The following is a 54,942-nucleotide window of genomic DNA, read 5'->3' as shown; positions in this document are numbered from 1 at the left end:
CCCTACCTACTCAACATCTCCCTGTTCCTGCTGCTGTTCTCGGTGACGTCGACGTTCCTGTATTTCGAGCAGGCCGGCATCGCGAAGCGCAGCTTTCCGGATCGTGGCGCGCAGACCGCGTTCTTCGCCAGCGTCGACCTCGCGGTGAACGTGCTGACGCTGGGCGTCCAATTGTTCCTCACCGGTCGGATCGTGAACCGGATCGGCATCGCCCTGACCCTCGCCATCCTCCCGGCCTTCAGCATCCTCGGCTTCGCGGCACTCGCCCTATGGCCGACGATCGGCGTGATCGTCGCGTTTCAGGTCCTGCGCCGAGCGGGCAACTTCGCGATCGCGCGCCCGGTCCGGGAAATCCTGTTCACGGTCGTCCCGCGGGAGGACCGCTACAAGGCCAAGAGCTTCATCGACACGGTGGTCTATCGGCTCGGCGACCAGGTCGGCGCATGGTCGTTCACTGGGATCCAGGGGCTCGGCTTCGGCAGCATCGGCATCGCCGGGGCCGCGATCCCGCTGTCCATGGTCTGGCTCGTGAACAGTCTCTGGCTCGGCCGCGCCCAGGAGCAGCGCCGGTCCACGCAGGATCTCGCGGGCGCCGACGAACCGGGCCCGGTGCCGGTTCCGCTCGACCGTGCCGTGGCTTCGACCGGGCGGTGACCCGCGCTGCGCAGCGGCTCGACGCGATATCAGAGCCGACGCCGAGATCCGCTTGGGAGCCACGCATTCGCGGCGCCAGTCCGTGCCGGAAAGTCGGTATGGTTAACGTGCGGTTTACCCTGCGGCGGGAGGTAGGGTGACGAGTTCCGCCGGGAGGGATGCATGCCGGACGCCGCGCGACGGCTTCACAGGTCCGCGCGCGGCCACGGCCGCCGCATCGTCGCGACACTGGGAATGCTGGTCCTGGCTTCGGGACCCTGCCTGGCCCAGGAGCCGCTCTTCATCCGCATCCGCCCCCTGTCCGATGCCGAAGCCGCACGCGCGGCCCGCGAAGCCGTGTGGGCACGCCGTCAGGCCCATGCCCGGGCGGTGATCGAATCGGTGTGCACCGGATGCCTGGGTGCGTGGCGACCCGCGGCCGAATCGCCCCCCGAACCAAGCTCCGACCGGGTCGCGGACCTCGCCGTGCCGACGGGGGTTGAACTCGACCCCGGCTCCGGGGCATCCGTCCACCCCGATCCTTCGAGTCCCGAGAGGCAACCATGACCCAGTCGCATCCGACCAGCGGCGCCGAGCCCGAAGTCGACTGCCCGGTGAGCCTCGAAGTCCTGGGGTCCGTGTACCGCGCCGACGAATTCGACCTGCCGTTGATCCTGGAGGAGATCCCGCCGCTGCAGCGCGCGCAGCTCGCCACCTACCTGTATGGCAAGAGCCACATGCACAAGCTCGGCCTGAAGGTCGCCCGGTCCTGCGAGCGCGACGACCTGATCCGGGTCGCCGGCGAGATCGGCTCCGTGATCCACGGCCAGGCACACCTGAAGCCGTCCCGGCCCGTGCCGGAGGCCGCGCCGCAGCTGCGCGCCAAGACCCCGCCCGGCCAGAAGAAGGTCAGCCTCGCCGGGGCGGCGGCGAAGCCCGCGATCAGCCTGGGCGGCTCGGCCAAGGTCCGCAACTTCGACTGACCGCCGACGATCCTGGCGCGCGCCTTGCGCGGCGATCCCCAGCCCCCGCGGGGATGCGCGTTGCGCGCGTGCCGGCCATCGGATAATCGCCCGCGATGAACACCGACCACGACAAGATCCTGATCGTCGATTTCGGCTCTCAGGTGACCCAGCTCATCGCCCGGAGGGTGCGGGAGGAGGGCGTCTACTGCGAGATCGTGCCCTTCACCAAGGCCGAGGCCGCGTTCCGTGAGCAGCGGCCGAAGGGGGTGATCCTCTCCGGCGGACCCGAATCGGTCACCGTCGAAGCCTCGCCCCGGGCGCCGCAGGTGGTGTTCGATTCGGGCGTGCCGGTCTTCGGCATCTGCTACGGCCAGCAGACCATGGCGGCGCAGCTCGGCGGCGCGGTCGAGGGCGGGCACCACGCGGAATTCGGCCGGGCCGAGGTCGAGATCCTGGCCGATTGCCCGCTGTTCAACGGCGTCTGGCACAAGGGCGAAACCTATCCGGTCTGGATGAGCCACGGCGACCGGGTCACGAAGCTCCCCGACGGGTTCACCACCGTGGCGATCTCGAAGAACGCCCCCTTCGCGGCGGTGGCCGACGCGGCGCGCAACTACTACGCGGTGCAGTTCCATCCGGAGGTGGCGCACACGCCCCACGGTGCCCTGCTGATCCGCAATTTCGTGCGCGACATCGCCGGATGCTCGGGCGACTGGACCATGGGTGCTTACCGCGAGGAAGCGATCGCCAAGATCCGCGCGCAGGTCGGCTCGGAGAAGGTGATCTGCGGCCTGTCGGGCGGAGTCGATTCGGCGGTGGCGGCGGTGCTGATCCACGAGGCGATCGGCGACCAGCTGACCTGCGTGTTCGTCGACCACGGGCTCCTGCGTCTCGGCGAGGCCGAGCAGGTCGTGGCGCTGTTCCGCGACCACTACAACATCCCGCTGGTCCACGTGGAGGCGAGCGGCATGTTCCTCTCGGCGCTGGAGGGCGTCAGCGACCCGGAGGTCAAACGGAAGACCATCGGCCGCCTGTTCATCGACGTGTTCGAAGCCGAGTCGAAAAAGATCGGCGGCGCCAAGTTCCTGGCGCAGGGGACGCTCTACCCGGACGTGATCGAGAGCGTGTCGTTCACCGGCGGCCCCTCGGTGACGATCAAGAGCCACCACAATGTCGGCGGCCTGCCCGAGCGCATGAACATGCAGCTCGTGGAGCCGCTGCGCGAGCTGTTCAAGGACGAGGTCCGGGTGCTCGGCAAGGAACTCGGCCTGCCCGAGGGTTTCGTCGGCCGTCACCCGTTCCCCGGGCCCGGTCTCGCGATCCGCTGCCCGGGGACGATCACCGCCGAGAAGCTGGAGGCCCTGCGCAAGGCCGATGCGATCTACCTCGACGAGATCCGCCAGGCCGGCCTCTACGACACGATCTGGCAGGCCTTCGCGGTGATCCTGCCGGTGAAGAGCGTGGGCGTGATGGGCGACGGCCGCACCTACGACCACGTCTGCGCGCTGCGCGCCGTCACCTCGGTGGACGGCATGACCGCCGATTTCTACCCGTTCGACATGGCCTTCCTCGGCCGGGTGGCGACCCGGATCATCAACGAGGTGAAGGGCATCAACCGGGTCACCTACGACATCACCTCGAAGCCGCCCGGCACGATCGAGTGGGAGTGAGCCCTCAGGGTCCGCACAGGGCCGGCCCCAGGGCCGCCAGCGCCGGGCGGTAGGCGGCCAGGTGCAGGCCGTCACGCATGGCGCCCGGCTTGGCGTAGCCGGTATCGCCGTCGCGCAACGCCGCGAACGGGTCCGCGAAGACGCAGCCCAGGCGCCCGCACAGGGCGCGTAGCCGCGCCGAATAATCCGCGACCGCCGCGGCATCGACGAGACTCGCCAATTCGCGCCCGACCGGGGGGAGGGCGGTGACCACCACCCGCGGCGCGAGGTTTTGCAGGCGCCGGACGATCGTTTCGGCGGCGGCCTCGAACCGCGCGGCCGGCTCGGCGGAGCGCGGCTTGTTCTTCATCAGGATGTCGTTGGTTCCGATGGTCAGGGCAGCGACCCGGGGGCGCGCCTTGAACTTCAGCTGCGCGAGGTGATCCGCGTAGGCCGCCGCGGTCGAGCCGCTGACGCCGCCGTTGACCAGCGGCAGGCCGCAGACCTGCTGTCCGCCGGGCTGCAGCTCGACCTGCGAATCCCCGCCGTAAAAGACATAGTCCGGCGGCGCCTCGTCCAGGCTCACCTGAATCGCGATGAGGCGCATGACCGCATAGGCGCGGGCATCGGCGGCCGGTCTGTGCAGGCGCCAGCCCACGAGGCCGCCGAGGGCGAGAAGTCCCACGCCGCCGACGATCAGCACCGCGAGATGCCTCACGGCGCGGCGCCGGCGCGGTCGACCTGCGCGTCCGGCCGGGAATCCGTCGAGGCGTAATAGGGCTTGATGTCGAGGAGCGGCGTGCCGTCGAGGCAGTCGAGGCCTCGCACCTGCAACGTGCCGCCGTCCCGGCCGAGCAGTTCCACCACCGAGAGGGCGATCGGATTGGGCCGGGCCGGCGAGCGCAGCGAGAAGGTGCCGCGCGGGCCATCCGCGTGGCGCGGCTGCTGGACCACGAGGCCGCGGGTCGCCCGGTCCATCCAGTAGAGCAGAATGAGGTGCGAGCAGCCCGTGATGGTGCGCAGGCCCGGGACATAGGGCGCATCCACCTCGACGGTGCAGAGCGCGTCGGTCTGCAGCCCGTTCTTCGGGCATTCGGAGCGCGCTCGCCAGGGCGTGCGCAGCCGGCCGATGAAGTGGAGCCCCGCATCGAAGGTCGCGGGCAGACTCGCCAGTTCCTCACCGGGACGGATCCCGAACTCGTCCGCGCTCATGCATCCTCACATTGCGTCCGTCGGCTTCTCGGCCAAGCCCCTGTGGCCCGCAAGCCCGGATCTCGCCCCCTCGCGTCGCGGGGTGTAGAGCCGGCACCGGAATCGGAGGCGACATGATCGAGCGGGAATTGCGGCCGATGCAGGCAGTGGCGGATGCCGGGACCGCGATCGACCGTCTGGTCGAGCTCTATGACGACGCGGCCGGGGCCCTGCGGACGGCCCTCGAACGCTATCTCGCGGGCGGCCCACCGCCCGACGCGACCGAGCGCCTGGCCTTCCGCTATCCGGAGTTGCGGATCACCTATCGGCCGAACGGACCGCTGCCGCGGGTCCGGCGGGCCACCGCCAAGCTGCAAGCGGCGGGCACCTATGCCACCACGATCACGCATCCGGCTTTCTTCCGCACCTATCTCACCCGGCAGCTTGAGCCGCTGATCGCCGATTACGGGATCTCGCTGGAAGTGGGCCTGAGCTCACAGGAGATTCCCTATCCCTACATCCTCGAAGCCGGCCTCGATGCGGGCGGACGGGCCGTCGACGGCGCGGAACTGGCCACCTACTTCCCCGTCCCGCTGCTGTCCCTGGTGGGCGACGAGATCGCCGACGGTACCTTCGCGCTCATCGACGGCGAACCGCTGCCGCTCGCCCTGTTCGACGCCGTGCGGGTCGATTACTCCCTGCGCCGCCTAGTCCACTATACGGGCTGCGACTGGCGCGAGGTCCAGCCCTGGATCCTGCTCACCAACTACCACCGCTACGTCGATCAGTTCGTCCGCCACGGGCTCGAACGGCTGGCCTCGGGGGCGGAGGGGTTCGAGCGGCTGGTCCTGCCGGGCGGGATCTCCGTGTCCCGCGCCGAGGCCGCGCAGGCCGATCCGGCCGCGGTGATCGCCGCCTCGCCCTGGCACCGGCACCAGATGCCGGCCTACCACCTCGTCGCCCGCGGCGACGACGGCACCCTCCAGGGCACGACCCTGGTCAATATCGGCGTCGGTCCCTCGAACGCGAAAACGATCACCGACCACCTCGCCGTGCTGCGACCGGATTGCTGGCTGATGGTCGGGCATTGCGGCGGCCTGCGCCAGTCACAGACCATCGGCGACTACGTCCTGGCCCATGCCTATCTGCGCCGCGACAGGATCCTCGACGAGTTGGTCCCACCGGACGTGCCCGTCCCCGCCCTCGCGGAGGTACAGGTGGCGCTCCAGAACGCGGCCGCCGCCGTGACCGGCGAGCAGGCCGAGGCGCTCAAGCGCCGCCTGCGCACCGGGACGGTGGTCACCTACGACGATCGCAACTGGGAATTGCGGTTCAGCCAGGAGCGGCGGCGGATCAACCAGTCCCGGGCCGTGGCGGTCGACATGGAGAGCGGCACCGTGGCGGCACAGGGGTTCCGCCTCCGGGTGCCCTACGGCGCGCTTCTCTGCGTGTCGGACAAGCCGCTCCACGGCGAGATCAAGCTGCCGGGGGCTGCCAACGCCTTCTACGACCGGGCGGTCTCGGAACACCTGAAGGTCGGCCTGGCGGCGCTCGACATGCTGCGTGCCGACCGGCACGGCCTGCACTCGCGCAAGCTGCGGAGCTTCGACGAGCCGCCATTCCGGTGACCGCCCGATCGCACAGCGATGGCCGGCTCAACTTGAGCGTAGCGACGCACTGACACGCCTTCGTCAATCGTCAAGCTTGGATACTTGGGTTCGATCGGACGTTGGAAAGTCATACTCCTCTCAAGGATCGGACTTTCTCATGAGACGATTGGCTCTCGCATCGACGGCTCTTCTGGCGGCGTTCGCCCTGGTGCCGGTCAGCGCCGATGCCCGCGGCTTCGGCGGCGGCGGATTTCATGGCGGCGGCTTCGGGGGCGGTGGCTTTCACGGCGGCGGTATGGGCGGTGGGGGATTTCGCGGCGCGGGCCTCGGCGGTGCCGGGCTCGGGGGCGGTGGTTTCCGCGGCGCCGGCGTCGGTAACGCCGGGGTCGGGATCGGTCGGGGTGCCGGCCTCGGCGGTGTCCAGCGGGGTGGTTTCGCCAATGCCGGGCGCGTTGGGATTGGCAATCGTGGTTTCGTCGGCCGCGGATACGCCCATCGCGGCTACGGCCGCGGCCTGGGTTACGGCCTGGCCGGCGTCGGTCTGGGCCTCGGCGTCGGATACGGCCTCGGCGGGATCGGCTATGGCTACAGCGATAACTGCACCGGCGATTACGGCTACGGCTACGATCCGGCCTATTGCGGCACCTACGGCTACGGCTACTGAACGCCCTTTTACGGGCACGGTCGCTCTGCCGCATCGCCCCGAAACTCGGACCCGGCACGATGCTGTAGGTCCCTGATTCCGCCGCGTCTTTTTCCGGACGCTGGCGGTTCTCTGTCGGAACGATGCTTGAACGAAAGCCCGGCCGGAAACGGTCGGGCTTTTCTACGCCTGAATGGGACCGCGCGACCCGCCGGCCTTCGCGATCTACGAAGTCTGCGTCGCCGAGTCCCGAATTGCGAACCGTTCCAAACCGGCCCATGCCCGCGTCGGCACGAAACGTGGGAGGGTCGGATGAGCGGGGAGGCGGTTGTTCCGGCCACGGCCGCCCTGCTGGTGCTGTGCATGGGCTCGTGGGCGACGGCGCTGCTGCCGGAGATCGTCACCGCGCTCGCCTTCTTCGGGCTTGCGATGTTGCTGCACCTGGGCGGTGCGGCGACGGTGTTCTCGGGCTTCTCGGCCTCGGCCTTCTGGCTGGTCCTGTCCGGCATGGTCGTGGGCCAGGGCATGACCCGCACGGGCCTCGGCGCCCGCATGGCGCGGGCGCTGGCCGCGCGCCTGTCGGGCTCCTACGCGCAGCTCATCGCCGGCCTCGTTGCCCTGAGCTTCCTCATCGCCTTCGTGATGCCGTCGAATCTCGGCCGGATCGCCCTGATGATCCCGGTGACGCTTGCGCTCTGCGACGGCTTCGGACTGGCGCCCGGCCGGCCGGGGCGGACCGGCGCCGTCCTGGCGGTCGGCGTCGCGACCCCGATCCTGTCGGCGGCGATCCTGCCGGCCAACGTCCCCAACCTCGTGATGGCCGGCTCGGCCGAACAGGTGCTCGGCCTGCACCTCTCCTACATGTCCTATTTCCTCCTTCACGCGCCTGTCCTGGCTCTGGTCAAGGGCGTGATGCTGGTGGGGCTGATCGTGCGCCTGTTTCCAGACCGGCTCAGCGCCGAGGCTCACGCCCTCCCGGTGCCGACGCCTGTCTCGGCGGCTGAGTTGCGCCTGGCGGTGATCCTGGCCTGCACCCTGGCCCTGTGGATGACCGACAGCCTGCACGGCTTCGCACCCGCCTGGGTCGGACTCGCCGCCGCGGTGATCTGCCTGTTGCCGCGGGTCGGGGTGCTGCCGCCTGAGGCATTCCAGCAGGTGAACCTGCGGACCTGCTTCTACATCGCGGCGCTGCTCGGCCTGGTTGCGCTGGTCAACGAGACCGGGCTCGGGGCGCGGCTCGGGCATTGGCTGCTCGCCGTCGCGCCGCTCGCCCCCGGGGCGCCGGGGCAGAACTTCGCGGTGCTCACCGGCATCAGCACCGTGCTGACGCTGCTGGTCACCGCCAACGGCGCGCCGGCCCTGTACACCGCGCTCGCCGGCGAGATGGTGAATGCCAGCGGCCTCTCGCCCCTGGCCGTCGTGTCGGTGCAGGTGATCGGCTATTCGACCCTGTTCTTCCCCTACCAGGCCCCGCCGATCGTCTTCGCCAGTGAGCTCGGCGGCGTGCGCCTGCGGGACGCGACCCGCCTCACCCTGGTCTTCGGCCTCGCCTCGCTCGTGGTCGCCGCACCCCTCGATTACGCGTGGTGGCGCCTGCTGGGCCAACTGCGGTGACAGATCCGCCGCGCTATCAACACGCCCCCCGCTGTGCGGCGCAGCATGACACATTGCGGCTTGGGCCCGCAGGCACTAGCGCTAGCACCAGATTAGAGACGGTCCAGTTCGCAGCTGCGAGGCTTCAATCCAATGGCACCCACCGCCCGCCCGACCGTGGCACAGCCGCTCTCGCCGCATCTCCAGATCTACCGCTGGACCTGGACGATGGCGATGTCGGTGTTTCACCGTATTACCGGCACCGCCCTCTACGGCGGGACTGCCCTGGTGGCGATCTGGCTGGTGGCGCTTGCCTCAGGGCCGGCGGCGTATTCCTATGTCGCCTGGGTCTTCGGCTCGCTGCTCGGCCGCCTGATCTTGTTCGCTTACACCTGGGTGCTGATGCACCACATGCTCGGCGGCCTGCGCCATCTGGTATGGGATACCGGCGTCGGCTTCGATCGGGAGAAGCGCCTGAGCATGGCGCGCCTGACGCTGGTCGGCTCCGTCGCGCTCACCCTCGTCATCTGGGCGGTCGCCCTTCTGGTCCGCTGAGGAGGCCGGCATGGCTCAAGAACAGATCCGCCAGGACACCCGCGTCTCCATCCGCACCCCGCGTGCCCGCGTCCGCGGCCTCGGCATCGCCCATCACGGCGCCGGCCATTGGTGGCAACAGCGGGTGACGGCGGCCGCGAACACAGTCCTGATGCTCGCCTTCGTGGTGATCGTCGCCAGCATGGCCGGCCGGGGCTACGTCGAAGCGACGCAGCTGATCGCCAGGCCCTTCGTCTCCATCATCCTGATCCTGGCGCTCCTGTCGGTGACGATCCACATGCGGATCGGCATGCAGGTGGTGATCGAGGATTACGTGCACGGCCAGGCGACGAAGATCGCCGCGGTGTTCGCCAACAACATCTACGCGGTCCTGGTGGCCGTGGCCTGCCTCTACGCGGTCCTGCGGATCGGCTTCGGACAGCCGGCCTGAACCCCGCCATCACGCATTTCGAGGAGCCGATCATGGCCGCCAACGGCACCAACGGCAGCGGGCCTGCCTACACGATCCACGATCACGCCTTCGACGTGGTGATCGTCGGGGCCGGCGGCGCCGGCCTGCGCGCCACCGTCGGCTGCTCCGAGGCCGGCCTGCGTACGGCCTGCATCACCAAGGTGTTCCCGACCCGCTCGCACACCGTGGCGGCGCAGGGCGGCATCTCGGCCTCGCTCGGCAATATGGGGCCCGACGACTGGCGCTGGCACATGTACGACACCGTGAAGGGGTCGGACTGGCTCGGCGACCAGGACGCGATCGAGTACCTCGTGCGCAACGCGCCGGCCGCGGTCTACGAGCTGGAGCACTGGGGCGTGCCCTTCTCGCGGACGGAGGAAGGCAAGATCTACCAGCGTCCGTTCGGCGGCATGACCACCGATTACGGCAAGGGCACCGCCCAGCGCACCTGCGCGGCGGCCGACCGGACCGGCCACGCGATGCTGCACACCCTCTACGGGCAGGCGGTGAAGAACCAGACCGACTTCTTCATCGAGTACTTCGCCCTCGACCTGATCATGGACGAGGAGGGCCGCTGCCGGGGGGTCATCGCCCTCGACCAGGCCAGCGGTGAGATCCACCGCTTCCGGGCCCAGACGACCATTCTGGCCACCGGCGGCTACGGCCGCGCCTATTTCTCGGCGACCTCAGCCCATACCTGCACGGGCGACGGCAACGCCATGGTGCTGCGGGCCGGGCTGCCTCTGCAGGACATGGAGTTCGTCCAGTTCCACCCGACCGGCATCTATGGCGCCGGCTGCCTGATCACGGAAGGGTCCCGCGGCGAGGGCGGCTACCTGACCAATTCCGAGGGCGAGCGCTTCATGGAGCGCTACGCCCCCTCGGCCAAGGACCTCGCCTCGCGCGATGTGGTCTCCCGCTCCATGACCATGGAGATCCGCGACGGCCGCGGCGTCGGCAAGAACAAGGACCACATCTACCTGCACCTCGACCACCTCGACCCGAAGATCCTCCACGAGCGCCTGCCCGGCATCTCGGAGAGCGCGAAGATCTTCGCGGGGGTTGACGTGACCAAGGAGCCGATCCCAGTCCTTCCGACCGTGCACTACAACATGGGCGGGATTCCGACGAACTATCACGGCGAGGTGCTGACCCTGCGGAACGGCAACCCCGACACGGTGGTGCCCGGCCTGATGGCGATCGGCGAAGCCGCCTGCGTCTCGGTGCACGGGGCCAACCGCCTCGGGTCCAATTCCCTGATCGACCTCGTCGTGTTCGGCCGCGCCGCCGGCAAACGCTGCGCCGAGATCGTCGAGCCGAACGGGCGGGCGCAGGAGCTGCCCAAGGGCGCGACCGACAAGGCGCTGGAGCGCCTCGACCGTTTCCGCCACGCCAACGGCTCGACGCCGACCGCGGAACTGCGGGCCGAGATGCAGAAGACGATGCAGAACAACTGCGCCGTCTTCCGCACCGGCGAGGTCCTCGAAGAGGGCAAGGGCCTGATCCACAAGGTCTGGAACGCCGCCGCCGACGTGAAGATCACCGACCGCTCGCTGATCTGGAACACCGACCTCCTGGAGACCCTGGAGTTCGACAACCTGATCGGCCAGGCGGTGGTGACGATGGAATCGGCCGCCAACCGCAAGGAATCCCGCGGCGCCCACGCCCGCGAAGACTTCCCGGACCGCGACGACAAGGACTGGATGAAGCACACTCTGTCCTGGCTCGACGAGGGGCGGCATCAGGTCAACATCGATTACCGCCCGGTGCACACCTATACGATGTCGAACGAGATTCAGTACATTGAGCCGAAGGCGCGGGTGTACTGACGACGGAGCGAGGAGCGATCGTCATGAGCGACACGGCGCGGCGCATCAATGGCTTCTCCCGCATCACCGTCGATCCACGGGTGATGGGTGGCAAAGCCTGCATCCGTGGGATGCGCGTCACCGCCTCCATGATCCTCGGCAACCTCGGTGCCGGGGTGACAATGGAACGACTGCTCGAGATGTACCCGTACATTGAGCGGGAGGACGTGCTCGAAGCGATCCGGTTCGCAGCGTGGCTCGCCTCGGAGCGCGCGATCACGACCTCTGCGGTGACCTCGGAGGCGGCGGCGTGAGATTCGTCGTCGATGTGAACCTGTCACCGGAATGGGCGAGGCTCCTGACCGAACAGGGTTACGTCGCCGTGCATTGGCGGGATGTCGGCGCCGTCGACGCCTTCGATGATGACATTCTCACCTGGGCGGCCGAGGATGATCGAATCGTCTTCACGGCCGATCTGGACTTCGGCGTCGCGGTGGCGACCCGCGGGCTGAAGGCGCCGAGCGTCGTACAGCTACGGCTCGACAACACCGACCCCCTGGTGGTCGGTCCTTCGGTTCTCCACTCCATCGCCGCGGCTGGTGAAGCCCTGGTTGGCGGTGCCATCCTCACGATCGAACCCGGTCAAACCCGCCTCCGGCCCGGTTTGGGCACGATCGCCATCGACGGATAAGATCCATGGCCCAATTCAATCTCCCGAAGAATTCCCAGATCACCCAGGGCAAGGCCTGGCCGGCCCCTCCGGGCGCCAAGAGCCTGCAGACCTTCAAGATCTACCGCTGGAACCCGGATGACGGGGCCAATCCGCGGATCGACACCTATCAGGTCGACCGCGACGATTGCGGGCCGATGGTCCTCGACGCGCTGCTATGGATCAAGAACAAGGTCGATTCGACGCTGGTGTTCCGCCGGTCCTGTCGCGAGGGCATCTGCGGCTCCTGCGCCATGAATATCGAGGGCCAGAACGCGCTCGCCTGCACGATCGGCATCGACGAGTGCAAGAGCCCGGACAACGCCCTGCCGGTGATGACCCGCAAGGACAAGGACGGCGCGATCCGGATCTATCCGCTGCCGCACATGCCGGTGCTGAAGGATTTGGTCCCGGACCTCACCAACTTCTACGCCCAGCACGCCGCCATCGAGCCCTGGCTCCAGACCGAGACGCCCGCCCCCGAGAAGGAATGGCGCCAGACCCCCGAGGACCGGTCGAAGCTCGATGGCCTGTACGAGTGCATCCTGTGCGCGTGCTGCAGCACGTCATGCCCGAGCTACTGGTGGAACGGCGACAAGTTCCTCGGCCCGGCGGCCCTGCTCCAGGCCTATCGCTGGCTGATCGATTCGCGCGACGAGAATACCGGCGACCGGCTCGATGCCCTGCACGACCCGTTCCGGCTCTATCGCTGCCACACGATCATGAACTGCGCCAACACCTGCCCGAAAAACTTGAACCCGGCCAAGGCGATCGCCGAGATCAAGAAGATGATGGTCGAGCGCACGCTCTGAGCGCAGGCCCTTGAGGCCCCGCGGCCACACTGCCGTGAAAAGGTGCCCCGTCCGCAAGGGACTCACCCGGTGCCCCGGGTGGCGCCTTGCGGTCAGCGCATTTGCCGCCGAGTCAGGAACGAAGCGCATCCGCGCACCTCTTCAAGCCTGACCCAAGTGGACCGATGCTGCGCCCGAGCCTGTCGACGTTCGCCATTCTCTGCCTGGGGGCCAGCCTCGGCGCCTGCGCGTCCAGCCGTCTGGACGCGCCGCGCACCCGGGCGCCGCAGGCTGCCCTCGACGCGGTGCCGGCGATCCCGTCCGGGACCGTGACGGCGGCGCCGCTCGCGCCCCCGCCCGGCGTGGCGGCGAGCCCCGATGCGCCGCCTCCGCCCGGCCCCCAGGCGTCCCTGTCACCTGCGACGCCGACGGTGATCGCCGAGCCGGTCACCCCCCCGGCCCCGCCGCCGCCGGTGGTCTCCACCGGACGCGCCTCCGTTGTCGGGAGCTGGGATGCCCGGGACGCCACCGGGGCGAATTGCAAGGTCACCCTGTCGAGCGCCCCGGCCCTCGATCTCTACAAGGCCTCCGCCGCCGCCTGCCCCAACAAGGATCTCGCCAAGGTCTCGGCCTGGGATTTCCGGGATGGCGAGGTCTACCTTTATCAGCCGGGCGGGTCAGTCGCGGCGCGCCTGCGCCAGGGCGGCGGCGGTCTCGAGGGTGCGCTCACCAAGTCCGGCGCAGCCCTCGCCCTGAACCGCTGAGGCGGCGCGACCTCCGCGCACGGTTGGCGCGGGGCGCCGCGCGCTTACATGGTGGCTTCCCGCAGCGTCACGCCCCAGGCAGCATGTTCCTCGATTGGCTCGAGCGCCGCGTCGATCCGTTCGCGCCCTTCGATGAATCACGGATGCCGCCGCACGCGGTCATCGGCTTCGCGTGGTTTTACCTGCGTCCGATCCGCGCCGTCCTCGCGGTTCTGTTCGTCATCGCCGTCATCGCCGGCACCGTCGAGGCTTCGCTCTACCTCGTCATGCGCTGGTTCATCGACCTGCTCGGCACCGCCGATCGGTCGACGGTCCTGTCGGAGCACGCCACCGGTCTCGGCCTCGCCGTCCTGCTGATCGCCGTGGTCCGGCCGGCCTCGATCTGGGCGCACGAGGTGCTGTCCAATCAGCTCGTCGTGCCGCAATCCACCAGCCAGATCCGGTGGCGGGCGCATCTCTACACGCTCGGGCACGCGCTCTCGTATTTCCAGGGCGACTTTTCGGGTCGCCTTGCGAACCGTGTCGTTCAGGTCGGCCCGGCAGTCCGGGAATTGGCCGTCGTCCTGATCGATACGCTGCTCTACGTTGCCATTTACGCGATCACCGCGGTCGGGCTGTTCGGCTCGATCTCCCCCTGGCTGGTGCTGCCGGTCCTCCTCTGGATCGCCGCCTATGCCGGGCTGACCACGTGGTTCGTCCCCCGGGCCCGCGCACGCTCGCACCGCACCGCCGATACGCGCTCGACCCTGATCGGCCGGATCGTCGACAGCTACACCAACATCCTGACGGTGAAGCTTTTCGCCCGTGACCGGGAGGAGCGGGCCGCGGTGCGCGATGCCGTGGACGTCCACACCGAGGCCTACCTGCACCAGTTCCGCCTCGTCACGTTGACCACGAGCGTCCTCGGCGCGCTGAACAGCGCCCTGCTGATCGCCACGGGCGCCGCCTGCCTGATCCTCTGGCGCGACGGCGGCATGACCACCGGTGAGGCCTCCGCGGGCATCGCCCTGGTCCTCCGGCTCATCGCCATGTCCGGCTGGGTGATGCAGACCGTGCGGGGCGTCTTCGAGAATGTCGGCGTGATCCAGGAGAGTATGCAGACCATGGCGCGGCCGCACGCGCTGGTCGATGTGCCGGACGCGAGGACCCTGGCCGTCACCGGAGGCGAGATTCGGTTCGACAGCGTCGGCTTCCATTACGGCCGCGGCGACGCCACCGTGATCGAAGATTTCTCGCTGACGATCCGCCCCGGCGAGAAGGTCGGGCTGGTCGGCGTCAGCGGCGCGGGCAAGTCCACGTTGGCGAGCCTCCTCCTGCGGCTCTACGACGTCGAGAGCGGGCGTATCCTGGTGGACGGGCAGGATATCGCCGCGGTCACGCAGCAATCCCTGCGCGAGGCGATCGCGATGGTGAGCCAGGATACTTCTCTCCTGCACCGCTCGATTCGCGACAACATCGCCTATGGGCGTCCCGATGCGAGTGAGGCGGAGATCGCGCGCGCGGCGCGGCTGGCGCATGCCGATGGCTTCATCGCCGATCTGGTCGACCACAAGGGCCGCCGCGGCTACGATGCCCAAGTCGGCGAGCGCGGCGTGAAGCTCTCCGGAGGCCAACGCCAGCGCATCGCCATCGCGCGGGTGATCCTGAAGGATGCGCCGATCCTGATCCTGGACGAGGCGACCTCGGCCCTCGACAGCCAAGTGGAAGCGGCGATCCAGGAGTCGCTCGATACGCTGATGGCCGGCAAGACCGTGCTGGCTATCGCGCACCGGTTGTCAACGATCGCGGCCCTTGACCGTCTGGTGGTGATCGACCGGGGGCGGATCGTCGAAGAGGGAACGCACGGCGAGCTGGTCGCCCGCGGCGGCGTCTATGCCGGCCTGTGGTCGCGCCAGTCGGGTGGCTTCCTGGCCGATGGAACCACACGCTTCGACAGCGCCGCGGCGTAGCGTGGCGGGGCCGAACCGGCGGCTGGCGGCACGCCGGAACAATGATGGCCCGACCGTATCGCTGCGCTGCACGGCCCGCTTGACTCGGGGGCGTCAGACGGTCTCATTGCTCGGATTAGAACGATAATGCTTTGATCCTGGCCGAGCCGGGAAATCAGGGTAGGGCGCCTGCGGCCCGCACGCCGACGCACGGAGTTCAGAATCTTGGCGAACACATCAGCCGCCACGCCCGCGGCCCATGGGCACGAGGGGAGCCGTCGAGACTTTTTGTTCCTGGCAACGGGAGCCGGATTGGCCGTCGGCGTGGGTGCGGTGGTCTGGCCCTTCGTCTCATCCATGGCGCCGGATGCCGACACGATCGCGGCCGGTGCGCCGATCGAAGTCGACCTGACCCCGATCCAGGACGGGCAGATCGTCAACGTGTTCTGGCGGGGCAAGCTGATCTTCGTGCGCAAGCTCACCGCCAAGGAGGTGACCGACATGCAGGCGGTCCCCCTGCCGGCGATGATCGATCCCGCCGCCTTCACGACCCGGGTGAAGAACGGGCACGATCAGTGGCTCGTGGTCTACGGCAACTGCACGCATCTCGGCTGCGTGCCGATCGGCCATCAGGGTAATTTCGAGGGCTGGGCCTGCCCGTGTCACGGCTCTCAGTTCGATGCCGTGGGCCGCGTCCGCCATGGGCCGGCGCCGATCAACCTGCCGATCCCGCCCTACGCCTTCGAGACGGACACCAAGATCCGGATCGGCGAGGGCGGCAAGGAAGTGGCCTGAGGAGGGCGCGGTCATGAGCGGAACTGCCAGCACCTACGTCCCGAAGAGCCGCGTCGCCAAGTGGTTCGAAGCCCGTCTGCCGATCGCCGGCCTCGTGCATTCGTCCTTCATCGCCTATCCCGTCCCTCGGAATCTGAATTACTTCTGGACCTTCGGGGCGATCCTGGCGGCTTTCCTGGGGATCCAGATCGTCACCGGCGTCTGGCTGGCAATGCACTACGAGCCGTCGGCGACGGGCGCCTTCAATTCCGTCGAAAAGATCATGCGCGACGTGAATTACGGTTGGCTGCTGCGCTATGCGCACGCCAACGGCGCGTCGATGTTCTTCGTGGCGGTCTATGTCCATATGTTCCGGGCCCTCTATTACGGGTCGTACAAGGCCCCGCGCGAGGTGCTCTACATCCTGGGCGTGATCATCTACCTGTTGATGATGGCCACCGCGTTCCTGGGCTACACCCTGCCCTGGGGCCAGATGAGCTTCTGGGGCGCCACCGTCATCACCAACATCCTGGCGGCGATCCCGGTGATCGGCGACACGATCCAGACCCTCCTGTGGGGCGGCTACTCGGTCGGCAACCCGACCGTGAACCGGTTCTTCTCGCTGCACTACCTGCTGCCCTGGATGATCGCCGGCGTCGTCGTGCTGCATGTCTGGGCGCTGCACGTCACCGGCCAGAACAATCCTGCAGGTATCCCGATCAAGTCGGGCAAGGATGCGGTGCCGTTCACGCCCTACGCCACCGTCAAGGACGTGTTCGCCACCTGCGTGTTCATGATCCTGTTCTCGTGGTTCCTGTTCTATCAGCCGAACTATCTGGGCCACGCCGACAACTACATTCCGGCCAACCCGGCCGTCACCCCCGCGCACATTGTGCCCGAATGGTACTTCCTGCCGTTCTACGCGATCCTGCGCGCGGTCCCGAGCAAGCTCGGCGGCGTGATCCTGATGTTCTCGGCGGTGATCATCCTCGCCTTCGCGCCGTGGCTCGATTGGTCCCGGGTGCGTTCCTGCAACTACCGGCCGATCTACCGGCAGTTCTTCTGGGTGTTCATCGGTGCGACCTTCCTGCTGGGCTGGCTCGGATCCCAGCCGCCCGAGGGGGGATACGTCATCGCTTCGCAGATCTGCACGGCCTATTACTTCGCCCACTTCCTGCTCGTCATGCCGCTCTGCGGCCTGTTCGAGACGCCCAAGGCGCTGCCGGGCTCGATCCTGGAGAGCGTCACCGGGCCGGGCAAGCAGGTGAGCGGATCCGGCATGCCGGCGGGCGCAGCCGCTGCTCCGACCACCAAGGGCTGACGACGGGACCATGACCATGACGCGCGTCCTCTCGACGAAAGCCGCGTTCGCCCTGGCGGCCCTGCTGCTCGGTGCGGCACCGGTCTCAGCACAGGAAGGGCATGGCGGACCGATCCCGGCTCGGATGAGCTGGAGCTTCGCCGGTACCTTCGGCCACTTCGACACGGCGCAGCTGCAGCGCGGCTTTCAGGTCTACAAGGAAGTCTGCTCCGCCTGCCACTCGATGAAGCTGGTCTCCTTCCGCAACCTCGCGCAGGAGGGCGGACCGGACTTCACCGCCGGCCAGGTCAAGGCGCTGGCCGCGACCTATCAGGTGAAGGATGGGCCGAACGATGCCGGCGACATGTTCGACCGCCCCGGCCGGCCGGCCGACACCTTCCCGCCGCCCTTCCCGAACGACCAGGCCGCAGCCGCGGCCAATGGCGGCAAGGCGCCGCCGGACTTCTCGGTGATCGCTAAGGCGCGGACCTTCTCGCGGGGCTCCCTGTACTTCCTGACCGATTGGCTGCCGCTGATCGGCTATTCCGAGCAGGGGCCGGACTACATCCACGCCCTGATCGGTGGCTACGAGGAGCCGCCGAAGGATTTCGCCGTTCCGGACGGCGGCCACTACAACAAGTATTATCCTGGCCACATCATCGCGATGCCGCCGCCGATCACCGATGGGCAGGTCACCTACCCGAAGGACGACAAGGGACAGCCGGTGGTCCCCGAGACCGTAGACCAGTACGGCAAGGACGTGGCGGCGTTCCTCATGTGGACCGCCGAGCCGCATATGATGGATCGGAAAGCCCTCGGGTTCCGGGTGATCCTGTTCCTGATCATCCTGTCGGGGCTGCTCTACTACGTGAAGAAGAAGGTTTGGGCCGATGTCGGCGGCGAGGTCCACGGCCTCCAGCCGGAACTGCACAAGGCCTACTGAGGCGCAGTCAATTCGCATCTGACCGATGGGCCTCCTCCGGGGGGCCCATCTTTTTTGGGCTGTGGCTGCGTGCTACCGCTCGGCGAACGCGGCGGTCCGTCTCGCGGCGACATCGATCCCAGTCGACCACCTCATCTTGAGGCGCCCGCGCCAGCGGGTCTCTAAGGACGGTTCCAGGGATCGCCCTGCCTGCGGGAGGCGCCTTTTAGGCCTCCGCTCCGCTCCGACATCTCGGGATGAGGTGGCGGACAGGATGACGCTCAAACAAGGGAAACCGGGATGACGGCAGCGGTGCTCGGGGTGATGGGCGGGTCGGGCGTTTACGAGCTGCCGGGGCTCGAGGACGTGCGCGAGGAGCGCGTCGCTTCGCCCTGGGGCGAGCCCTCCGATGCGCTTCGGATCGGTCGGATCGGGGAAACCAAGGTGGTGTTCCTGGCCCGGCACGGGCGCGGCCATCGGCTGTCGCCGTCCGGCATCAATTACCGCGCGAACATCGACGCGCTGAAGCGGGCCGGCGTGACCGATCTCGTGGCGCTCTCCGCCTGCGGTTCGTTCCGCGAGGATCTGCCCCCGGGCCTGTTCGTGCTGGTCGACCAATTTGTCGACCGTACCCATGGCCGCGCCTCGTCGTTCTTCGGCGACGGCTGTGTGGCGCATGTCTCCCTCGCCCACCCGGTGGGACCGGGCCTGCAGGCCCGGATCGCCACCGCTGCTCAGGCGGAGGGCGTCGCGGTCCATCGCGGCGGAACCTATGTCTGCATGGATGGGCCGCAATTCTCGTCACTCGCCGAATCCCGGGCCTACAAGGCGCAGGGCTTCGACGTCATCGGCATGACCAACATGCCCGAGGCCAAACTCGCCCGCGAGGCGGAGATCACCTACGCGACGATCGCGATGGTGACCGACTACGATTGCTGGCATCCCGGGCACGATGCCGTGGACGTGGCCGCAGTGATCGCGGTGGCCCGGAGCAATGCCGACACGGCGGCCCGGCTCGTGGCACGGCTCGCCCGCGACTTCCCGGCCGAGCGCGAGCCCTGCCCGGCGGGCTCGCACCGCGCCCTCGACGAAGCGATCATGACCGCGCCCACCGCCCGCGATCCGGCGTTGCTCGCCAAGCTCGACGCCGTGGCCGGGCGGGTCCTGAACGGATAGGGCGGCCTTGCCCTTTCCCTTCCGGCAAAACTCCCTCTAGAAGGCGCGCGCGGCCCCTTGGGCCGCCCCCGACGCAAAGTCCCACGAAAAATGCGCAGCGCCACCATCAGCCGGAAGACGGCCGAGACCGACATCGCGGTCACCGTCGGTCTCGACGGGACCGGACGATCGACGATCGCCACCGGCATCGGCTTCCTCGACCACATGCTGAACCTGTTCGCCCGGCACGGCCTGTTCGACCTTGACGTGAAGGTCGTCGGCGACCTGCATATCGATCAGCACCATTCCGCCGAGGATTGCGGCATCGCGCTGGGCCAGGCCTTCGCCAAGGCGCTGGGCGACAAGCGCGGTGTCACCCGCTACGCCGACATCCACCTGCCCATGGACGAGGCGCTGACCCGGGTCTGCGTCGACATCTCGGGCCGGCCGTTCCTGGTGTTCCGCACCACGTTCCGGGTCGAGAAGATCGGGCAGTTTGACACCGAGCTCGTGCGCGAGTGGTTCCAGGCCTTCGCCATGAATGCCGGGCTGACCCTGCATGTGGAGACGCTCTACGGCGACAACGCCCATCATATCGCCGAGAGTTGCTTCAAGGGTCTGGCCCGGGCCTTGCGGACGGCAGTGGCGGTCGATCCGCGGGAGGAGGGGCGCATTCCCTCCACGAAGGGCTCCCTGTAGAGCGTCTTGTCGTCGCGCTCCCCGGTCGCCCCCAAGGCCCCGGACGAGCGCCGTTGTCGGAGTCCCGCGATGCGCATGCGCAGCTACACGCTCCACCTGCCGGCCGAGGCGCGCCCGGGCGAGAGTCTCGGCCTTGATCGGGCGGTGCTGGTACCGGATGGGTTCTCCTGGCCGGCCTTCGCCTTCAGCGTGCTGTGGTTCCTCTACCATCGCCTCTGGATCGCGGCACTCATGGTGCTCATCGGGTTGCTCGCGCTGTTCGGCCTGGGCCTCATCCTCGGCCTGCCGACCGGCGCCGGTGTGATCGCGGCCCTGTTGGCCGCATGGCTGATCGGGCTCGAAGCGTCGAGCCTGCGCCGCTGGACCCTCACCCGTTGCGATATGCCGATGCGCGACACGGTCATCGCGGCCTCGCCCGAGGAGGCCGAGACGCGGGCCTTCGGACGCTGGCTCGACAGCACGGTGTCGGCCCCGCGGCCGCCGTTTCCCGGCGGCCCGACCCGTCGCGCCGAACCGGTGATCGGCCTGTTTCCCGCTCAGGAAGCGGCCCGGTGACGGCCCCGACGAGATCCGCATGAGTACCGAGACCGTCGCGATCATCGATTACGGATCGGGAAACCTCCACTCCGCCGCCAAGGCATTCGAGCGGGCGGCCCGCGAGAGCGGGCGCAACGCGCGGATCTGCCTGACCGCGGATCCGGATGTGGTGGCGGCGGCCGACCGCATCGTCCTGCCGGGCGTCGGCGCCTATGCGGATTGCCGGGCCGGGCTCGACGCCGTGCCCGGCATGGTCGAGGCGATGATCCAGGCCGCACAGGGCGCGGGCCGGCCGTTCCTCGGCATCTGCGTGGGCATGCAGCTCCTCGCGAGCCGGGGGCTGGAATACACCACCACGCCCGGCCTCGGCTGGATTCCCGGCGATGTCGGACCGATCCGGCCAGCCGATCCGTCCCTCAAGGTTCCCCATATGGGCTGGAACACCCTGCATCCGGCCCGCGACCACGCCCTCCTCGCCGGCATCCCCACCGGCGAGGACGGCCTGCACGCTTACTTCGTCCACAGCTACGCGCTGGCCCCGGAGAATCCCGACGACGTGGTCGCGCAGGCGGATTACGGCGGACCGATCACCGCCCTCGTCGCCCGGGACAACGTGGCGGGGACGCAATTCCACCCTGAGAAGAGTCAGCGCCTGGGACTCGCGCTCATCGCGAATTTCTTGGCCTGGCGGCCGTGAGCGCGATCCGGCCCCGCCCAGAAGGACAGAAAAACCCGTGATCCTCTACCCGGCGATCGACCTCAAGGAGGGACGCTGCGTCCGCCTCGTCCAGGGTGACATGGCCCAGGCCAAGGTCTTCGGCGACGATCCGGCCGCGCAGGCCGCGACCTTCGAGGGGCAGGGTTTCCCCTGGCTCCACGTTGTCGATCTGGATGGCGCCTTCGCGGGGGCGCCGCGCAACGCCGCCGCTGTGGACGCGATCCTGGCGCGGGTTGGGATCCCGGTGCAGCTCGGCGGTGGCATCCGGGAGATGAAGACCCTCGAAGGCTGGCTCGCCAAGGGTGTGGCCCGGGTGATCATCGGCACGGCCGCGGTACGCGACCCCGGCTTCGTCCGCGAGGCCGCCCGCCAGCATCCCGGAAAGATCGCCGTCGGCATTGACGCCAAGGACGGGCGGGTCGCCGTCGAGGGCTGGGCCCAGACCTCGAGCATGACCGCCGAGGAACTCGGCCGTCGTTTCGAAGACGCGGGCGTGGCCGCCATCATCTACACCGACATCGCCCGGGACGGGATCCTGAAGGGTCTTAACGTCGAGATGACCCTGGCGCTGGCGCAGGCCGTGCGCATCCCGGTGATCGCCTCCGGCGGCCTCGCCTCGATCGACGACGTACACCGCCTGCTCCAGCCCGATTGCGCGCTGATCGCCGGCGCCATCACCGGGCGGGCGCTCTACGATGGGCGCATCGACCCGCAGGCGGCACTGACGGCGATCGCTGCGGCGCGCGGATCGGCTTCGTGATACGTCATCCCCGGTGATGGCACCGAGCGGGGGGCTTCGATGACGGCGGTGAAGGTCCGACCGGTCCCGGGCGGAACGGCTTATGCGGACGATTTCTACACCTGGACCCAGGAGCAGGGCGCGCGTCTGCGCTCCGGCGACTTCTCGGCGCTTGATCGCGAGAATCTGGCCGAGGAGATCGAGAGCTTGGGCAGGAGCCAGTACGCCAGTCTGGTGAGCGCCTTGCGCGTCGTGCTGATGCACATGCTCAAGTTCGATCACCAGCCGGCAAAGCGAACGCGCAGTTGGGCGATCTCGATCGCGACGCACCGCGTCCACATCGCCGAAGAGTTGATCGAAAGCCCCGGCTTGAAAGGTCGTCTGGCCGAGGCTGTATCGAAGGCGTACCGCGTTGCACGCCTCGATGCCGCGAAGGAGACGGGCCTGTTGGTCAAGCGCTTTCCGGAAACCTGCCCCTACGCCTATCAAGACATCATGGATCGCCACTTCGCGATCGACTCCGAAGCCTGACTCCCCGTCGAGACGCCGTGCTCAAGACCCGCATCATCCCCTGTCTTGACGTGAAGGACGGGCGTGTCGTGAAGGGCGTGCGCTTCGAGGGCCTGCGCGATGCCGGCGATCCGGTGGAGGCGGCCAAGGTCTACGACGCGGCCGGCGCCGACGAACTGTGCTTTCTCGATATCACGGCGAGCCGCGAGGCCCGGGGCACGCTGCTCGACATCGTCAGCCGAACCGCCGAGGCCTGCTTCATGCCGCTCACCGTCGGCGGCGGCGTGCGCGCCGTCGAGGATGTCCGGGCGCTGCTGCTCGCCGGCGCCGACAAGGTCGCGATCAACACCGCGGCGGTGAAGGACCCGGACCTCGTCGCCCGGGCGGCGGAGAAGTTCGGCGCCCAATGCATCGTCGTGGCGATCGACGCGAAGCGCGTCTCCGGCCCCGGCGAACCCGATGCCTGGGCGATCTTCACCCATGGCGGACGCGATCCGACCGGCATCGACGCCGTCGCCTTCGCGAAGCTGGTCGCCGGGAGGGGCGCCGGCGAGTTGCTGGTCACCTCCATGGACAAGGACGGCACCCGCTCGGGCTACGACCTTGCCCTGACGCGGGCGATCAGCGACGCGGTCACCGTGCCGGTGATCGCCTCCGGCGGCGTCGGCGGGCTCGACGATCTCGTGGCCGGCGTGGCCGAGGGCGGCGCGAGCGCCGTGCTGGCGGCCTCGATCTTCCATTTCGGACAGGCGAGCATCGCTGAGGCCAAGGCCCATATGGCGGCGGCCGGTCTCGCCATGCGTCTCGACGGCACGGCTTCATCGGCGAGGACGCCCCTGTGAGCAGCACCCTTCTCGCCAACGCGACCCTCCTCGATCCGGAGACCGGGCGCGAGACCGCCGGCGCGATCCTCGTCCGGGACGGTCGGATCGCCGACATCGCCGCCGGCGCGGCCCCCGGTGCCCCGGCTGACGTCACGCGGATCGACTGCGCCGGCCGGGTCCTGACGCCCGGGCTGATCGACATGCGCGCCTTCGTGGGCGAGCCGGGGGCGGAGCACCGTGAGACCCTGGCCTCGGCGAGCGCCGCCGCCGCCGCGGGCGGCGTCACCACCCTGGTCTGCATGCCGGATACCAACCCGATCATCGACGGGCCGGCCATCGTGGATTTCGTGCTGCGCCGCGCCCGCGACACGGCGAGCGTCAATGTCCTGCCCGCCGCCGCGATCACCAAGGGCTTGGCCGGCAAGGAGATGACCGAGTTCGGCCTGCTCAAGGAGGCCGGCGCCGTCGCGTTCACGGACGGGCTGCACGCGGTGGGCAACGCCCAGGTGATGCGCCGCGCCCTGACCTACGCAAGGGATTTCGACGCCCTGCTGATGCAGCATGTCGAGGATGCCGACCTCGTGGCCGAGGGCGTGATGAACGAGGGTGAACTCGCCTCGCGCCTCGGGCTGATGGGCATCCCCCGCGAGGCGGAGACCGTGATGCTGGAGCGCGACATCCGCCTCGTCCGGCTGACCGGCGCCCGCTACCACGCCGCCATGATCTCCTGCGCCGATTCGGTGGAGATCGTCCGCCGGGCCAAGCAGGACGGATTGCCGGTGACTTGCGGGGTCTCGGTGAACAACCTCGTGCTCAACGAGAACGACATCGGCCATTACCGGACCTTCTGTCGCCTCTCGCCGCCATTGCGCGACGAGGCCGACCGGCACGCGGTGGTGCGCGGGCTCGGCGAGGGCGTGATCGACGTGGTCGTGTCCGACCACAACCCGCAGGATGTCGAGACCAAGCGCCTGCCCTTCGCGGAGGCCGCGGACGGAGCGCTCGGCATCGAGACCCTGCTCGGCGCCGCCCTGCGCCTCGTCCATACCGGCGATCTGGCGTTTCCCAAGCTCGTCGCCGCCCTGACGGTGAACCCGGCCCGGATCCTCAGGCGCGAGGCCGGGCGCCTCGCGGTCGGAGCACCGGCCGATCTGGTGCTGATCGATCCCGATCTGCCCTACGTCCTCGACAAAAGGCGGCTGAAGTCCCGCTCGAAGAACTCGCCCTTCGACGAGGCGCGCCTGCAGGGCGCCGCGGTCCTGACGCTGGTCGGCGGGCGGATCGTCCACGCGGTCGACGATCTGGCGGCTGCCGCCTGATGCTCGCGGATCTCGCGACCCCCGCCGCGCTCGGCGCCCTGGCCCTCGGCTATGCCCTGGGCGCGATCCCGTTCGGGCTGATCCTGACGCGATTCGCTGGGCTCGGGGACGTGCGGGCGATCGGCTCCGGCAATATCGGCGCCACCAACGTGCTGCGCACCGGCCGCAAGGGTCTCGCCGCCGCGACCCTGCTGGGCGATGCCCTCAAGGGCACGGTGGCGGTCCTGATCGCCAAGGGCCTCGGGGAGGGGCCCGCCCTCGCCGCCGGGCTGGGCGCGTTTCTGGGCCATCTCTTCCCGGTCTGGCTCGGCTTCAAGGGCGGCAAGGGTGTCGCGACCTTCATCGGCGTGCTCCTCGCCTTCAGCCCGCCGACGCTCGGAATCTTCGCGGCGATCTGGCTCGGTCTCGCCTTCGCGCTGAAATACTCGTCGCTGGCGGCCTTGGCCGCCTCGGCGGCGACGCCGCTGGTCCTGTGGGCCCTCGGCGCGCCGATGCAAGCTGTGCTGTTCCTGCTGCTGGGCGTGCTGCTATGGTGGAAGCACGCGCCCAACATCCGCCGGCTCGCGTCCGGCACCGAGGGGCGCATCGGCCAGAAGGGCTGAGCGCACGCGCGTGGCGCGGTCCTTGGGGGGTGCATGCAGCTCACCGATGCCCAGCGTCTCGACTGGCTGCGCCTGATCCGCACCGACGGAGTCGGGCCGCGCACCTTCCGCACGCTCGTCAACCGATTCGCCGGTGCCGGTGCCGCCCTCGATGCCCTTCCCGACCTCGCACGCCGGCAGGGCAAGCGGCTGGAGCCCCCGATCCGCGCCCAGGCCGAGGACGAGCTGGCGGCCCTGGCCCGCCTCGGCGGACGGCTGATCGCCACCGGCGAGGCGGATTACCCACGCCTCCTCCAGCAGACCGATGCGGCGCCGCCGCTCCTGGCCCTGCGCGGCGCCGCAATCCTGAACCGTCCGGCTGTGGCCCTCGTCGGTTCGCGCAACGCCTCGACGGCCGGGCTCGCCTTCACGGAGCGGCTGGCCCGCGGCCTCGGCGAGGCGGGGCTGGCGGTGGTCTCGGGCCTCGCCCGGGGCATCGACGCCCGGGCCCACAAGGCCAGCCTGCAGACCGGCACCGTCGCGGTGATGGCCGGCGGTCAGGACCGGATCTACCCGGCGAGCCACGCCGCCCTGGTCGACGCGATCCTGGGGGAGGGCGGCGCCATCGTGGCCGAGATGCCGATGGGCTGGGAGCCGCGCGGCCGCGATTTCCCCCGGCGCAACCGGATCATCTCCGGCCTGTCCTACGGCACCGTCGTGATCGAGGCGGCGCGCCGCTCCGGTTCGCTCATCACGGCGCGCTACGCCCTGGAGCAGAACCGCGAGGTCTTCGCGGTCCCGGGCTCGCCCCTCGATCCCCGCGCCGAGGGCACCAACGATTTGATCCGCCAGGGCGCAACCCTCGTGTCCGACGTCGCACACGTGCTCGATGTGATCGGTCCGATCATCGAGCACGGCCCGGAGGCGGACGCCGCCCCCGTACGGGGGCGGCCGGACCTCCGAGATCAGCCCGACTTCTGGGACGAGATCGACCTCGATGCGCTGAGCCCGGGGGAGCTGGGGGCTCGAGACATCTCACGGCCGCCCGTATCCGAATCGTTCGAGGACCCGGACGATCCGCCCGAGCCCGTGGATGATCGCGCACGCATCGTCGCGCTTCTGGGTCCGAGCCCGGTCGGGACCGACGCGCTGGCCCGCAGCGCCAATGTCGGGATCCGCATCGTGCAGACCGTGCTGCTGGAACTCGAACTCGACGGGCGGATCGAGCGCCACGGTAGCGGCACGGTCTCGCTGGTCAGTCGTTGAGCGGATCGGCGTTGAAATCGACGTCGGCGACATGGCGCATCACGTCGAGGCAACCCTGGAGGATGTAGGCGGCGGCGAGCTTGTCCACCAGTTCCCCGCGTCGGGCCCGGGACGCGTCGGCCTCGATCAGCGCCCGGGTCACGACCGCGGTCGACAGCCGCTCGTCGAAGAAGACGTGGGGCAGGGGCAGGATCGGCGCCAGGTTGCGCACGAAGGCCCGCGTCGACTGGACCCGTGGCCCCTCGCTCCCGTCCATGTTCAGCGGCAGACCGACCACGAGGCCGCCCACCGCATGCTGGCGACACAGGGCGGCGAGGCGCTGGGCATCCGGCGTAAACTTCACCCGACGGATCGTCTCCAGCGGCGTCGCGATCTGGCGCCCCAGATCCGATAGCGCAAGTCCGATCGTCTTGGTGCCGAGATCGATGCCGATCAGCCGCGCCCCACCCTGCGAGGCGGCGGCGAAGGCACGTAGCGCGTCGTGGTTCATAATTCCGCCTGCCCGCTCCGGCCCAGGATCGCCGCCGAGACACCCTCGAACCGGGCGGGCAGGGGCTCCATACCCGGTCCGAGAATCAGCGCGGCGGTGGGGCCGGTGACCTGCGAGAAGAAATCGAAAAGGGTCTCGCCGCCGAACCGGACCGTCTCGAGATCGGGCGCGAGCAGCCAGATATCGTATTCCGCGCCGCTGCCGGTCACGTCCCAGAACAGGAAGCTGCCGTCCTCGGCATGGCCGAAGAAGCAGGCGCGCTCGACGACCCCCGGGTCGCCATCCTCGACATCGAAACGGTGCGGCTCCGCCGCGTCGTCCAGCAGTCGCACGGCGGCGCCGACGCTGTGGGCGATGACGCCAGCCTGCGTGATCAGGTCGCTCGCCTCGAAGGGGGCCGGCACGGCGATCCTGATGTGACCGCCGGCCACGCCGACACCGCAGGTCCGACAGAAGTCGCGGTAGGAATCCGGAAGGGGAAAGCCCAGCTCCGCAGCCGCGCGATCGAGCGCTGCCGCGTCCGGCGCGAATCCCGGCACCAAGCTGGTGAACACCCGCTCCCACATCGGTTCCGCTCCTTCATCCACAGGCATGCCGCACTCCGTAGATCGCCCCGGATGCACGCGGAGCGGTTCGCGATTAGGTAGGTTAAAGCTTCGTTAAACCACCGCTCGGGGTCACGCCTTGTCGACGATCGGCCCGCTCTCCCGTTCAGCAACATCCCGGGCCGCCCCGGCCATGGCCCGCAAGCATCGCCTGATGCTGCTGCTGGCCTTCGAGATCCTGGTCCTGGGCTTTGCCCAGGCGCTGGTCCAGCCCCCCCGGCGACCCGGCGTCACCATCGAGATGTCGGTGACGCCGCACCACGTCGTGACCTGAGACCGGGACCGGATCGCGCGCGGCTGATCGCCCGAGGCTGCGCCGGCCCGGTGACCGCGTGCCGCCCGCGTTGCGGCCGATCGGAGCCCGGTGCTATAGGCCGGCCGATCCCGGGAGGCCGCTCCCGGACCAGGACGAACGGGACGGCATGTCGGTCGACGAGAAGACGGTTCGGCGCATCGCGCATCTGGCGCGCATCGCGGTCACCGACGACGAGGTCGGTCCGCTGCAGGGCGAACTCAACGCGATCCTGGCCTTCGTTGAGCAGCTCGGCGCGGTCGACGTCTCCGGCGTCGAGGCGATGACCTCCGTCACCCCGATGGCGATGAAGAAGCGTGCGGACGTCGTCATCGACGGTGGCCGCGCGGCCGACGTGGTCGCGAACGCTCCCGAGACCGAGGACAATTACTTCCTGGTTCCGAAGGTGGTCGAGTAGGCGCTCGGCTCGGAGCTTCGGCCCGGACCTTGCGGACCGGATTTTGTGCGGACGCGCCGCGGCGCGCGGGGACGTGAACAGCGTGAATCCGAACGAACTCACCCTGGCCGAGGCGCGCGACGCCCTCAAGGCGAAGCGGATCTCGGCCCGCGAGCTGACGCAGGCGCATCTCGACGCGATCGGGAAGGCTCGCATCCTCAATGCCTTCATCCGGGAGACGCCCGACCGGGCCCTCGCGATGGCGGATGCTGCGGACGAGAAAATCGCCACCGGCGAAGCCCGTCCGCTGGAGGGCATTCCGCTCGGGATCAAGGACCTGTTCTGCACGGACGGGGTGATCACCACGGCGGGGTCCAAGATCCTGGAGACCTTCGAACCGCATTACGAATCGGCCGTCTCGGCCAATCTGTGGCGCGACGGCGCCGTGATGCTCGGCAAGCTGAACCTCGACGAATTCGCCATGGGCTCGTCGAACGAGACCAGCGCCTACGGCAACGTCGTCTCGCCGTGGCGGCGGGCGGGCTCCGACGCGCCGCTCGTGCCCGGCGGCTCCTCGGGCGGTTCCGCCGCGGCAGTCGCCGCGCGGCTCTGCCTCGGCGCCACCGCCACCGACACCGGCGGCTCGATCCGCCAGCCAGCCGCCTTCACCGGCACCGTCGGAATCAAGCCGACCTACGGGCGCTGCTCGCGCTGGGGCACGGTGGCGTTCGCCTCCTCGCTCGATCAGGCCGGTCCGATCGCCCGGACGGTGCGCGACTGCGCGATCCTGCTCGGCTCGATGGCCGGCGCGGACGCCCGGGACACGACCTGCGCCGATCTGACCGTGCCCGATTTCGAGGCCGCGGTCTCCCGGGGCGTGAAGGGGCTGACCATCGGCATCCCGAAGGAGTACCGGGTCGACGGCATGCCGGCCGAGATCCAGAAGCTCTGGGACGAGGGCGCGGCGTGGCTGAAAGCGGCCGGCGCCACCATCCGCGACATCTCATTGCCGCACACGTCCTACGCGCTGCCCGCTTACTATATCGTCGCCCCGGCCGAGGCCTCCTCGAACCTCGCCCGCTACGATGGCGTCCGCTACGGCCTGCGCGTCCCCGGCAAGGACATCGCCGGGATGTACGAGAACACCCGCGCGGCCGGCTTCGGCCGCGAGGTGAAGCGCCGGATCATGATCGGCACCTACGTGCTCTCGGCGGGCTACTACGACGCCTATTACGTCCGGGCGCAGAAGATCCGCACGCTGATCAAGCGCGACTTCGAGGCGGCCTACGCCTCCGGGATCGACGCGATCCTCACCCCCGCCACCCCGTCGGCCGCCTTCGGCATCGGCGAGAAGGCCTCGGCCGACCCGGTGGAGATGTACCTCAACGACGTGTTCACCGTGACGGTGAACATGGCCGGGCTGCCGGGCATCGCGGTCCCGGCGGGGCTCGACGGTCAGGGCCTGCCGCTGGGTCTCCAGCTGATCGGCCGACCCTTCGACGAGGAGACGCTGTTCGCGGTCGCCCAGGTGATCGAGGATTCGGCCGGGCGGACCAAGCTGCCTGAGCCGTGGTGGGCATGACCGTCCCGTATTATCCCTGGACGGTCTGGATCTGGGCCGGGTTCGATCCGGCGCTGATCGTGGTGGCGGTCTATCTCGGCTGGACTGCGAGCCAGTTCGGCAAGGTGTTCATCGCGGCGATCGCGGCGCTCGGCTTCTCGGTGCTGTTCTCCTGGGCGGTGAGCGCCGCCGGCATCCCCTGGCCGGCGCCGGTCACCCATGACGGGCCGACCTTCTTCCCGGTCCGGGCCCTGGCGGCGCTGCTCTGGGCGATCCTCGGCTACGGGGCACGGCGCGCCGTCGGACGCCGCGCTTGATTCTTGTCGCGAGCGGCCCGTAATTGACCGAACGACACCCGCTCCCACCCGCGCCCTCATCCTGAGGCGCCCGCGCGAGCGGGCCGCGAAGGAGCCCTCCTTCGAGGCCGCTGCGCGACACCTCGGGATGAGGGTGGGAGTGGGAAGCCCCTGACAAGCCTTTCCGGCCCGGACGATCATGAACGCACCTGTCGACCCCAAGAAGCTGATCAAGGGCGGCCTCCACGATTGGGAGGTGGTCGTCGGCATGGAGGTCCATGCCCAGGTTTCCAGCCGGGCGAAGCTGTTCTCTGGCGCCTCCACCGAGTTCGGGGCCGAGCCGAACGATCATGTCTCGCTGGTCGATGCGGCGATGCCCGGCATGCTGCCGGTGATCAACGCCGAATGCGTTGCCCAGGCGGTGCGCACCGGGCTCGGTCTGAAGGCGCAGATCAACCTGCGCTCGGTCTTCGACCGGAAGAACTATTTTTATCCGGATCTGCCGCAGGGCTATCAGATCTCGCAGTACAAGGACCCGATCGTCGGTGAGGGCGAGGTGCTGGTCGACATGGCCGACGGCACGGCGATCACGGTCGGCATCGAGCGCCTGCACCTGGAGCAGGATGCCGGTAAGTCGCTGCACGATCAGGACCCCCTGCGCAGCTTCGTCGACCTCAACCGGTCGGGGGTGGCGCTGATGGAGATCGTCTCCCGGCCGGACCTGCGCTCGTCGGAGGAGGCCAAGGCCTACGTCACCAAGCTCCGCACGATCCTGCGCTATCTCGGCACCTGCGACGGCGACATGGAGAAGGGGTCGCTCCGCGCCGACGTGAACGTCTCCGTGCGCCGCCCCGGCGAGCCGCTCGGCACGCGCTGCGAGATCAAGAACGTCAACTCGATCCGCTTCATCGGCCAGGCGATCGAGACCGAGGCGCGCCGCCAGATCGCGATCCTGGAGGATGGCGGCACGATCGACCAGGAGACCCGCCTGTTCGATCCAGGCAAGGGCGAGACCCGCTCGATGCGCTCGAAGGAGGAGGCGCACGATTACCGCTACTTCCCCGACCCGGACCTGTTGCCGCTCGAATTCGACCAGGCTTACGTCGACGCGCTGGCTGTCGGCCTGCCGGAACTGCCGGACGCCAAGAAGGCGCGGTTCGTCACGGATTACGGCCTCTCGCCCTACGATGCCGGCGTGCTCGTGGCCGAGCGGGCTTCGGCTGACTATTACGAGGCCGTCGCCAAGGGCCGGGATGGCAAGGCTGCAGCCAATTGGGTGATCAACGAGCTGTTCGGCCGCCTCAACAAGGAAGGCCTGTCCATCGAGGCGAGCCCGGTCTCCGCGAGCCAGCTCGGGGCGATCGTCGACCTGATCTGCGAGGGTGTGATCTCGGGCAAGATCGCCAAGGACTTGTTCGAGATCGTCTGGACCGAGGGTGGCGACCCGCGTGCCCTGGTCGAGAGCCGTGGCCTGAAGCAGGTGACCGATACCGGAGCCATCGAGGCGGCGATCGACAAAATCATCGCGGCCAACCCCGACAAGGTCGCCCAGGCCAAGGAGAAGCCGACCCTGCTCGGCTGGTTCGTCGGCCAGACCATGAAGGCCACGGGCGGCAAGGCGAACCCGGCGGCGGTGAACGCGCTGCTCAAGGACAAGCTCGGGATCGCCTGAGCCGCCGGCGCGTCGTCATCGCTTCGGGTCCCGGGCATGGGCGGCTGATCCGCTCGAGCCCGGACTCCGGCTGAAGCCTGATGCTTGGGCCACGACGATACCCCGCCGCGGCGCCGCCGGGCAGGTGGGTGGTCGGATGATGCAATCTTGGGTGACGAGACCGCGGCGGAACGGCTCGAATCGGGGCCTTTCGCGCATTCGAAGGCGTGCCGTGTCGGCCGCTTCTGCGCCCCTGGAGCCGCTTCCGTCCGGCTGCTCGTATCGTGCCGCTAGGCCCCGGGCCGAACCGATCCCGGATCCGTCTAGGCGGCGTTCCGCTGCGGTGGAGTCATGCCTGTCTCCTCCAGCTTCAGCCGACCGTCACCGTTACGAAACCTAATAAGATCAAAGTTTCCGGCCGGTCCGTGCCTGCATTCGCGAAGCACATATAAAGACTGCGCCCGTCTCGGCGACAGGTCAACATGGAATTCTCCGAGAGAATGCTTTTTGCCCCGGCGCGAGTGGCGTTCCGCAACGCTTTAGCCGGCGGCTCTAGGGCTTGGATCGCTTCCGCGGCGTTGCAGAAACTTCAGTGGCGCCCCATTGATTTGCCGTCGCTCTTATCGTTCTCGAGCTGAAACCGGATGTCCCTTCGAGAGGTTCATCCGTGTCGCCGCGCCGGTCGAGCGTCGGCCGACCTTCGCCGTTCACGCGTCTGCGGTGCCAAGCCGTCCGAATCGGGCCGGGATTGGCAACAGATTCAGGATCGGAACGTTCGACACCGCTGCCATTGAAGGCGCTATCAACGCCGCTGCGCCTCGACCGTGGGCGTGGCCGCCGAATCGGTCAGGGCGGAGACGCGCGCGCGCAGGTCCATGAACCAGGTCGGCGCGGGCGCCCGGCCGCCATTGACCACCACGGTGGCGGTCATACCGGCGATCAGCGGGACCTCCGGCGGGAAATGGTCGATGCGGATGCGGACCGGGACACGCTGCGCCAGCCGCACCCAGGTATAGACCGGATTGACGTCGGGCAGGCCCTGCGTGCTGGAGGCGGCGTTCGCCGTCGAGATGCCCAGCGTGATGCTCTCCACCGTCCCGGCCAGGTGCGGGTCGAAGCCCATCAGCTTGACCTCGGCCCGGTCGCCCACATGGATGTTGGGCATCTTGGTTTCCTCGAAATAGCCGTCGATCCAGAACGAATCGGTGTCGACCACGCTGATGTTCGAGGTTCCGGTCCGAGCGTAGTCGCCGACCCGCATCAGCAGGTTGGTGACGCGTCCGTTGACGGTGGATTTCACCTGGGTGCGTTCGAGGTTGATCTTGGCCTGCCTCAGCTGCGCCTGCGCGCTTTCCAGGGCCGCCGCGGCGATCTTCGCGGTGCCGGCATATTGCTGCTTCTCTTCGATCGAGGTCGAGACCGTGGTCAGCGCCTGCCGTCTGGCCGATTGCGCATTCTTGACCTGGAGATCGGCCTCGCGATTCTGGACCTCGGCCTCGGCCGAGGTCACCGAGACCTCGAAATCGACCGGATCGATCACGTAGAGCACGTCGCCCTTATGGACGGTCTGGTTGTCCCGGACCCGGACGTCGACGATCTGGCCGGCGACCTGCGGGGCGATGTTGGCGACTTGCACCCGCACGGTCCCGTCCCGCGTCCAGGGCGCCGCGACGTAGAACTCCCAGACGTAAGCCGCCGCCGCCACGGCGACGAGCAGGATGAAGGCGGTCGCGGCCAAGCGGAAGACCTTGGCGGCCCGGCCCCGGCGCGGGACGACCGGCATGAGATCGGCGTGATCCGTCCTCCCCTCGCGGTGCGCGGGCTTGGGATCATCCTCGTCGGCGGTGGTTTCGGACATTCAGATCAACGCGATGAGGACAGCGAGAACACAGACGTAGATGCCGGCCTCGGCCAGCGGCGCATTGGCAACGTAGCGGCTGAAGCGGATGCGGGCGAAGAACCAGCGCAACAGGAGGAGGATGACGAACGCCGCCAGGGCATATCCCACGAAGGAGGAGATCAGGACCCCGCCGATGTGAATGTCCTCGTACATGACCGTGCCGAAAATCCCATCTGCTGAAGACGTTAGAACGGGGCGATGTCGAGACGGTGGAGGAACGTCCGGTGTCGGGCGACGGTTCGCGCCGCGCTTACGAGGTCGCTGGCGGCCCGTGCCGTCGTGAGGCGGACGATCCGATCCTGCCGGGATGCAGCGCGGATCAGTGCGCCGGCCGCCGATTCGAGGGCGCGATCGTCCCCCGCCGCCAAGCCCGAGCGGGCCCGCAGGATCGCGTCGCGTAACGCCGCCGCCGGCCACAGCCGGCGCAGCTCGGCATGGGCGCGGGCGGCGGCCGATTCCAGCCGGGCGAGCGCGAAGGCGTGCGAGAGACTGGCCCGCCGCACCGCGCCGCTCCCGGAGCTGTAGCCGGCGAATTGGAACAGCCGGTCCGCGTTCAGGCTGGTGCGCGTGGTCGCGTCCCCACCCTCGCCGACGAGGGCGTCCGCCAGGGCCCGGCGCGCAGAATCCAGGGCAAAAATCCGCTGCTGCGCCGGCGTGACCGGGATCAGGATGCGCACGAGGATCGACAGGACGACGGCCGCGACCACGACCAGGAACCCGTTCAGCAGGAAGGTCTGGGCGTCGTAGGTCTGCGGGTTCGACGGGCCGAGCAGCACCGGGAAGAACACGATCAGGATGAAGCCGATGCCGAAGGTCTTGGGGTTCAGCGAGAGAAAGCAGCCGAGGAAGATCACCGGCGCCATCGCCATGGCGAGCATCGGGAAGCCCTGGACGCCGTTGAGGAACACGAACCGGGCAATCCCGGCGAAGGTCGCGGCGAGGCACATCCCGACGACCACGCCGTTGGCAAATTTCTTGGGATCGGGTGTCGTCGACGACAGGGCCGCGGTGGCAGCGACCTGGACCAGGGCGAACGAGGCCTGGGGCAGGCCGAGGGCGACGAAGGCCGCGGCCGTCGCCGCGAAACCAAGGGCCACCCGAAGGGCGCCGCGCAGGGCCACGGGGAAATCCCGGTGCGTGGGCAGCGTGGCGTCGCGCAACGGTCGGTGGCCGTCGGCCACGGCGCCGATCCCGTCCTGGGCGAAGGTCGCCGCGCAGACGAAATCGAGGGCGCGCTGAAGTACCACGACCTCGTCGAGGGGCCGGCGCCCGTCGCGAATCGCGTCATCGACCAGGTCGCGCAGGCGCTCGTCATCGCGGTCGAGGGACTCCGGATCGGGCGCGTCGGCCACCCGGCGGCAGATCGCCATGGCCTCCGCGACCGCGGGGCCCGGGTTCCGCAGGCAGACGGCCGCCGCCGCCACGGTGCGGATCGATGCGGCCATCACGTAGAGCGCCGCGATGCAGCTGCGCGCGCCGGCTGCCCGGAAGGGACCGTCGTCGAGTTCCCCCGCGATGGCACTGGCATCGGCCCGCATGGGCGCGATCGTCCGGATCAGCGCGGCGGTGCGCGGCGCGCCGAGATCGCCCTCGTCCAGGGTCTCCCGGGCATAGGCCCGCGTCCCGTCCCAGGCCTCGCGCAGGCGCGGCAGCAACGCCCGCCACGTGCTCGGCGAGGCCAGCGCGTCGTTGATGAAGGTGATCGCCACGATCCCGAGGACGATCACGGCCACGCGGGAAACGGCGGCGTCGAAGGCCCCCTGCGGATCGTCGATTTGTCCGAGGGCGATGATCGCCACGGTGTAGCCCGACAGCATCGCCCCGTAAGCGCGGGTGTCCTGGAGGTACTGCGCCACGAACACGCACAGTCCGAGCCAGACCGTGAAGCTCAGGAGCAGCAGGACTCGATCCTGCCCGAACAGTGCCACGAGCACGATCGACACGAATGCACCGATCAGCGTGCCGAGGAGCCGGTACACAGCCTTGGAGATCGCCTGTCCGCGCTTCGGCTGAGCGAGGATCGCCACGCAGGTCGCCGCCGACGAGGCGCTGTCCAACTGGAGCCAGAAGGCGGCACCGAGCGCCACCATCATGGCGATCCAAATGCGCAGGGCGAAGGCCCAGGCCGCCGGCTTGGGCACCCAGGCGTCGAGGAACGCGATCAGGCGGTCGGCGACGGAGCCGGAAGACCGGTCCGCGCCGGCTGCAGCCTCAGCCATGCCGGCCCCGGCCGTGCCCGATGCTGGCTATCCGCCGGCGCGGCGAGCGGTCCGTCATGGTGCGTCTCCCCGGTAATCCCTGTTCCGGCGATAGGAACACACGAGCAGCGCGACGGTTCGCGACCGTCTCAAGCCTTGTCGCCGCCCTTCAGGCGCTTGTTGCACTTGCTCCAGTATTGCGGCCATTTCGGCCCCTGAGCGGTCTTCTGCACGTCGGTCAATGCGCGCCACTCGGCGCCGCAGGTCTTCTGACGCGTGCGCGCGGCGGCCTGACCGGGGCTCGGTTCCTTCGCGCCCGGGGCGCTCGGCGCCGCGGCAGGCGCCTCGGCGGCGGCCGGTGCCTTCGCGGGCGCCTCCTTGGCCATCACGGGCTGCATAACGAGCAGCGGCACGGCCAGGGCCGCAAACCTCACAAGTCGGTCGATCATCCTCGAATCCCCCCACGCGCCGCTTCGGCGCCCGGGCGCGGAGTTTCGCCGCTGACCGGCCGGCCCGGCAAGGGTGTACCGCACACTGCCAACAGGCGCGGCGATCGATCTCGCAATCGTGAGCGTGGCGGCGGCGTTGCCCTTGAGCGCGGCCGGGAAATCGTCTTCACTGCCGGCATTGTCCGAACCCGGCCCAGGAGCGCCGCGCCGCCGACGGTTCGGTCGAGGAGCAGATTGAGCATGGCAGCGGTGTCGGGGCGTCCGATCGACGTCCATACCTGGAGCACGCCGAACGGCTGGAAAATTCCGATCATGCTGGAGGAGTGCGGGCTCCCCTACCGGATCGTCCCGGTGGATATCGCCAAGAACGAGCAGTTCGCCCCCGACTTCCTGGCGATCTCGCCCAACAACAAGATCCCCGCCATCGTCGATCCGGACGGGCCGGGCGGCCAGCCGATCTCGGTGTTCGAGTCGGGCGCGATCCTGCAATATCTCGGTCGGAAGACCGGTTGCTTCTACCCTTCGGACGAGCGCGCCCGCGTCGCCGTGGACGAATGGCTGTTCTGGCAGGTGGCGGGCTTTGGGCCGATGCTGGGGCAGACCCACCATTTCAAGATCTACGCGCCCGAGAAGGTCCCGTACGCGATCGAGCGGTTCACCGCCGAGGCCAAGCGTCTTTACGGGGTCTTGGAGCGCCGCCTCGCCGGCCGGGCCTATCTCGCCGACGACTATTCCATCGCCGACATCGCGACGATCACCTGGGCGAAGCTCAACTTCAAGCAGGGCGTCGATATCAGCGCGCTGCCGAACGTGACCCGCTGGCTGGAGGCCGTGCTGGCGAGGCCGGCGGTCCAGCGCGGCCTCGCGGCGATCTGACGAGCGGTCAGTTCTTGTTGGCGGCCTGCTGGTTCACATCCGGCACCCGCGTCCAGGTCTGGGAGCCGCACAGGATCCGCAGCATGCAGCCGGAGACGCTGAGTTCAGCCGCGCTCTCGCGCTCGAGGCTGACCGTGTAGATCTTGCCCTCCTCGACGTTGTAAAGTTCGCCGGTGAACTTCTCGTCGTCGGGCTTCAGGCCGTCGATGAGCTGCAGGCCGATCACCGGGCGGCTGCGCTTCTTCGGATCCGGGTTCTTCAGATCGGTGCGGGGGGCGCCGGCCTCGGTGGTCGGCGTCTTCAGCCAGACGACCTTCCCGCAGACGAGCGTCTGGCCCGGCCCGCACCGGTCGATCCGGATCTTGGCGCGGCCGTCTCCGGTCAGCCAGGTGCCGGAGGGGTCCTTGGCGGTGTCGGCGGCGGCGGCGGAAAGGCCGGCGAGGAGCAGGGCGGCACTGAAGGCGAGGCGCATGGTTCGTCTCCGGGGAAGGGGCGTCGCGGACGCCCGGGGGATGGACGAAGTCGATGGACACGACAGAGCCGTCGCATTCAGGCGATTTTTCGGCGGTGTTGCGGCGGAGCCACGGCCACGCTTGCCCCGGGGTCTGCCCAGCGCCGCTTGAGACCGTAGGGGCCGACCGCTATAAGCCCGGCGCCGAAGCGAAATTTTCGCTCCCCAGGCGCGTCGGGGATCCCGGCACGCCATCCGCCTTTTCCACAGACAGACCGGACGCACCATGGCCACCGAGCGCACCTTCTCGATCCTGAAGCCCGACGCCACGCGGCGGAACCTGACCGGCGCGGTCAACGCGGTGATCGAGGAGGCGGGCCTGCGCATCGTCGGCCAGCGCCGCATCCACCTGAGTCAGGCGCAGGCCGAGACGTTCTACGAGGTCCACAAGGAGCGCCCGTTCTTCGGCGAGCTGGTCAGCTTCATGACCTCCGGTCCGGTGGTGGTCCAGGTCCTGGAGGGCGAGAACGCGGTAGCGAAGTACCGTGAGGTCATGGGCGCCACGAACCCGGCCCAGGCCGCGGACGGCACGATCCGCAAGAAGTTCGCGGAGTCGGTCGGCGAGAACACCGTCCACGGCTCGGACAGCGCCGAGAACGCCAAGATCGAGATCGCGCAGTTCTTCCAGGATTCCGACATCGTCGGGTGATCCCGGGGACGGTGGCGGGGCGGGCACACCGCCCGGCCATCGTCCGGCGTCGCGTCCGGCCACGGGGCAAATGCCGCCTTGTGTGTCCGGCCGGCCATTGACGGGGCGGAGCCCGGAAGCGTCCAACGGCTGACTTCGGATACCTCAGCCCGTTGGACCCTGACGACCATGACGCTACGCCGCCTGCCCCTCCTGATCGCGACCGGCCTCGTCGCGCTCGGCGCGACCGCCGCCCTCGCGGGCGGATCCTCGGCCCCATTCCAGCAATACGAGCCGGATCCGGCGCTCAGGAGCGCCACCAAGGCCAATCTCGAAGGCCGCGTCCGCCATGCCTGCACCATCGTCCAGGCCCGCCTGACCAGCGCCACCGAGGCGTCCCTGGAGCGCCCCTGCGGCTGCTACGCCCGGCAGACCCTGCGCAGCCTCGACGAATCCGAGATCGAAGCCTACCGGGCCACCGGCTATTTCAACGATTCTGCGCGCGCCAAGGCGCTGTCGGCGCTGGACAGCTGCAAGCTGCAGCGGCCGATCTGAGACGGCCCCGGGGCGCCGCCCCCGGACCCCGCCGAAGGGGCCGTCCCCTCGCGGTCCCGCTACAGGCTGAGGAGCGCTCCGTCAGGAGCCTGGGCAGCGAGGATGACGCGGCCGCCTTCGAGCCGTGCCTGGCCGCCCGCGACCAGAGCCAGCACCGCCGGGTAGAGCCGGCGCTCCTGCACGATCACCCGGTCTGCGAGGCTGTCCGGATCGTCGTTCTGGCGGACTGGGATCGCCGCCTGCGCCAGGATCGGACCGGCATCGAGGTCCGGCACGACGAAATGAACCGTGCAGCCGTGCAGGCGCACCCCGGCGTCGAGGGCCTGCCTGTGCGTGTGCGTGCCCTTAAACAGGGGCAGCAGGGACGGATGGATGTTGATCATCCGCCCCGCCCAACCGGCCACGAATCCCGGCGTCAGGATCCGCATGAAGCCCGCCAAACAGACCAGATCGACCGCGGCGGCCCGGAGCTCCGCGTCGAGGGCGGCATCGAAGGTGGCGCGGTCCGGATAGGCCCTGTGATCGATCGCCCGTGCGGGGATGCCGGCCTCCGCCGCCCGGACGAGGCCTGCCGCGTCCAGCCGGTTCGACAGGACCAGAACGATCTCGGCCGGGAACGCCGGATCCCGGGCCGCCTCGATCAGCGCCACCATGTTCGAGCCGCGGCCCGATATCAGGATCGCGACCCGTCTCTTCCCGCCGCCCGCCATCAGAGGGCGAGACGTCCGCGGAAGGTTACGGGTTCGGACCCGCGCGGGGTGATCCGTCCGAGGCGCACCGGCGTCTCGCCGGCCCGCGTCAGGGCCTCGTCGACATCATCGACCGCGTCGGCGGCGGCAATCACCACCATGCCGATTCCGCAATTGAAGGTGCGCAGCATCTCCGGCTCGGCGACAGCGCCCTCCCGGGCAAGCCAGCCGAACACCGGCGGCGGGGTCACCGCGTCGAGGTCGATGGCGATCCCGACATCGTCCGGCAGGACCCGGGGCAGATTGTCTGGGAATCCGCCGCCGGTGATGTGGGCGAGGGCCCGGATGCCGTCCGTGGCGCCCAAAGCTGCGAGCAGGGGCTTCACGTAGATCCGTGTCGGCGCCAGCAGCGCCTCGCCGAGGCTCTGCTCCGGCGCGAACGGCGCGGGCGCATCCCAGCTGAGCCCGGTCTTGGCGACGATCCGGCGGACCAGGGAGAAGCCGTTGGAATGCACCCCCGAGGACGGCAGGCCGAGCACGACGTCACCGGGGGTGATGCCCGGCCGCGGCAGAAGGGTGCCGCGCTCGGCGGCCCCCACGGCGAATCCGGCGAGGTCGTAGTCGGAGCCGTCGTAGAGGCCCGGCATCTCCGCGGTCTCGCCGCCGATCAGCGCACAGCCGGCCTGGCGGCAGCCCTCCGCGATGCCGCGCACGATGTCGGCGCCGACCCCTGGCACCAGCTTGCCGGTGGCGTAGTAGTCGAGGAAGAACAGCGGCTCGGCACCCTGAACGATGATGTCGTTCACGCACATCGCCACGAGGTCGATGCCGATCGTGGCGTGGCGCCCGGTCTCGATGGCGATCTTGACCTTGGTGCCGACGCCGTCATTGGCCGCCACCAGGATCGGGTCGTGAAAGCCCGCAGCCTTCAGGTCGAACAGGCCGCCGAACCCGCCGATCTCGGCATCGGCGCCGGGGCGCCGCGTCGAGCGCACCAGCGGCTTGATCGTCTCGACCATGGCGTTGCCGGCGTCGATGTCGACACCCGCCGCCGCGTAGGTCATCCCCGTCGTCGGCTCTCCGCCGTCCTTGGCCGTCATGCCCGCGCCACCTCGGTGATTGCTGGGCCCGCTCTAGCGGCTAACCGCGCGTTGCGCGAGTCGGCGCCGGTTGGACCTGCCGGGGCGGACCGGCCCTTGACCTGCGCGGGTCCGGGGTGATCCTGCGCCTTCATGCCTGAGAATGCTCCACCGCGGCAGCTCGCCTTCGACCTGCCGCTCGATCCCCGTTACGGACGCGAGGACTTCCTCGTGGGGCCGGCGAACGAGGCCGCCTATGCGCTGATCGAGGCCTGGCCGGACTGGCCGGACCGCGTGCTGGTGCTCACCGGCCCCTCGGGCAGCGGGAAGAGCCATCTCGCGGCGATCTGGGCCGAGCGCGCCCATGCCTGGACCCTCCCGGTCGCCGAGGTGAACGCGGACGCGGTCCAGCACCTCGTGTCGAACGGGGCGCTGGTGATCGAGGATATCGACCGGGCGCAGAGCCGGGACGAGGCGGCCCTGTTCCACCTCCTGAACCGGGCGCGCGAGCGGGGATGCCCCGTGCTGCTGACCAGTGCCACCGGCATCGACGCCCTCGGCCTGGCGACGCCGGACCTGCGCTCGCGCCTACGCCTGGCGCCCCGGATCGCCATCGCGGAGCCCGACGACGCCCTGCTGCGCGCCGTGCTGGTGAAGTTGTTCGTCGACCGTCAGCTCGTGGTCGATCTGGGCGTGATCGATTCGCTGGCCCTGCGGATCGACCGCTCCCTCGGCCGGGCCCGGGACGTCGTCGCCGAGCTCGACCGCGATGCCCTCGGACGCCATCGCCGGATCAGCCGGCCGCTCGCCCTCGCCGTGCTGCGGCGTATGGGGCTGGAGGAGGAGGCCGAACCGGGCGGTTGAGGCGGAAACCTGTGCCCGTCATGAAATCGTCGTGATGGTCGCCGGTGTACGATGTAGAACGCCGCCGCAGCGCGATGGCACGAAGAGGGACGGGATCGGGGATGGATTCGACGCAGAAGCCCGTGGACCGCGAAGCCGCCGACGAGGCCGCGGAGCCCCGTCGGCGTCCGGCGGCCAATCCGACGCCGCGGCGCGCTCCGGTCGCCCGGCGCGCGCCGGCAGCCGCCGCGCAGACCGCGACCGCTCCGGCGGCGACGGGCGCCGCCCAGGACACGAACGATGAATGGCCGGCCGTCGCGCAGCCCGAGGCGCCCGAGGAACCCACCGCCGACGTGGCGCGGGAGACGGTGCTGGAAGCCGGGCGCGCCCTGCGGCACACGCCGGAGCGATTCGTGAACCGCGAATTGTCCTGGCTGCAATTCAACCGTCGCGTGCTTGAGGAGGCGTCGAATCCCAATCACCCGCTGCTGGAGCGGCTGCGCTTCCTGTCGATATCGGCCAACAACCTCGATGAGTTCTTCATGGTCCGGGTGGCCGGGCTGATCGATCAGGTGCGCGCCGGCCTCACGGTCCCGTCCCAGGACGGGCTGTCGCCCACCGAGCAGCTGGTGCGCATCGGCACGGAGGTCTCCCGTCTCGCCGCAGACCAGCAGGCGCGCTGGCGCGAGCTGCGCGAGGAGCTGCACACCGCCGATATCGACATCGTCGAGCCGGCCTCCCTGTCGGCGGAGCAGTCGAGCTGGCTCGAGGAGTATTTCCTCAACCACGTCTTTCCGGTCCTGACGCCGCTGGCGATCGATCCGGCCCATCCGTTCCCGTTCATCCCGAACCTCGGCACCACCATCGCGCTGATGCTGGTGCGTCCGAAGGATGGCCGGGTGCTGCGCGCCCTGATCCGCCTGCCCGGCGTCATCGACCGGTTCGTGCGCCTGCCGGTGAGCGACAGCGAGACCGCCGCGCGGCTGATCCCGATCGAGCAGGTGATCGGGATGTTCACCGGCCGGCTGTTTCCCGGCTATCTGGTCCGGTCGAGCGGCGCCTTCCGGGTCGTGCGCGATTCCGATCTGGAGATCGAGGAGGAGGCGGAGGATCTCGTCCTCCATTTCGAGACGGCGCTCAAGCAGCGCCGCCGCGGCGTCGTGATCCGCCTCGAGGTCGAGGCGGGGATGTCGGAGGACCTGCGCAGCTTCGTGACGGACGAACTGGAGATCGCCCAGGACGCGATCTTCCTGGTCGAGGGCATGCTCGCGCTGAACGAGCTGTCCCAGGTGGTGGGGATCGACCGGCCGGACCTGAAGTTCAAGCCCTACAACCCGCGTTTCCCGGAGCGCATCCGCGAGAGCGGCGGCGACGTGTTCGCGGCGATCCGGCAGAAGGACTTCATCGTCCACCACCCCTACGAGTCCTTCGACTCGGTGGTGCAGTTCCTGGCCCAGGCGGCCCGGGACCCGAACGTGGTGGCGATTAAGCAGACCCTGTACCGGACCTCATCGAACTCCCCGATTGTCGCGGCGCTGGCGGAGGCGGCCGAGCTCGGCAAGTCCGTGACCGCGCTGGTGGAACTGAAGGCGCGTTTCGACGAAGAGGCGAATATCCGCTGGGCGCGCAACCTGGAAAAGGCCGGTGCCCAGGTCGTGTTCGGGTTCGTCGAATTGAAGACCCACGCCAAGCTGTCGCTGGTGGTCCGGCGCGAGGGCGACAAGCTCGTCACCTACTGCCATGTCGGCACCGGCAATTACCATCCGATCACCGCGCGGGTCTACACGGACCTGTCGTTCTTCACGGCGGACCCGGCGATCGCCCGGGACGTGTCGCGGATCTTCAACTTTATCACCGGCTACGCCGAGCCGGCCGAGCTGGAGCGGATGGCGGTCTCGCCGCTGACGGCGAAAAACCGGCTCCTGGAGCATATCGAGGCGGAGGTGGCGCACGCGAAGGCGGGCCGCCCGGCCGCAATCTGGATCAAGTGCAACTCCCTGGTCGACGCGCAGATCATCGACGCGCTCTACGACGCCTCGGAGGCGGGCGTGCAGATCGACTGTGTAGTCCGCGGCATCTGCTGCCTGCGGCCGGGCATCCCGGGCCTGTCCGAGACGATCCGGGTGAAGTCGATCGTCGGGCGCTTCCTCGAGCACGGGCGCATCTACGCCTTCGGCAACGGCGTCGGCCTGCCCCACCCGAAGGCGACGGTCTATATCTCGTCCGCCGACCTGATGAGCCGGAACCTCGACCGGCGGGTCGAGGCTTTGCTGCCGATCACGAACCCGACGGTGCACCAGCAGGTTCTCGACCAGATCATGCTGGCCAACCTCCTCGACAACCGCCAGAGCTGGCGCCTGCTGGCCTCTGGGGGCTGCGAGCGTGTTCAGCCGGCGGAGGGCGAGGAACCGTTCAACGCGCATAAATACTTCATGACGAACCCGAGCCTCTCGGGCCGCGGCAAGGCGTCGAAGAAATCCAGCCCCCGGGCATTGAGCCGGCGGGCGCAACGCGCCTGAGCGCCCCCCGTGCGCAACAGGCTCGACAGGTTTCGGAGAAACGCCCTCCGGTTCTGTGTGAAGAACTTGCGCACGATCCAAGATCTGCGCAAACGAAGGGCCCGTCTGCGGACGCAACGGCGCGTCGTTTCCGTATCGCAGCCCCGGATTCCCGTTCGTCAGGCGGCACGGGACATGACGGATCTCGGGTCGACCTCGATTGCAACGCGATCGGCCACGGCTCTAGATTGCACGGGCGGTCCGCCGGACGGGCCTGCCGCTCTCGATCAAGGACACGGACGTTTGGGCAGCCCTGGCGCCAATCTCATCCTCGCGCATTCGGCGGACCGGGCTGTGCGCGCCGCGCACGCCCCGGTGGCGATCGTCGATATCGGCTCGAACTCGGTCCGGCTCGTCGCCTATGACGGCCTGAGCCGGGCGCCGACGCCGTTGTACAATGAGAAGGTGCTTTGCGGCCTGGGACGCAACGTCCTGACCACGGGCCGGCTGAACGAGGACGCGGTCGCCCGGGCACTCACCGCCCTGGCTCGATTCCGGGTGCTCTGCGAGACGATGCGGGTGTCGCGGGTGTTCGTTCTCGCCACGGCGGCCGCCCGGGATGCCGAGAACGGCCCCGATTTCCTGCGCGCCGCGGAAGCGGCCTGCGGACAGGAGATCCAGCTTCTGTCCGGCCGGCGCGAGGCCGAACTCTCGGCCTTGGGCGTGATCTCCGGCTTCCACGCGCCGGACGGGGTCGTGGGCGATCTCGGCGGCGGATCCCTGGAACTGGTGGATGTCCGCGGTACCGTGGTCGGCCAGGGCGTGACCATGCCCCTCGGTGGCCTCGCCCTTCAGGATCTCTCCGGCGGCTCGGTCAAGAAAGCCGCCAAGATCGTGCGGGAGCACATGCGCAAGGCCGCGCCGCAGCTCGAAACTCTGCGCGGGCGGACCTTCTACGCGGTCGGCGGCACGTGGCGCGCCCTCGCGCGGCTGCACCAGGCCGCCCGCGGCTATCCGGTCCACGTGATGCACGGCTACACCGTCGAGCCCTCCGACGAGCTCAGCTTCCTGCAGGTCGTCGAGCAGACCGACATTGCCCTGCTCCAGGACGTCGAGACCATCTCCGAAGCCCGGCGCCCGCTCCTCGCCTATGGGGCGGCGGTGCTGGAGGAGATCATCCGGGTCGGCCGCCCGCGGGAGGTGGCGATCTCGGCTTCGGGCGTCCGGGAGGGCCTGCTGTTCGAGCAGCTCGACCGCGACGCCCGGCTGATCGACCCGCTGCTCGCCTCCGCGGCGGAGTTCAACACCCTGCGCTCCCGCGCGCCCCGGCACGGCGAGGAGCTGATCGCCTGGACCGACCGGTTCGTGACGACCCTGGACGGCCACGAGACCGCGGACGAGCGGCGCCTGCGGCACGCGGGCTGCCTGCTCTCGGATGTCGGCTGGCGGGCCCATCCCGATTACCGCGACCAGCAGAGCATCGCGGCGATCCAGAACGCCGCCTTCGTGGGGGTCGATCATCCGGGACGGGCCTATCTGGCCCTCGCGGTCTCGCTCCGGCACAGCGGGCTCGCCCCCGAGAAGGCCAATCCGATCCTGCGCGGCGTCGCCGGGCCGCGCCTGTTCGAGCGGGCGCGCCTCCTCGGCGGCCTGTTGCGCGTCGCCTTCCCGATCTCGGCCGGGATGGACGGGGCGCTCGGCCGGGCCCCGCTGACGGTCGAGGATGGGCGCGTCACCCTGCGGCTGCCGCGGGACTGGGCGGCCCTGAGCGGCGACCGCCTGCTCAACCGCGTCCGCGGCCTGGGCCGCACCGTCGGCCTCGAAGGCCGGATCGCCATCGCGGACGATCCGGCCTGACGCGCCGCAGGGGCCGGATCGCGATCAGGCGGCCCGGTCGGCGAAGATCGCCTTCTTGACCACCGCGTGGACGCCCCAGTTGCCGTCCACGACCTGCGTGATCCCGAAATCCACCGCCACAGACATCAGCGAGATCGCCTCGTCCTCGGTGAGACCCTTCGCGTGCATCAGGAACTGGCGCATTTTGCGGAAGGCGTCGCGCATGGCGAGGTCGATGGAGGATTTCTGGAAGATCTCCGCCTGGGCGTCCGGGCCGAGGTCGCGCAGATAGTTCGGGTAGCTGAAGCCGGACAGGACCCAATCCTCGTGGGTCTCGATCATCGGGAAGTCGAGGGCTTCCAGCGGCGAGCAGGGCAGGTCGGCCTTCTTGTGCAGGACGAATTGGAAGGTGCCGGTGAGCGAGCACTCGATCGCCGTCCCGCACAGCTCGGAATCGCCCTGGCTGGCATGGGGATCCCCCACCGAGAACAGCGCCCCCGGCACCGCGACGGGAAAGTAGAGCGTCGCCCCCTTGCCGATCCGCCAATTGTCGATGTTGCCGCCGGTATAGCTCGGCGGAATGGTGTTGACCCGGTCCGCCTCCGCGGGCGCCACCCCCATCGTGCCGAAATGCGGGCGGATCGGCACCCGGATGCCCTTCAGGACCTCGAAGGTCTTCTGCGTCTTCGTGTGGTCCACCGGCAGGCCGGGATAATCGATGGTTGGGTGCGTGACGCCGAACGGGTCGGTAACGCCCGGCCAGCGGAAGCTGTAGACCGCCCGCGCCCAGTCGCGCTCGCCGGTGGCATCGACCTCGTAGATGGTCACCACCTCCCGGAGTTTGTCGCCGGTGATCAGGTCCTTGTAGTGGAAGCCCCACCACGCCGCCGCGTTGCTGCCGAAGGCGAGCCCCTTGTATTGCGGGTTGGCGCAGGGCCGGGGCGCCACGTCGAGGATGCGGACCTCCAGCACGTCGCCGGGCTCGGCGCCGCGGATCGCCACCGGACCGGTGCAGATATGCACGCCGAGGCCGCCGCCCGGGCCGATCTTGGCGTCCATCGGGCCGGCACCGCGGGGGGAGACGGCCATCCTGTCCTTGGTCCAGAGATAGACGCTCTCGGCCCCCGGATCGCCGGCGATCATCCGCTCGGCATCGTCGCTCGCCTGGTGGGTGAGCGTCTCGATGGTGACGAAGTCGCCCGAGCCGATCTCGACCTGCGGCTTGAGGCTCCCGCTGAAGAAGCCCCAATGCACCGTCTCGGCGTTGGCCGGCAGGTGATAATGCGCGGTCGCCGCGAACTTGGCGCCGGCGGCCTGCGCCAGGGCCGGGCTCACCAGAGACGCGCCGCCGGCTGCGAAGGCGGCGGCCGCGCCGGTCGCCGCGAAGCCGCTCTTCAGGAAGGCGCGGCGCTCCGGTTCCAGGTCGTACCGGAACCGTCGCCGGTGCTCTTCGAACGCCTGGCAGGTTGGATCATCGCCCGCGCACATGGAGCCTCGCTTCCGCCGACCGTATGTCCCGGACGCGGACAAGCAATTCGACGGCCATCGGGGCGGCCGTCGACAGGGCGGCTCACTCTGAAATCATGCCGGCCCCGGCCTCGCCCGTCGGCGCCGGAAATGCTGAGTCCGCCTGCGCCTCGACCACCGCCGCGGCCGTGACGTTGACGATGCCACGGGCGGTCACCGACGGCGTCAGGATATGGGCGGGCTTGGCCGGACCGATCAGCAAAGGGCCAACCGGCAGGGCATCGGCGAGGACCTTGGCGAACTGGAACGCGATGTTGGCGGCGTCGAGGTTCGGGAAGATCAGCACGTTGGCCGCGCCCTTGAGGCGCGAGCCGGGCAGCACCCGGTCGCGGACCATCTCGGACAGCGCCGAATCGGCCTGCATCTCGCCATCGACCATCAGGTTCGGATCGCGCCTCTGCAGGAGCCCCAGGGCCTCGCGCATCTTCATCGCGGAGGCCGAATCCGACTGGCCGAAATCCGAGTGGCTGAGGAGCGCGATCTTGGGCGTCATCCCGAACCGGCTCACGTGGTTGGCACAGGCCTGCGCCACGTCGGCGATCTCCTCGGCGGTCGGGTTCGGCCGGACATGGGTGTCGGCCAGGAAGTAGGCGCCCGTATGGGTCACCACGAGGCTCATCGCGGCGCATTGCTCCACGCCGGGCGCCAGCCCGATCACGTCGCGGATGATCCGCAGGCGGGTCTCGAACCGGCCTTCGAGGCCGCAGATCAGGGCATCGGCCTCGCCGCGGCGGACCGCGATCGCGCCGATCACGGTGCTGTTGGTCCGCACCAGGGTCCGGGCCGCATCCGGGGTGATGCCGCGCCGGCCGGCGACCTCCATGTAGGTCTGGACATAGTCGCGGTAGCGGGGATCGTCCTCGGGATCGATCAGCTCGAAGTCGCGGCCCTCCTGGATCGAGAGGCCGAAGCGCTTCAAACGCGATTCCACCACCCGCGGCCGGCCGACCAGGATCGGCAGCGCGACCTTGTCCTCGACGATCGCCTGGACGGCGCGCAGCACGCGCTCGTCCTCACCCTCGGCGTAGATCACGCGCTTGGGCTCGGCCTTCGCCTTGGAGAAGAGCGGCTTCATGATCAGGCCGGACCGGTGCACGAACCGGTCGAGGCTATCGATATAGGCGGAGAAGTCGGTGAGCGGCCGGCCAGCCACGCCCGAATCCATCGCAGCCTTGGCCACCGCCGGGGCGATGCGCAGGATCAGCCGCGGATCGAAGGGGCTCGGAATCAGGGATTTCGGTCCGAACGGCCGGGCCTCCCCGCCATAGGCCCGGGCGACCACGTCCGAGGTGGTCTCGTGGGCCAGACCCGCGATCGCCTTGACGGCGGCCTTCTTCATCTCCTCGTTGATCTTGTGGGCGCCGACATCCAGCGCCCCGCGGAAGATGTAGGGGAAGCACAGGACGTTGTTGACCTGGTTCGGGAAGTCCGACCGGCCGGTGCAGATCATCGCGTCCGGCCGCTCCTTCTCGGCGAGATCCGGCATGATCTCCGGGTAGGGGTTGGCCAGCGCCATGATCAGCGGCTTCTCGGCCATCTCCTTCAGGTATTCCGGCTTGAGGACGCCGCCGGCCGACAGGCCGATGAACACGTCCGCCCCCGGGATCACCTCGGCGAGCGTCCGCTTGTCGGTTTCCTGGGCGTAGATGTCCTTCCAGCGGTCCATCAGCTCCGGGCGGCCCTTGTAGACCACGCCCTTGATGTCGGTGACCGTGATGTTCTCCCGGGTCGCCCCCAGCGACACCAGCAGGTTCAGGCAGGCCAGGGCCGCCGCGCCCGCCCCGGAGGTGACGATCCGGACGTCGGAGAGGTTCTTGCCGGCGAGTTCGAGGCCGTTGAGGACGGCCGCGGCGACGATGATCGCGGTGCCGTGCTGGTCGTCGTGGAAGACCGGGATGTTCATCCGCGCCCGGCACTGCTCCTCGACCTCGAAGCACTCGGGCGCCTTGATGTCCTCGAGATTGATGCCGCCGAAGGTCGGCTCCAGGGCGCAGACCACGTCCACGAGCTTGGAGACGTCCTTCTGGTCGACCTCGATGTCGAACACGTCGATGCCGGCGAATTTCTTGAACAGGACCGCCTTGCCCTCCATCACGGGCTTGGAGGCGAGGGGGCCGATATCGCCGAGGCCCAGCACCGCCGTGCCGTTGGAGAGCACCGCCACGAGGTTCTGGCGGATGGTGAGGGTCGCGGCTTCCTGGGGATCGTCGTAGATCGCCATGCAGGCCGCGGCCACGCCGGGGGAATAGGCGAGCGCGAGGTCGCGCTGATTGCCGAGCGGCTTGGTCGCCTGGATCTCGAGCTTCCCGGGCTGCGGCAGGCGGTGGTAGACGAGCGCCCCGGCCTTGAGGTCCTCGGACATGTTATCGGCCATCGCCTACGCTCCCACTCACCCGCTTTCCCGAGGACGACGCGGTCGCGCATCGCACGGGCACGCGTCTTGATCGGTCTGTTGCACCGGCTGCGCAGGGGGCGCAACCCGCACAACGAGACCCGGATCCATCTCGCCAGGCTAGCGAGGACCTACGGCTTCTCCATAGGCGCTTATTCGTATGGGCGTCCAAAAGTCCGCTTCCCCGAGAGCGGGCGCCGGCTGACGATCGGCCGCTATTGTTCCATCGCCGACAAGGTCGAAATCCTGCTCGGCGGCGACCATCGGCTCGACTGGGTGTCGACCTACCCGTTCGCGGCGATGCGCGGGCTGTTTCCAGACGCACGGGCGCCGGAGGATTTTCACGCCTCCCGGGGCGACGTGGTGATCGGCCACGATGTCTGGCTCGGGTCCGGGTGCATGATCCTGTCGGGCATCACGATTGGCCCCGGGGCCGTGGTGGCGGCCCGGGCCGTGGTCACCCGCGACGTGCCGCCCTACGCGGTGGTGGCGGGCAACCCGGCGCGGGTGGTGCGGCACCGCTTCGACCCGGAAAGTGTGGAGGCCCTGGTGGCGACGGCGTGGTGGGACCTGCCGCAGGCGGACGTGACCCGGCTCGTGCCGCTGCTGCAGAGCGGCGACGTGGCCGGCCTGATCGCGGCTGCGCGCGGCGTTGCGGGCCGGCAGGGGATTGCGTAATCCGCTGCCCACCTTCGCCGCTCACGCCGAACCCGGAGCCAGACCATGTCCGACCTCGCGCTGCCCGACCGCCTCTCGGTCAACCCGGACAGCCCGTATTACGACGCGGCCCTGCTGGAGCGCGGCGTGGGCATCCGCTTCAAAGGCGTCGAGAAGACCAACGTCGAGGAGTATTGCGTGAGCGAGGGTTGGGTGCGGCTCTCCGCAGGCAAGACCCTGGACCGGGCCGGCAACCCGATGACGGTGAAGCTGAAGGGCCCGGTGGAGCCCTATCTCCGCGACGCGGCGGACGCGGAATGAGATTCTGGCGGGCTCATCGCTCCAGCGGGAACGGGGTGGGCTCCCAATAGGGCTCCAGCTCCGTCCCGCGAACGTTGGCGGCCTCCCATGCGTGCAGGATCTTGGCCAATGCGGGGCGATCGCCCGCCATGAGGGGTTCCGCCACCGCGGCAAGTTGCAATCGCCAGCGATCTGCTCGCGTCCCTGGCGGGAACGACTTGCCGGTGTGCCACCGCTGTCGTTCGTGCCAAATCGCTTGCGCGGCGTCGAGGTTGCCGGCCGCGATGTGAACGATCATGCGGTCTTCGTAGGGCTCGTCGTGGACCGTATGGGGCCTCGGCGGCAGCGTGGCGTAGCCTTCCGGAGTTCCATAGCGAGCGAGTCTCGGAAGCGCGACAGCCTCCATCACCGCGACCGCCTCCGGTACCATCGTCGGGTCAGACCAAAGCCAAAACCGTTCCGCGGCTGTCGGAGGCCGATCCAAAGCTTCGAAGTATGTCCCTATGGCGATATCTCCGCTCAATCCCGCGAGATAGAGGACGGACAGAAACAATCTCGGCCAGCAGTAGTCTGGATCGGAGCTCCGCTCTATAAAAATGCCGCGCGCTATATGACGAACAGGCGTTTCAATCACGAAGCGACTGCTCGTCTGCACGAGTTGCGGATGTCTCTTTCTCAGCTCGCGAAAGATCGGCCGGATCTGACGCGAGTTTGTCATACGGAAGGCTTTATCTCGATTGGGATGTATCGCGGCACACCTGGGTAACGCCTCTGCACAACAGTGACAACATCGACGGCACGTCCTCCCCTGAGATAAGCATCTCCTGTTTTGCGATCGTAGACGCATACGGTCGATGGTCGCGAGTATTCCAGCACGTCCAACCTTATGGATCCTCTTGCGCCGTACTTCGCCTCTGCACCGGAGGACGCGTCATAGGATGTCTCGGCGACGCAATCAGGCTTTTGGTCCCGCGAGCCGCGTAGTCCCGTTGGGCTGCCGCGATCATCGCTTCAAGCTGACGGATCCGCTTCGGCGTGGCCACGACCAGGCTGGTCACGACCTCGGGATGGGTCCGTCGCTGACGGGGCCGGCGGGCATGGTTGGACAGGCGAAGGGTGGCGTCCTGGCCCGGGAGCGCGAGGTAGAGGCTGTCGCCGCGCTCGTTCCGTGCGACCACCCTGAAGCCCTGCGCTTCCAGCAGTTCCGCCACCAAAGCCAGGGCTGCGGCGGGCGAGAGCAGCCTGTCGTGAGCACTCACGGCCCCGCCGGCTCGATCGTGCCGATCCGCCGCCGCCCGAGCGCCCGCGCCTTCAGCGCCAGGGCCGGCCGCTCGATCCCGTACCAGGACAGGGCCGCCACCGGCAGACTCACGGCGAGGGCAGGGGCGAGCAGCGCAACGCCGGACAATTCCGGCCACAGGGCGTGCAGGGTCTGCTGCACCGGCCAGCCATAGAGATAGATCCCGTAGGACAGGTCCGCGGGCGGATCGAACAGCCCCCGCGCCAGGGGCCCGAGGGCGAGCCAGACGACGCCGTAGGCCTCCGCCAGGAACAGCAGGGCCGGATAGGCCGGCGTCCGCGCCAGGACGAAGGCCCCGAAGGCGAGGCAGGCGAGGGCGGCCCCCGAGACCCGCAGGCGCTCGCGCCAAAGATAGAGGCCCGCACCCGCCGCGAAGATCAGCGGCAGGCGCAGGGCGGTCTCGATGCCCTTGGGCAGATCGGAACCCCGCAGCCCGCTCATGATGGAGAGCGCCAGCGCGAGCCCCACCACGATCAGCAGCGCCGGCCAGCGCCGCCGGAGCAGCCCGCACAGGGCGGCGAGGAGAACGCCGAGGTAGCAGAGGACCTCGTATTTCAGCGTCCAGACTGTCCCGAGCGGCGCCCGATAGGGGTTGACCTCGAAGACCCCGGGGAGGGCGGCGTTGCTCTTGAAGGTCGTCAGCGTGCCGCGGATGAACGACCACAGGCCCGGATCGCGCAGGTACTCGGCGAGCGGCAGACGGGTCAGCGCCGCGCCGAGCCCCAGCGACACCACGAGCGTCGCCGCCACGAGGCCGGGTAGGATCCGCAGGGTCCGGGCGATCGCATAATCGCGGATCCCGCGCCGATCGCAGCTTAGGGTGACCAGGAAACCCGACACGGCGAAGAACCCATTCACCGCGTGCTCACCCAATGTGTAGCCGGTGAGTCGGGCCAGGGGTTCGTCGCCGGCCGCACCGGTCGCGACGCTGAACGCATGGGACACGACCACCGCCAGGGCTAGGGCCAGCCGCAGGCCGGTGAAGCCGTTGCGCCCGGCACCGAGGGCGGCCGCGATGGTTGGCGCCCTCATTCGTGCAGTTCCTCGCGGGTCAGCGCGTCCCGGCCGCGCAGGAAGGCGAGGGCGCCGGCCGCAGAACCGCCGTAGCGCTCGACGCCCGCCCGGCGCAGGACCAGGGCCGAGAGCAGCGCCTTCGGCAGGTTGGTCATCAGGGTCGCGGGGCTCGGATCGGGGAGGCCGTATTTGCGGCTGACATAGGCCCGCGACCAGGCCTGATGCCAGCGCGTGCGGAACACGCGGCCCCGCTCCGGCGCCGAGGACCGGCCGCGGCCGTGCAGCGCCTCGGCGCCGTGGACATGGACGAGGGCGCGGCCGGTCTCGGCGACGCGCCGGCACAGGTCGTCATCCTCGTAGAACAGGAAGATGCGCTCGTCGAAGCCGCCGAGGTCCAGGAACAGGCGGCGCGGCATCATCAGGCAGGCCCCGGAGAGGAACGGCGCGCAGGCATCGCCCTGCGGCAGGGTGAGGCGGCCGCCGGGATTAGTGAGATAGGGCGCGAGGAGCGAGCGCGGCTGGAAGAAGAAGCGTCCGTCGGATTCGACCAGCCGCGGCGCGAACAGGCCCGCATCCGGCCAGGACCGGGCTGCCTGCAGCAGGGCGTCCACCGCCCCGGGGCGCAGGACCACGTCCGGATTGACGATCAGGATGTGCTCGGCCGTCCCGGCGGCCCGGACGCCCCGGTTGTTGGCGCGGCCGTAGCCCTCGTTGCGGGCGTTGCGAATCACCGCGGCGCCGGCGGCCTCCGCGACCGCCGCCGAGGCATCCCGGCTGGCATTGTCGACCACGATCGCCGGTACGTGCTGACCGGCGAGCGCCGCGAGGCATGCGGGCAGCACCGCGGCGCTGTCATGCGCCACGACGATCGCGACGAGGCTGGCCACCGCGTGGCGGGACTAGCCGCGCCTCAGGCCTTCTTCTCGGGCAGGTTGAGGCGGATGTGCAGCTCACGCAGCTGCTTCGCCGTCGCCTCGGAGGGCGCGCCCATCATGAGGTCTTCGGCACGCTGGTTCATGGGGAACAGCACCACCTCGCGGATGTTCGGCTCGTTGCACAGGAGCATGACGATGCGGTCGACTCCCGGGGCGATGCCGCCGTGCGGCGGAGCGCCCATGCGCAGGGCGTTCAGCATGCCGCCGAACTTCTGCTCCAGCACCTCGTGGCCATAGCCCGCGATGGCAAACGCCTTCTCCATCACGTCCGGCCGATGGTTCCGGATCGCCCCGGAGGAGAGCTCCACGCCGTTGCAGACGATGTCGTACTGGAAGGCCTTGATCCCGAGGATCTTTTTCGTGATGTCGCCGGTCTCGCCTTCGGCGGCGAGGGTGTCGAGGTCGAGCCCCAGAAAGTCCTCGCGGTCGATGTTCGGCATCGAGAACGGGTTGTGAGAGAAGTCGATCCGCTTCTCCTCCTCGCTCCACTCGTACATCGGGAAGTCGGTGATCCAGCAGAACGCGTACTGGTCCTTGTCGCACAGGCCCAGCTCGTCGCCGACGCGGATCCGCGCCTTGCCGGCCAGGGCCGCGGCCTTGGCCTCGGTGCCGGCCGAGAAGAACACCGCATCGCCGGCCTTGGCGCCGGCCCGATCGGCGATCTGGGCCTGGACCTCGGCCGGGATGAACTTGGCGATCGGGCCCTTGCCGACCAGCGCGCCGTTCTCCGCGTCGAACACGATGTAGCCGAGGCCCGGCGCCCCCTCGGAGCGGGCCCAGTCGTTGAGCTTGTCGAAGAACGAGCGCGACTGCGCCGCAGCCCCGGTCG

58 protein-coding genes (2 of these 58 cut by a window edge) are annotated in these 54,942 nt (G+C 69.1%); 41 read left to right on the top strand and 17 right to left on the bottom strand.

Annotated elements, in window-relative coordinates; all coding sequences use genetic code 11:
- From AC3IF1_RS24590 to guaA, 4 genes are all read left to right on the top strand, one after another.
- On the top strand, positions 1-654 hold the 3' portion of the coding sequence (locus tag AC3IF1_RS24590; protein WP_489219734.1) for an NTP/NDP exchange transporter. 723 nt of this gene lie to the left of the window's left edge; the window shows 654 of its 1,377 coding nt (coding positions 724-1,377); its start codon lies beyond the left edge, outside the window; the stop codon is at positions 652-654.
- A gap of 162 nt (positions 655-816) precedes the next feature.
- Positions 817-1,200: a hypothetical protein gene (locus AC3IF1_RS24585; RefSeq protein WP_489219733.1), complete on the top strand. Its 384-nt coding sequence runs from the start codon at positions 817-819 to the stop codon at positions 1,198-1,200.
- Complete coding sequence (locus tag AC3IF1_RS24580) at positions 1,197-1,616, top strand: hypothetical protein (RefSeq protein WP_489219732.1); 420 nt, start codon at positions 1,197-1,199, stop codon at positions 1,614-1,616. Before AC3IF1_RS24585 ends, AC3IF1_RS24580 begins: the two co-directional genes overlap by 4 nt.
- Positions 1,617-1,711: 95 nt before the next feature.
- On the top strand, positions 1,712-3,268 hold the full coding sequence (guaA, locus tag AC3IF1_RS24575) for a glutamine-hydrolyzing GMP synthase (RefSeq protein ID WP_489219731.1): 1,557 nt from the start codon (positions 1,712-1,714) through the stop codon (positions 3,266-3,268).
- 4 nt (positions 3,269-3,272) lie between these two features.
- Here the strand turns inward: guaA and AC3IF1_RS24570 are convergent, their stop codons facing one another.
- Both AC3IF1_RS24570 and tsaA read right to left on the bottom strand, forming a co-directional pair.
- Positions 3,273-3,965 carry an SGNH/GDSL hydrolase family protein gene (locus tag AC3IF1_RS24570; RefSeq protein ID WP_489219730.1) on the bottom strand — a complete coding sequence of 231 codons (693 nt, stop codon included), beginning with the start codon at positions 3,963-3,965 and terminating at the stop codon, positions 3,273-3,275.
- Positions 3,962-4,459, bottom strand: coding sequence for a tRNA (N6-threonylcarbamoyladenosine(37)-N6)-methyltransferase TrmO (gene tsaA / locus AC3IF1_RS24565; RefSeq protein ID WP_489219728.1), 498 nt, complete (start codon positions 4,457-4,459; stop codon positions 3,962-3,964). The genes AC3IF1_RS24570 and tsaA overlap by 4 nt, the downstream gene beginning before the upstream one ends.
- A gap of 113 nt (positions 4,460-4,572) precedes the next feature.
- Between tsaA and AC3IF1_RS24560 the strand changes: the two genes are divergently transcribed.
- The 24 genes from AC3IF1_RS24560 to dprA all read left to right on the top strand — a co-directional run bounded on the left by AC3IF1_RS24560 (position 4,573) and on the right by dprA (position 26,634).
- Positions 4,573-6,066: an AMP nucleosidase gene (locus tag AC3IF1_RS24560; protein ID WP_243966741.1), complete on the top strand. Its 1,494-nt coding sequence runs from the start codon at positions 4,573-4,575 to the stop codon at positions 6,064-6,066.
- 139 nt (positions 6,067-6,205) lie between these two features.
- Positions 6,206-6,712, top strand: a complete 507-nt coding sequence (locus AC3IF1_RS24555) for a hypothetical protein (RefSeq protein ID WP_243966742.1) — start codon at positions 6,206-6,208, stop codon at positions 6,710-6,712.
- Between the two features lie 291 nt (positions 6,713-7,003).
- On the top strand, positions 7,004-8,305 hold the full coding sequence (locus AC3IF1_RS24550) for an SLC13 family permease (RefSeq protein ID WP_489219727.1): 1,302 nt from the start codon (positions 7,004-7,006) through the stop codon (positions 8,303-8,305).
- Positions 8,306-8,437: 132 nt separating this feature from the next.
- Positions 8,438-8,839, top strand: coding sequence for a succinate dehydrogenase, cytochrome b556 subunit (sdhC, locus tag AC3IF1_RS24545; RefSeq protein ID WP_489219726.1), 402 nt, complete (start codon positions 8,438-8,440; stop codon positions 8,837-8,839).
- Positions 8,840-8,849: 10 nt separating this feature from the next.
- A complete protein-coding gene (sdhD, locus tag AC3IF1_RS24540) occupies positions 8,850-9,269 on the top strand; it encodes a succinate dehydrogenase, hydrophobic membrane anchor protein (RefSeq protein ID WP_489219725.1) in 420 nt (139 codons plus the stop codon).
- 32 nt (positions 9,270-9,301) lie between these two features.
- Positions 9,302-11,119 carry a succinate dehydrogenase flavoprotein subunit gene (sdhA, locus tag AC3IF1_RS24535; RefSeq protein ID WP_243966748.1) on the top strand — a complete coding sequence of 606 codons (1,818 nt, stop codon included), beginning with the start codon at positions 9,302-9,304 and terminating at the stop codon, positions 11,117-11,119.
- A gap of 23 nt (positions 11,120-11,142) precedes the next feature.
- Complete coding sequence (locus AC3IF1_RS24530; RefSeq protein WP_489219724.1) at positions 11,143-11,412, top strand: DUF433 domain-containing protein; 270 nt, start codon at positions 11,143-11,145, stop codon at positions 11,410-11,412.
- Positions 11,409-11,789 carry a DUF5615 family PIN-like protein gene (locus AC3IF1_RS24525; protein ID WP_489219723.1) on the top strand — a complete coding sequence of 127 codons (381 nt, stop codon included), beginning with the start codon at positions 11,409-11,411 and terminating at the stop codon, positions 11,787-11,789. The genes AC3IF1_RS24530 and AC3IF1_RS24525 overlap by 4 nt, the downstream gene beginning before the upstream one ends.
- 5 nt (positions 11,790-11,794) lie before the next feature.
- On the top strand, positions 11,795-12,619 hold the full coding sequence (locus AC3IF1_RS24520) for a succinate dehydrogenase iron-sulfur subunit (RefSeq protein ID WP_489219722.1): 825 nt from the start codon (positions 11,795-11,797) through the stop codon (positions 12,617-12,619).
- Between the two features lie 164 nt (positions 12,620-12,783).
- On the top strand, positions 12,784-13,362 hold the full coding sequence (locus tag AC3IF1_RS24515) for an AprI/Inh family metalloprotease inhibitor (protein ID WP_243966752.1): 579 nt from the start codon (positions 12,784-12,786) through the stop codon (positions 13,360-13,362).
- An 83-nt stretch (positions 13,363-13,445) separates the two neighbouring features.
- On the top strand, positions 13,446-15,311 hold the full coding sequence (locus AC3IF1_RS24510; protein WP_489219721.1) for an ABC transporter ATP-binding protein: 1,866 nt from the start codon (positions 13,446-13,448) through the stop codon (positions 15,309-15,311).
- Positions 15,312-15,515: 204 nt separating this feature from the next.
- The gene (gene petA, locus AC3IF1_RS24505; protein WP_243966754.1) at positions 15,516-16,085 is read left to right on the top strand and encodes a ubiquinol-cytochrome c reductase iron-sulfur subunit; all 570 of its coding nucleotides are present in this window, start codon (positions 15,516-15,518) and stop codon (positions 16,083-16,085) included.
- A gap of 13 nt (positions 16,086-16,098) precedes the next feature.
- Positions 16,099-17,385 (top strand): cytochrome b, encoded by a 1,287-nt coding sequence (locus AC3IF1_RS24500; protein ID WP_243966755.1) that lies wholly within the window; start codon positions 16,099-16,101, stop codon positions 17,383-17,385.
- A gap of 10 nt (positions 17,386-17,395) precedes the next feature.
- A complete protein-coding gene (locus AC3IF1_RS24495; protein WP_489219720.1) occupies positions 17,396-18,307 on the top strand; it encodes a cytochrome c1 in 912 nt (303 codons plus the stop codon).
- A 279-nt stretch (positions 18,308-18,586) separates the two neighbouring features.
- The gene (locus AC3IF1_RS24490) at positions 18,587-19,462 is read left to right on the top strand and encodes an S-methyl-5'-thioadenosine phosphorylase (protein WP_489219719.1); all 876 of its coding nucleotides are present in this window, start codon (positions 18,587-18,589) and stop codon (positions 19,460-19,462) included.
- Positions 19,463-19,552: 90 nt separating this feature from the next.
- The gene (gene hisB, locus AC3IF1_RS24485) at positions 19,553-20,140 is read left to right on the top strand and encodes an imidazoleglycerol-phosphate dehydratase HisB (RefSeq protein WP_489219718.1); all 588 of its coding nucleotides are present in this window, start codon (positions 19,553-19,555) and stop codon (positions 20,138-20,140) included.
- Positions 20,141-20,215: 75 nt separating this feature from the next.
- The gene (locus AC3IF1_RS24480) at positions 20,216-20,695 is read left to right on the top strand and encodes a DUF2628 domain-containing protein (RefSeq protein WP_489220464.1); all 480 of its coding nucleotides are present in this window, start codon (positions 20,216-20,218) and stop codon (positions 20,693-20,695) included.
- 19 nt (positions 20,696-20,714) lie between these two features.
- The gene (gene hisH / locus AC3IF1_RS24475) at positions 20,715-21,374 is read left to right on the top strand and encodes an imidazole glycerol phosphate synthase subunit HisH (protein WP_489219717.1); all 660 of its coding nucleotides are present in this window, start codon (positions 20,715-20,717) and stop codon (positions 21,372-21,374) included.
- 37 nt (positions 21,375-21,411) lie between these two features.
- A complete protein-coding gene (hisA, locus tag AC3IF1_RS24470) occupies positions 21,412-22,155 on the top strand; it encodes a 1-(5-phosphoribosyl)-5-[(5-phosphoribosylamino)methylideneamino]imidazole-4-carboxamide isomerase (protein WP_489219716.1) in 744 nt (247 codons plus the stop codon).
- A gap of 39 nt (positions 22,156-22,194) precedes the next feature.
- Complete coding sequence (locus tag AC3IF1_RS24465; RefSeq protein ID WP_489219715.1) at positions 22,195-22,665, top strand: DUF29 domain-containing protein; 471 nt, start codon at positions 22,195-22,197, stop codon at positions 22,663-22,665.
- 17 nt (positions 22,666-22,682) lie between these two features.
- On the top strand, positions 22,683-23,486 hold the full coding sequence (gene hisF, locus AC3IF1_RS24460; protein WP_243966764.1) for an imidazole glycerol phosphate synthase subunit HisF: 804 nt from the start codon (positions 22,683-22,685) through the stop codon (positions 23,484-23,486).
- Entirely contained in the window at positions 23,483-24,787 is a 1,305-nt protein-coding gene (locus AC3IF1_RS24455; RefSeq protein WP_489219713.1) for a dihydroorotase, read from the top strand. Before hisF ends, AC3IF1_RS24455 begins: the two co-directional genes overlap by 4 nt.
- Complete coding sequence (gene plsY, locus AC3IF1_RS24450; RefSeq protein WP_489219712.1) at positions 24,787-25,389, top strand: glycerol-3-phosphate 1-O-acyltransferase PlsY; 603 nt, start codon at positions 24,787-24,789, stop codon at positions 25,387-25,389. Before AC3IF1_RS24455 ends, plsY begins: the two co-directional genes overlap by 1 nt.
- A gap of 33 nt (positions 25,390-25,422) precedes the next feature.
- Positions 25,423-26,634 (top strand): DNA-processing protein DprA, encoded by a 1,212-nt coding sequence (gene dprA / locus AC3IF1_RS24445; protein ID WP_489219711.1) that lies wholly within the window; start codon positions 25,423-25,425, stop codon positions 26,632-26,634.
- Here the strand turns inward: dprA and ruvX are convergent.
- Entirely contained in the window at positions 26,624-27,124 is a 501-nt protein-coding gene (gene ruvX, locus AC3IF1_RS24440) for a Holliday junction resolvase RuvX (RefSeq protein WP_489219710.1), read from the bottom strand. The two genes, dprA and ruvX, sit on opposite strands and share 11 nt — an antisense overlap.
- On the bottom strand, positions 27,121-27,690 hold the full coding sequence (locus AC3IF1_RS24435; RefSeq protein ID WP_489220463.1) for an SMI1/KNR4 family protein: 570 nt from the start codon (positions 27,688-27,690) through the stop codon (positions 27,121-27,123). Before AC3IF1_RS24435 ends, ruvX begins: the two co-directional genes overlap by 4 nt.
- Positions 27,691-27,862: 172 nt before the next feature.
- On the opposite strand from AC3IF1_RS24435, the gene AC3IF1_RS24430 reads away from it, so the two are divergent.
- The 5 genes from AC3IF1_RS24430 to gatB all read left to right on the top strand — a co-directional run bounded on the left by AC3IF1_RS24430 (position 27,863) and on the right by gatB (position 31,947).
- Positions 27,863-28,003, top strand: coding sequence for a hypothetical protein (locus AC3IF1_RS24430; RefSeq protein WP_243966768.1), 141 nt, complete (start codon positions 27,863-27,865; stop codon positions 28,001-28,003).
- 148 nt (positions 28,004-28,151) lie between these two features.
- Positions 28,152-28,439: an Asp-tRNA(Asn)/Glu-tRNA(Gln) amidotransferase subunit GatC gene (gene gatC, locus AC3IF1_RS24425; protein WP_489219709.1), complete on the top strand. Its 288-nt coding sequence runs from the start codon at positions 28,152-28,154 to the stop codon at positions 28,437-28,439.
- Positions 28,440-28,521: 82 nt separating this feature from the next.
- On the top strand, positions 28,522-30,000 hold the full coding sequence (gatA, locus tag AC3IF1_RS24420) for an Asp-tRNA(Asn)/Glu-tRNA(Gln) amidotransferase subunit GatA (RefSeq protein WP_489219708.1): 1,479 nt from the start codon (positions 28,522-28,524) through the stop codon (positions 29,998-30,000).
- Positions 29,997-30,296 carry a hypothetical protein gene (locus tag AC3IF1_RS24415; RefSeq protein WP_243966771.1) on the top strand — a complete coding sequence of 100 codons (300 nt, stop codon included), beginning with the start codon at positions 29,997-29,999 and terminating at the stop codon, positions 30,294-30,296. Before gatA ends, AC3IF1_RS24415 begins: the two co-directional genes overlap by 4 nt.
- A 178-nt stretch (positions 30,297-30,474) precedes the next feature.
- Positions 30,475-31,947 carry an Asp-tRNA(Asn)/Glu-tRNA(Gln) amidotransferase subunit GatB gene (gatB, locus tag AC3IF1_RS24410; protein ID WP_489219707.1) on the top strand — a complete coding sequence of 491 codons (1,473 nt, stop codon included), beginning with the start codon at positions 30,475-30,477 and terminating at the stop codon, positions 31,945-31,947.
- 781 nt (positions 31,948-32,728) lie between these two features.
- On the opposite strand, the gene AC3IF1_RS24405 is transcribed toward gatB, so the two are convergent.
- The 4 genes from AC3IF1_RS24405 to AC3IF1_RS24390 all read right to left on the bottom strand — a co-directional run bounded on the left by AC3IF1_RS24405 (position 32,729) and on the right by AC3IF1_RS24390 (position 36,473).
- Positions 32,729-33,784: an efflux RND transporter periplasmic adaptor subunit gene (locus tag AC3IF1_RS24405; RefSeq protein WP_489219705.1), complete on the bottom strand. Its 1,056-nt coding sequence runs from the start codon at positions 33,782-33,784 to the stop codon at positions 32,729-32,731.
- Positions 33,785-33,979 (bottom strand): DUF1656 domain-containing protein, encoded by a 195-nt coding sequence (locus tag AC3IF1_RS24400; RefSeq protein WP_243966775.1) that lies wholly within the window; start codon positions 33,977-33,979, stop codon positions 33,785-33,787. It abuts the gene before it with no gap.
- Positions 33,980-34,011: 32 nt separating this feature from the next.
- On the bottom strand, positions 34,012-36,045 hold the full coding sequence (locus tag AC3IF1_RS24395; RefSeq protein ID WP_489219704.1) for an FUSC family protein: 2,034 nt from the start codon (positions 36,043-36,045) through the stop codon (positions 34,012-34,014).
- A 128-nt stretch (positions 36,046-36,173) separates the two neighbouring features.
- A complete protein-coding gene (locus tag AC3IF1_RS24390; RefSeq protein WP_243966777.1) occupies positions 36,174-36,473 on the bottom strand; it encodes a hypothetical protein in 300 nt (99 codons plus the stop codon).
- 240 nt (positions 36,474-36,713) lie between these two features.
- Between AC3IF1_RS24390 and AC3IF1_RS24385 the strand changes: the two genes are divergently transcribed.
- The gene (locus AC3IF1_RS24385) at positions 36,714-37,349 is read left to right on the top strand and encodes a glutathione S-transferase N-terminal domain-containing protein (protein ID WP_489219702.1); all 636 of its coding nucleotides are present in this window, start codon (positions 36,714-36,716) and stop codon (positions 37,347-37,349) included.
- A 7-nt stretch (positions 37,350-37,356) separates the two neighbouring features.
- Here the strand turns inward: AC3IF1_RS24385 and AC3IF1_RS24380 are convergent, their stop codons facing one another.
- Positions 37,357-37,821, bottom strand: coding sequence for a DUF2147 domain-containing protein (locus tag AC3IF1_RS24380; protein WP_243966779.1), 465 nt, complete (start codon positions 37,819-37,821; stop codon positions 37,357-37,359).
- A 265-nt stretch (positions 37,822-38,086) separates the two neighbouring features.
- Between AC3IF1_RS24380 and ndk the strand changes: the two genes are divergently transcribed.
- Both ndk and AC3IF1_RS24370 read left to right on the top strand, forming a co-directional pair.
- Complete coding sequence (gene ndk, locus AC3IF1_RS24375) at positions 38,087-38,509, top strand: nucleoside-diphosphate kinase (protein ID WP_243966780.1); 423 nt, start codon at positions 38,087-38,089, stop codon at positions 38,507-38,509.
- A gap of 168 nt (positions 38,510-38,677) precedes the next feature.
- A complete protein-coding gene (locus AC3IF1_RS24370) occupies positions 38,678-39,043 on the top strand; it encodes a hypothetical protein (protein ID WP_243966781.1) in 366 nt (121 codons plus the stop codon).
- Between the two features lie 59 nt (positions 39,044-39,102).
- On the opposite strand, the gene purN is transcribed toward AC3IF1_RS24370, so the two are convergent.
- Both purN and purM read right to left on the bottom strand, forming a co-directional pair.
- A complete protein-coding gene (gene purN, locus AC3IF1_RS24365) occupies positions 39,103-39,753 on the bottom strand; it encodes a phosphoribosylglycinamide formyltransferase (protein ID WP_489219701.1) in 651 nt (216 codons plus the stop codon).
- Positions 39,753-40,832 (bottom strand): phosphoribosylformylglycinamidine cyclo-ligase, encoded by a 1,080-nt coding sequence (gene purM, locus AC3IF1_RS24360; protein WP_243966784.1) that lies wholly within the window; start codon positions 40,830-40,832, stop codon positions 39,753-39,755. Before purM ends, purN begins: the two co-directional genes overlap by 1 nt.
- Before the next feature lie 132 nt (positions 40,833-40,964).
- Here purM and AC3IF1_RS24355 point away from each other — a divergent pair, with 132 nt between their 5' ends.
- The 3 genes from AC3IF1_RS24355 (at position 40,965) to ppx (ending at position 46,009) form a co-directional block, all read left to right on the top strand.
- Positions 40,965-41,675: a P-loop NTPase family protein gene (locus AC3IF1_RS24355; RefSeq protein WP_489219699.1), complete on the top strand. Its 711-nt coding sequence runs from the start codon at positions 40,965-40,967 to the stop codon at positions 41,673-41,675.
- Between the two features lie 101 nt (positions 41,676-41,776).
- Complete coding sequence (locus tag AC3IF1_RS24350) at positions 41,777-44,173, top strand: RNA degradosome polyphosphate kinase (RefSeq protein WP_243966786.1); 2,397 nt, start codon at positions 41,777-41,779, stop codon at positions 44,171-44,173.
- Between the two features lie 282 nt (positions 44,174-44,455).
- Positions 44,456-46,009: an exopolyphosphatase gene (gene ppx / locus AC3IF1_RS24345; protein ID WP_489219698.1), complete on the top strand. Its 1,554-nt coding sequence runs from the start codon at positions 44,456-44,458 to the stop codon at positions 46,007-46,009.
- Positions 46,010-46,033: 24 nt separating this feature from the next.
- Here ppx and AC3IF1_RS24340 read toward each other — a convergent pair whose 3' ends face one another.
- Both AC3IF1_RS24340 and AC3IF1_RS24335 read right to left on the bottom strand, forming a co-directional pair.
- Positions 46,034-47,476, bottom strand: a complete 1,443-nt coding sequence (locus AC3IF1_RS24340) for an acetamidase/formamidase family protein (protein ID WP_489219697.1) — start codon at positions 47,474-47,476, stop codon at positions 46,034-46,036.
- 82 nt (positions 47,477-47,558) lie between these two features.
- The gene (locus AC3IF1_RS24335; RefSeq protein ID WP_279598206.1) at positions 47,559-49,889 is read right to left on the bottom strand and encodes an NADP-dependent malic enzyme; all 2,331 of its coding nucleotides are present in this window, start codon (positions 49,887-49,889) and stop codon (positions 47,559-47,561) included.
- Positions 49,890-49,967: 78 nt separating this feature from the next.
- Between AC3IF1_RS24335 and AC3IF1_RS24330 the strand changes: the two genes are divergently transcribed.
- Both AC3IF1_RS24330 and AC3IF1_RS24325 read left to right on the top strand, forming a co-directional pair.
- Positions 49,968-50,585, top strand: a complete 618-nt coding sequence (locus AC3IF1_RS24330) for a CatB-related O-acetyltransferase (RefSeq protein WP_489220462.1) — start codon at positions 49,968-49,970, stop codon at positions 50,583-50,585.
- 45 nt (positions 50,586-50,630) lie between these two features.
- Positions 50,631-50,885, top strand: coding sequence for a DUF3297 family protein (locus tag AC3IF1_RS24325; protein WP_050732716.1), 255 nt, complete (start codon positions 50,631-50,633; stop codon positions 50,883-50,885).
- A 13-nt stretch (positions 50,886-50,898) separates the two neighbouring features.
- Here the strand turns inward: AC3IF1_RS24325 and AC3IF1_RS24320 are convergent, their stop codons facing one another.
- From AC3IF1_RS24320 to aspS, 4 genes are all read right to left on the bottom strand, one after another.
- Entirely contained in the window at positions 50,899-51,162 is a 264-nt protein-coding gene (locus tag AC3IF1_RS24320; RefSeq protein WP_489219695.1) for a hypothetical protein, read from the bottom strand.
- A 957-nt stretch (positions 51,163-52,119) separates the two neighbouring features.
- The gene (locus tag AC3IF1_RS24315; protein WP_489219694.1) at positions 52,120-53,196 is read right to left on the bottom strand and encodes an acyltransferase family protein; all 1,077 of its coding nucleotides are present in this window, start codon (positions 53,194-53,196) and stop codon (positions 52,120-52,122) included.
- The gene (locus tag AC3IF1_RS24310) at positions 53,193-54,065 is read right to left on the bottom strand and encodes a glycosyltransferase family 2 protein (protein ID WP_489219693.1); all 873 of its coding nucleotides are present in this window, start codon (positions 54,063-54,065) and stop codon (positions 53,193-53,195) included. The genes AC3IF1_RS24315 and AC3IF1_RS24310 overlap by 4 nt, the downstream gene beginning before the upstream one ends.
- A 23-nt stretch (positions 54,066-54,088) precedes the next feature.
- Positions 54,089-54,942, bottom strand: the 3' portion of a protein-coding gene (gene aspS / locus AC3IF1_RS24305) for an aspartate--tRNA ligase (RefSeq protein ID WP_489219692.1). The gene runs 991 nt beyond the window's last position; 854 of the gene's 1,845 nt are visible here — the last part of the coding sequence; its start codon lies beyond the right edge, outside the window; its stop codon occupies positions 54,089-54,091.

It is taken from the genome of Methylobacterium sp. E-012 (assembly GCF_057836545.1).
The sequence above is the reverse complement of the archived record's forward strand: the minus strand, read 5'-3'. Positions and strand labels throughout refer to the sequence as shown.

Excerpts from the sequence above, each read along its gene's own strand:
- AC3IF1_RS24465 (WP_489219715.1), top strand. The coding sequence starts at position 22,195 with ATGACGGCGGTGAAGGTCCGACCGGTCCCGGGCGGAACGGCTTATGCG.
- AC3IF1_RS24435 (WP_489220463.1), bottom strand. The coding sequence starts at position 27,690 with ATGTGGGAGCGGGTGTTCACCAGCTTGGTGCCGGGATTCGCGCCGGAC.
- AC3IF1_RS24520 (WP_489219722.1), top strand. The coding sequence starts at position 11,795 with ATGGCCCAATTCAATCTCCCGAAGAATTCCCAGATCACCCAGGGCAAG.
- AC3IF1_RS24580 (WP_489219732.1), top strand. The coding sequence starts at position 1,197 with ATGACCCAGTCGCATCCGACCAGCGGCGCCGAGCCCGAAGTCGACTGC.
- AC3IF1_RS24315 (WP_489219694.1), bottom strand. The coding sequence starts at position 53,196 with ATGAGGGCGCCAACCATCGCGGCCGCCCTCGGTGCCGGGCGCAACGGC.
- AC3IF1_RS24385 (WP_489219702.1), top strand. The coding sequence starts at position 36,714 with ATGGCAGCGGTGTCGGGGCGTCCGATCGACGTCCATACCTGGAGCACG.
- AC3IF1_RS24390 (WP_243966777.1), bottom strand. The coding sequence starts at position 36,473 with ATGATCGACCGACTTGTGAGGTTTGCGGCCCTGGCCGTGCCGCTGCTC.
- sdhC (WP_489219726.1), top strand. The coding sequence starts at position 8,438 with ATGGCACCCACCGCCCGCCCGACCGTGGCACAGCCGCTCTCGCCGCAT.
- AC3IF1_RS24495 (WP_489219720.1), top strand. The coding sequence starts at position 17,396 with ATGACCATGACGCGCGTCCTCTCGACGAAAGCCGCGTTCGCCCTGGCG.
- AC3IF1_RS24560 (WP_243966741.1), top strand. The coding sequence starts at position 4,573 with ATGATCGAGCGGGAATTGCGGCCGATGCAGGCAGTGGCGGATGCCGGG.
- AC3IF1_RS24400 (WP_243966775.1), bottom strand. The coding sequence starts at position 33,979 with ATGTACGAGGACATTCACATCGGCGGGGTCCTGATCTCCTCCTTCGTG.
- sdhA (WP_243966748.1), top strand. The coding sequence starts at position 9,302 with ATGGCCGCCAACGGCACCAACGGCAGCGGGCCTGCCTACACGATCCAC.
- AC3IF1_RS24370 (WP_243966781.1), top strand. The coding sequence starts at position 38,678 with ATGACGCTACGCCGCCTGCCCCTCCTGATCGCGACCGGCCTCGTCGCG.
- plsY (WP_489219712.1), top strand. The coding sequence starts at position 24,787 with ATGCTCGCGGATCTCGCGACCCCCGCCGCGCTCGGCGCCCTGGCCCTC.
- gatB (WP_489219707.1), top strand. The coding sequence starts at position 30,475 with ATGAACGCACCTGTCGACCCCAAGAAGCTGATCAAGGGCGGCCTCCAC.
- AC3IF1_RS24550 (WP_489219727.1), top strand. The coding sequence starts at position 7,004 with ATGAGCGGGGAGGCGGTTGTTCCGGCCACGGCCGCCCTGCTGGTGCTG.
- AC3IF1_RS24585 (WP_489219733.1), top strand. The coding sequence starts at position 817 with ATGCCGGACGCCGCGCGACGGCTTCACAGGTCCGCGCGCGGCCACGGC.
- AC3IF1_RS24350 (WP_243966786.1), top strand. The coding sequence starts at position 41,777 with ATGGATTCGACGCAGAAGCCCGTGGACCGCGAAGCCGCCGACGAGGCC.
- AC3IF1_RS24395 (WP_489219704.1), bottom strand. The coding sequence starts at position 36,045 with ATGGCTGAGGCTGCAGCCGGCGCGGACCGGTCTTCCGGCTCCGTCGCC.
- AC3IF1_RS24325 (WP_050732716.1), top strand. The coding sequence starts at position 50,631 with ATGTCCGACCTCGCGCTGCCCGACCGCCTCTCGGTCAACCCGGACAGC.
- gatC (WP_489219709.1), top strand. The coding sequence starts at position 28,152 with ATGTCGGTCGACGAGAAGACGGTTCGGCGCATCGCGCATCTGGCGCGC.
- AC3IF1_RS24500 (WP_243966755.1), top strand. The coding sequence starts at position 16,099 with ATGAGCGGAACTGCCAGCACCTACGTCCCGAAGAGCCGCGTCGCCAAG.
- dprA (WP_489219711.1), top strand. The coding sequence starts at position 25,423 with ATGCAGCTCACCGATGCCCAGCGTCTCGACTGGCTGCGCCTGATCCGC.
- guaA (WP_489219731.1), top strand. The coding sequence starts at position 1,712 with ATGAACACCGACCACGACAAGATCCTGATCGTCGATTTCGGCTCTCAG.
- AC3IF1_RS24335 (WP_279598206.1), bottom strand. The coding sequence starts at position 49,889 with ATGGCCGATAACATGTCCGAGGACCTCAAGGCCGGGGCGCTCGTCTAC.
- sdhD (WP_489219725.1), top strand. The coding sequence starts at position 8,850 with ATGGCTCAAGAACAGATCCGCCAGGACACCCGCGTCTCCATCCGCACC.
- AC3IF1_RS24515 (WP_243966752.1), top strand. The coding sequence starts at position 12,784 with ATGCTGCGCCCGAGCCTGTCGACGTTCGCCATTCTCTGCCTGGGGGCC.
- AC3IF1_RS24530 (WP_489219724.1), top strand. The coding sequence starts at position 11,143 with ATGAGCGACACGGCGCGGCGCATCAATGGCTTCTCCCGCATCACCGTC.
- AC3IF1_RS24490 (WP_489219719.1), top strand. The coding sequence starts at position 18,587 with ATGACGGCAGCGGTGCTCGGGGTGATGGGCGGGTCGGGCGTTTACGAG.
- AC3IF1_RS24355 (WP_489219699.1), top strand. The coding sequence starts at position 40,965 with ATGCCTGAGAATGCTCCACCGCGGCAGCTCGCCTTCGACCTGCCGCTC.
- ruvX (WP_489219710.1), bottom strand. The coding sequence starts at position 27,124 with ATGAACCACGACGCGCTACGTGCCTTCGCCGCCGCCTCGCAGGGTGGG.
- hisH (WP_489219717.1), top strand. The coding sequence starts at position 20,715 with ATGAGTACCGAGACCGTCGCGATCATCGATTACGGATCGGGAAACCTC.
- AC3IF1_RS24510 (WP_489219721.1), top strand. The coding sequence starts at position 13,446 with ATGTTCCTCGATTGGCTCGAGCGCCGCGTCGATCCGTTCGCGCCCTTC.
- hisB (WP_489219718.1), top strand. The coding sequence starts at position 19,553 with ATGCGCAGCGCCACCATCAGCCGGAAGACGGCCGAGACCGACATCGCG.
- ndk (WP_243966780.1), top strand. The coding sequence starts at position 38,087 with ATGGCCACCGAGCGCACCTTCTCGATCCTGAAGCCCGACGCCACGCGG.
- tsaA (WP_489219728.1), bottom strand. The coding sequence starts at position 4,459 with ATGAGCGCGGACGAGTTCGGGATCCGTCCCGGTGAGGAACTGGCGAGT.
- AC3IF1_RS24380 (WP_243966779.1), bottom strand. The coding sequence starts at position 37,821 with ATGCGCCTCGCCTTCAGTGCCGCCCTGCTCCTCGCCGGCCTTTCCGCC.
- purM (WP_243966784.1), bottom strand. The coding sequence starts at position 40,832 with ATGACGGCCAAGGACGGCGGAGAGCCGACGACGGGGATGACCTACGCG.
- AC3IF1_RS24405 (WP_489219705.1), bottom strand. The coding sequence starts at position 33,784 with ATGTCCGAAACCACCGCCGACGAGGATGATCCCAAGCCCGCGCACCGC.
- AC3IF1_RS24415 (WP_243966771.1), top strand. The coding sequence starts at position 29,997 with ATGACCGTCCCGTATTATCCCTGGACGGTCTGGATCTGGGCCGGGTTC.
- AC3IF1_RS24320 (WP_489219695.1), bottom strand. The coding sequence starts at position 51,162 with ATGATCGTTCACATCGCGGCCGGCAACCTCGACGCCGCGCAAGCGATT.
- purN (WP_489219701.1), bottom strand. The coding sequence starts at position 39,753 with ATGGCGGGCGGCGGGAAGAGACGGGTCGCGATCCTGATATCGGGCCGC.
- AC3IF1_RS24555 (WP_243966742.1), top strand. The coding sequence starts at position 6,206 with ATGAGACGATTGGCTCTCGCATCGACGGCTCTTCTGGCGGCGTTCGCC.
- AC3IF1_RS24430 (WP_243966768.1), top strand. The coding sequence starts at position 27,863 with ATGGCCCGCAAGCATCGCCTGATGCTGCTGCTGGCCTTCGAGATCCTG.
- AC3IF1_RS24480 (WP_489220464.1), top strand. The coding sequence starts at position 20,216 with ATGCGCAGCTACACGCTCCACCTGCCGGCCGAGGCGCGCCCGGGCGAG.
- AC3IF1_RS24340 (WP_489219697.1), bottom strand. The coding sequence starts at position 47,476 with ATGTGCGCGGGCGATGATCCAACCTGCCAGGCGTTCGAAGAGCACCGG.